Origin of the sequence: Streptomyces iakyrus, assembly GCF_000717055.1 — a bacterium.
GTDB classification, from domain to species: domain Bacteria; phylum Actinomycetota; class Actinomycetes; order Streptomycetales; family Streptomycetaceae; genus Streptomyces; species Streptomyces iakyrus.
In genome coordinates this window covers 1-48,023 of sequence record NZ_JNXI01000036.1, presented here as the reverse complement: position 1 = coordinate 48,023, position 48,023 = coordinate 1, and the positions used below count along the sequence as shown (strand labels likewise).

General features: G+C 70.2%; 43 protein-coding genes and 3 pseudogenes. 17 read left to right on the top strand and 29 right to left on the bottom strand.

Features of this window, described 5'->3' with window-relative positions; all coding sequences use genetic code 11:
• Positions 1 to 382: 382 nt before the first annotated feature.
• A complete protein-coding gene (locus tag OO68_RS48100; RefSeq protein WP_245237390.1) occupies positions 383 to 676 on the top strand; it encodes a GNAT family N-acetyltransferase in 294 nt (97 codons plus the stop codon).
• A gap of 537 nt (positions 677 to 1,213) precedes the next feature.
• Here the strand turns inward: OO68_RS48100 and OO68_RS46595 are convergent.
• From OO68_RS46595 to OO68_RS38520, 9 genes and pseudogenes are all read right to left on the bottom strand, one after another.
• A complete protein-coding gene (locus OO68_RS46595) occupies positions 1,214 to 2,290 on the bottom strand; it encodes a hypothetical protein (protein ID WP_157852818.1) in 1,077 nt (358 codons plus the stop codon).
• A 558-nt stretch (positions 2,291 to 2,848) separates the two neighbouring features.
• Complete coding sequence (locus OO68_RS38555) at positions 2,849 to 5,065, bottom strand: tetratricopeptide repeat protein (RefSeq protein WP_245237388.1); 2,217 nt, start codon at positions 5,063 to 5,065, stop codon at positions 2,849 to 2,851.
• Positions 5,066 to 5,375: 310 nt separating this feature from the next.
• Positions 5,376 to 5,756: a hypothetical protein gene (locus tag OO68_RS38550; protein WP_209442666.1), complete on the bottom strand. Its 381-nt coding sequence runs from the start codon at positions 5,754 to 5,756 to the stop codon at positions 5,376 to 5,378.
• A 238-nt stretch (positions 5,757 to 5,994) separates the two neighbouring features.
• Positions 5,995 to 6,730: pseudogene (locus OO68_RS42775) on the bottom strand (IS6 family transposase).
• Between the two features lie 90 nt (positions 6,731 to 6,820).
• Complete coding sequence (locus tag OO68_RS38540) at positions 6,821 to 7,618, bottom strand: SDR family NAD(P)-dependent oxidoreductase (RefSeq protein WP_078625748.1); 798 nt, start codon at positions 7,616 to 7,618, stop codon at positions 6,821 to 6,823.
• Between the two features lie 87 nt (positions 7,619 to 7,705).
• A complete protein-coding gene (locus OO68_RS38535; RefSeq protein WP_033314117.1) occupies positions 7,706 to 8,464 on the bottom strand; it encodes an SDR family oxidoreductase in 759 nt (252 codons plus the stop codon).
• Positions 8,465 to 8,493: 29 nt separating this feature from the next.
• On the bottom strand, positions 8,494 to 9,438 hold the full coding sequence (locus OO68_RS38530; RefSeq protein ID WP_051814980.1) for an alpha/beta fold hydrolase: 945 nt from the start codon (positions 9,436 to 9,438) through the stop codon (positions 8,494 to 8,496).
• Positions 9,439 to 9,518: 80 nt separating this feature from the next.
• Positions 9,519 to 9,722, bottom strand: a complete 204-nt coding sequence (locus tag OO68_RS38525) for a hypothetical protein (RefSeq protein WP_033314115.1) — start codon at positions 9,720 to 9,722, stop codon at positions 9,519 to 9,521.
• A 113-nt stretch (positions 9,723 to 9,835) separates the two neighbouring features.
• Positions 9,836 to 10,690, bottom strand: coding sequence for an oxidoreductase (locus OO68_RS38520; RefSeq protein WP_033314113.1), 855 nt, complete (start codon positions 10,688 to 10,690; stop codon positions 9,836 to 9,838).
• Between the two features lie 287 nt (positions 10,691 to 10,977).
• On the opposite strand from OO68_RS38520, the gene OO68_RS38515 reads away from it, so the two are divergent.
• Positions 10,978 to 11,895 carry a helix-turn-helix transcriptional regulator gene (locus OO68_RS38515; RefSeq protein ID WP_063739369.1) on the top strand — a complete coding sequence of 306 codons (918 nt, stop codon included), beginning with the start codon at positions 10,978 to 10,980 and terminating at the stop codon, positions 11,893 to 11,895.
• A 200-nt stretch (positions 11,896 to 12,095) separates the two neighbouring features.
• Here the strand turns inward: OO68_RS38515 and OO68_RS48535 are convergent, their stop codons facing one another.
• From OO68_RS48535 to OO68_RS38495, 5 genes are all read right to left on the bottom strand, one after another.
• Positions 12,096 to 12,404, bottom strand: coding sequence for a hypothetical protein (locus OO68_RS48535; RefSeq protein ID WP_051814979.1), 309 nt, complete (start codon positions 12,402 to 12,404; stop codon positions 12,096 to 12,098).
• 834 nt (positions 12,405 to 13,238) lie between these two features.
• Positions 13,239 to 14,003, bottom strand: a complete 765-nt coding sequence (locus tag OO68_RS38505; RefSeq protein WP_033314111.1) for an SDR family NAD(P)-dependent oxidoreductase — start codon at positions 14,001 to 14,003, stop codon at positions 13,239 to 13,241.
• A 49-nt stretch (positions 14,004 to 14,052) separates the two neighbouring features.
• On the bottom strand, positions 14,053 to 14,265 hold the full coding sequence (locus OO68_RS38500; protein WP_033314109.1) for a nuclear transport factor 2-like protein: 213 nt from the start codon (positions 14,263 to 14,265) through the stop codon (positions 14,053 to 14,055).
• Positions 14,216 to 14,539 (bottom strand): nuclear transport factor 2 family protein, encoded by a 324-nt coding sequence (locus OO68_RS48645; RefSeq protein WP_078625747.1) that lies wholly within the window; start codon positions 14,537 to 14,539, stop codon positions 14,216 to 14,218. The genes OO68_RS38500 and OO68_RS48645 overlap by 50 nt, the downstream gene beginning before the upstream one ends.
• A complete protein-coding gene (locus OO68_RS38495) occupies positions 14,536 to 15,801 on the bottom strand; it encodes an MFS transporter (RefSeq protein ID WP_051814978.1) in 1,266 nt (421 codons plus the stop codon). The genes OO68_RS48645 and OO68_RS38495 overlap by 4 nt, the downstream gene beginning before the upstream one ends.
• A gap of 131 nt (positions 15,802 to 15,932) precedes the next feature.
• Between OO68_RS38495 and OO68_RS38490 the strand changes: the two genes are divergently transcribed.
• A complete protein-coding gene (locus OO68_RS38490) occupies positions 15,933 to 16,514 on the top strand; it encodes a TetR/AcrR family transcriptional regulator (RefSeq protein WP_033314107.1) in 582 nt (193 codons plus the stop codon).
• A gap of 182 nt (positions 16,515 to 16,696) precedes the next feature.
• Here the strand turns inward: OO68_RS38490 and OO68_RS42765 are convergent, their stop codons facing one another.
• The 4 genes from OO68_RS42765 to OO68_RS38470 all read right to left on the bottom strand — a co-directional run bounded on the left by OO68_RS42765 (position 16,697) and on the right by OO68_RS38470 (position 19,981).
• Entirely contained in the window at positions 16,697 to 17,185 is a 489-nt protein-coding gene (locus OO68_RS42765; RefSeq protein ID WP_209442665.1) for a TetR/AcrR family transcriptional regulator, read from the bottom strand.
• A gap of 367 nt (positions 17,186 to 17,552) precedes the next feature.
• On the bottom strand, positions 17,553 to 18,401 hold the full coding sequence (locus tag OO68_RS38480) for a lipocalin-like domain-containing protein (RefSeq protein ID WP_033314106.1): 849 nt from the start codon (positions 18,399 to 18,401) through the stop codon (positions 17,553 to 17,555).
• On the bottom strand, positions 18,398 to 18,781 hold the full coding sequence (locus OO68_RS38475; protein ID WP_051814977.1) for a nuclear transport factor 2 family protein: 384 nt from the start codon (positions 18,779 to 18,781) through the stop codon (positions 18,398 to 18,400). The genes OO68_RS38480 and OO68_RS38475 overlap by 4 nt, the downstream gene beginning before the upstream one ends.
• Positions 18,782 to 18,808: 27 nt before the next feature.
• Positions 18,809 to 19,981, bottom strand: coding sequence for an FAD-dependent monooxygenase (locus tag OO68_RS38470; RefSeq protein ID WP_033314105.1), 1,173 nt, complete (start codon positions 19,979 to 19,981; stop codon positions 18,809 to 18,811).
• Positions 19,982 to 20,063: 82 nt separating this feature from the next.
• On the opposite strand from OO68_RS38470, the gene OO68_RS38465 reads away from it, so the two are divergent.
• Entirely contained in the window at positions 20,064 to 20,768 is a 705-nt protein-coding gene (locus tag OO68_RS38465) for a TetR/AcrR family transcriptional regulator (RefSeq protein ID WP_051814976.1), read from the top strand.
• A 462-nt stretch (positions 20,769 to 21,230) separates the two neighbouring features.
• Entirely contained in the window at positions 21,231 to 24,902 is a 3,672-nt protein-coding gene (locus OO68_RS38460) for a family 78 glycoside hydrolase catalytic domain (RefSeq protein ID WP_245237386.1), read from the top strand.
• A 255-nt stretch (positions 24,903 to 25,157) separates the two neighbouring features.
• Here OO68_RS38460 and OO68_RS38455 read toward each other — a convergent pair whose 3' ends face one another.
• Positions 25,158 to 25,904: an SDR family NAD(P)-dependent oxidoreductase gene (locus OO68_RS38455; RefSeq protein ID WP_033314104.1), complete on the bottom strand. Its 747-nt coding sequence runs from the start codon at positions 25,902 to 25,904 to the stop codon at positions 25,158 to 25,160.
• A gap of 373 nt (positions 25,905 to 26,277) precedes the next feature.
• Between OO68_RS38455 and OO68_RS38450 the strand changes: the two genes are divergently transcribed.
• Both OO68_RS38450 and OO68_RS38445 read left to right on the top strand, forming a co-directional pair.
• A complete protein-coding gene (locus OO68_RS38450; RefSeq protein WP_063739368.1) occupies positions 26,278 to 27,987 on the top strand; it encodes an MFS transporter in 1,710 nt (569 codons plus the stop codon).
• Positions 27,988 to 28,145: 158 nt separating this feature from the next.
• On the top strand, positions 28,146 to 28,565 hold the full coding sequence (locus tag OO68_RS38445) for a nuclear transport factor 2 family protein (protein ID WP_033314102.1): 420 nt from the start codon (positions 28,146 to 28,148) through the stop codon (positions 28,563 to 28,565).
• Between the two features lie 28 nt (positions 28,566 to 28,593).
• On the opposite strand, the gene OO68_RS38440 is transcribed toward OO68_RS38445, so the two are convergent.
• Positions 28,594 to 29,373 carry an IclR family transcriptional regulator gene (locus tag OO68_RS38440; RefSeq protein WP_033314101.1) on the bottom strand — a complete coding sequence of 260 codons (780 nt, stop codon included), beginning with the start codon at positions 29,371 to 29,373 and terminating at the stop codon, positions 28,594 to 28,596.
• A gap of 103 nt (positions 29,374 to 29,476) precedes the next feature.
• Between OO68_RS38440 and OO68_RS38435 the strand changes: the two genes are divergently transcribed.
• From OO68_RS38435 to OO68_RS38415, 5 genes and pseudogenes are all read left to right on the top strand, one after another.
• Entirely contained in the window at positions 29,477 to 30,667 is a 1,191-nt protein-coding gene (locus OO68_RS38435) for an FAD-dependent monooxygenase (protein WP_033314100.1), read from the top strand.
• Complete coding sequence (locus OO68_RS38430; RefSeq protein WP_033314099.1) at positions 30,664 to 31,764, top strand: NAD(P)-dependent alcohol dehydrogenase; 1,101 nt, start codon at positions 30,664 to 30,666, stop codon at positions 31,762 to 31,764. The genes OO68_RS38435 and OO68_RS38430 overlap by 4 nt, the downstream gene beginning before the upstream one ends.
• A gap of 198 nt (positions 31,765 to 31,962) precedes the next feature.
• Positions 31,963 to 33,660, top strand: coding sequence for a thiamine pyrophosphate-binding protein (locus OO68_RS38425; RefSeq protein WP_033314098.1), 1,698 nt, complete (start codon positions 31,963 to 31,965; stop codon positions 33,658 to 33,660).
• Positions 33,657 to 34,456, top strand: a pseudogene (locus OO68_RS48640) (SDR family NAD(P)-dependent oxidoreductase). Before OO68_RS38425 ends, OO68_RS48640 begins: the two are co-directional and overlap by 4 nt.
• 11 nt (positions 34,457 to 34,467) lie before the next feature.
• Positions 34,468 to 35,016: a VOC family protein gene (locus OO68_RS38415; RefSeq protein WP_033314097.1), complete on the top strand. Its 549-nt coding sequence runs from the start codon at positions 34,468 to 34,470 to the stop codon at positions 35,014 to 35,016.
• A 62-nt stretch (positions 35,017 to 35,078) separates the two neighbouring features.
• Here OO68_RS38415 and OO68_RS38410 read toward each other — a convergent pair whose 3' ends face one another.
• The 7 genes from OO68_RS38410 to OO68_RS38380 form a co-directional block, all read right to left on the bottom strand.
• Positions 35,079 to 36,017, bottom strand: coding sequence for an intradiol ring-cleavage dioxygenase (locus OO68_RS38410; protein ID WP_209442664.1), 939 nt, complete (start codon positions 36,015 to 36,017; stop codon positions 35,079 to 35,081).
• An 11-nt stretch (positions 36,018 to 36,028) separates the two neighbouring features.
• The gene (locus OO68_RS38405) at positions 36,029 to 37,084 is read right to left on the bottom strand and encodes a maleylacetate reductase (protein ID WP_033314095.1); all 1,056 of its coding nucleotides are present in this window, start codon (positions 37,082 to 37,084) and stop codon (positions 36,029 to 36,031) included.
• Positions 37,084 to 37,680 (bottom strand): nuclear transport factor 2 family protein, encoded by a 597-nt coding sequence (locus tag OO68_RS38400; RefSeq protein WP_033314094.1) that lies wholly within the window; start codon positions 37,678 to 37,680, stop codon positions 37,084 to 37,086. Before OO68_RS38400 ends, OO68_RS38405 begins: the two co-directional genes overlap by 1 nt.
• 234 nt (positions 37,681 to 37,914) lie before the next feature.
• Positions 37,915 to 39,405: an aldehyde dehydrogenase gene (locus OO68_RS38395; protein ID WP_033314093.1), complete on the bottom strand. Its 1,491-nt coding sequence runs from the start codon at positions 39,403 to 39,405 to the stop codon at positions 37,915 to 37,917.
• A gap of 153 nt (positions 39,406 to 39,558) precedes the next feature.
• On the bottom strand, positions 39,559 to 39,960 hold the full coding sequence (locus tag OO68_RS38390) for a nuclear transport factor 2 family protein (RefSeq protein ID WP_033314091.1): 402 nt from the start codon (positions 39,958 to 39,960) through the stop codon (positions 39,559 to 39,561).
• Positions 39,957 to 40,919 carry a PDR/VanB family oxidoreductase gene (locus tag OO68_RS38385; RefSeq protein WP_033314090.1) on the bottom strand — a complete coding sequence of 321 codons (963 nt, stop codon included), beginning with the start codon at positions 40,917 to 40,919 and terminating at the stop codon, positions 39,957 to 39,959. Before OO68_RS38385 ends, OO68_RS38390 begins: the two co-directional genes overlap by 4 nt.
• Before the next feature lie 9 nt (positions 40,920 to 40,928).
• Positions 40,929 to 42,224, bottom strand: a complete 1,296-nt coding sequence (locus OO68_RS38380) for a Rieske 2Fe-2S domain-containing protein (protein ID WP_033314089.1) — start codon at positions 42,222 to 42,224, stop codon at positions 40,929 to 40,931.
• A gap of 232 nt (positions 42,225 to 42,456) precedes the next feature.
• Between OO68_RS38380 and OO68_RS38375 the strand changes: the two genes are divergently transcribed.
• Both OO68_RS38375 and OO68_RS38370 read left to right on the top strand, forming a co-directional pair.
• Positions 42,457 to 43,098, top strand: coding sequence for a TetR/AcrR family transcriptional regulator (locus OO68_RS38375; protein WP_033314088.1), 642 nt, complete (start codon positions 42,457 to 42,459; stop codon positions 43,096 to 43,098).
• A 127-nt stretch (positions 43,099 to 43,225) separates the two neighbouring features.
• A complete protein-coding gene (locus OO68_RS38370) occupies positions 43,226 to 43,648 on the top strand; it encodes a GlcG/HbpS family heme-binding protein (protein WP_033314087.1) in 423 nt (140 codons plus the stop codon).
• Positions 43,649 to 43,698: 50 nt separating this feature from the next.
• Here the strand turns inward: OO68_RS38370 and OO68_RS38365 are convergent, their stop codons facing one another.
• The gene (locus OO68_RS38365; RefSeq protein WP_033314085.1) at positions 43,699 to 44,580 is read right to left on the bottom strand and encodes a LysR substrate-binding domain-containing protein; all 882 of its coding nucleotides are present in this window, start codon (positions 44,578 to 44,580) and stop codon (positions 43,699 to 43,701) included.
• A gap of 71 nt (positions 44,581 to 44,651) precedes the next feature.
• Between OO68_RS38365 and OO68_RS38360 the strand changes: the two genes are divergently transcribed.
• Genes OO68_RS38360 through OO68_RS38350 form a run of 3 tightly spaced genes read left to right on the top strand, consistent with a single transcriptional unit; the run spans position 44,652 to position 47,238 of the window.
• The gene (locus OO68_RS38360) at positions 44,652 to 45,857 is read left to right on the top strand and encodes a thiolase family protein (RefSeq protein WP_033314083.1); all 1,206 of its coding nucleotides are present in this window, start codon (positions 44,652 to 44,654) and stop codon (positions 45,855 to 45,857) included.
• Positions 45,854 to 46,549 carry a 3-oxoacid CoA-transferase subunit A gene (locus OO68_RS38355; RefSeq protein ID WP_033314081.1) on the top strand — a complete coding sequence of 232 codons (696 nt, stop codon included), beginning with the start codon at positions 45,854 to 45,856 and terminating at the stop codon, positions 46,547 to 46,549. Before OO68_RS38360 ends, OO68_RS38355 begins: the two co-directional genes overlap by 4 nt.
• Positions 46,546 to 47,238: a CoA-transferase gene (locus OO68_RS38350; protein WP_051814975.1), complete on the top strand. Its 693-nt coding sequence runs from the start codon at positions 46,546 to 46,548 to the stop codon at positions 47,236 to 47,238. Before OO68_RS38355 ends, OO68_RS38350 begins: the two co-directional genes overlap by 4 nt.
• Positions 47,239 to 47,541: 303 nt before the next feature.
• Here OO68_RS38350 and OO68_RS48080 read toward each other — a convergent pair.
• Positions 47,542 to 48,023 (bottom strand): annotated as a pseudogene (locus tag OO68_RS48080) (hypothetical protein); the annotation flags it as partial.

Genomic DNA, 48,023 nt, shown 5'->3' with positions numbered 1-48,023 from the left:
CGCCTTGAGGATCGACCGCCTTCATCGCGGCCCACTCAGTTGGGTAGTTGGGACGGATCTCCGCGACCATGCGCACCGCACGCTCACGAAGCTCAGCAGGGTAGGGGGACGGGCGGGCCATGACTCGATCCTCTCAGGGAATCGAGCCTCCATCAGACCCGGAGCGGTTCAAGTCGCCTGGTTCTCCTCGGGCTGCCAGGATGCCCCGCATGGAGATCCAGACGTCCAGCCACATCCGGGTGCGAGCGGCACACGTCACAGACTGGCAAGCTCTCAACGCGATCGACTCGACCGCGGCAGCAGGCGATGACGCACGGAGCGCAAACATTCGGCGCTGGTTGGAACAGGGTCCGTCCTCATCGCCGAAGACCCGTCAGGCCCCGTGGGCTACAGCGTTCTGGAGTACACGTTCTTCGAACAGGGCTTCATAACCATGCTGATGGTCTCGCCAAACGCTCGCCGACGGGGAATCGGCGCTCACCTTCTCCAAGCGGCCGAAGCAACTTGCTCTACCCCGAAGCTGTTCACCTCTACGAACGTCTCGAACCACCCCATGCAGTCGCTGCTACAGCGGCTCGGCTGGCACCCGGTCGGCCTGGTCCACGGCCTCGACGAGGGAGATCCCGAACTGTTCTGCCTTTTCCCGCCAGCGCAACTTCACCCGCTCAGAAACTAGACCAGCTTCAGCCCCCACAATGCCTGGCTCCCCGCCCCCAGCTCCGTTACCAACCGGACTGCCCGGAATTGACGGCTCTGCTCGAACTTGCCCGGCCTCGTCAGCGTTCAGCGGTGTTGCTGAAACTCATCAACATTTCCGGCGCCGAGCCCACCCGACCGCTGCCGGAACTCACCGACAAGTGTTGCTGCCCTTCGTCAACATACTCACGTAGCCGACCCGCATCACGTAGTTGTCCGGCGGAACGGGGTTTTCCAGGACGGCTCCGACGCCGTGATCACACCAGCCACTGCGTTCATTCTGTTTCAGGTCCGCCCTGCTCGAACGCGATACGGCAGCGTTCTACCTGGTCGGCCACCTGCTCCATGTATCAGCGCATGACCTCGTAGGGGACGACGCGCTCGCCAGGGCTCCAGACGCGAACGGTCGGCTGCAGATTCGGGTCCTCGTCCGGGACATGTGTCACCAAGAAGGCAGCGCCGGGCAAGTGGGTCCCCGCGGCGTCGGGGTTCTCGGCCCCCATAGGCACAGCCTCGCTCAGCTCCACGGCCCAGGCATCGTCGGGCAAGGCGTAGTGGAACAGGACAGCATAGCGGCGACCTGCGTGTTCTTTGAGTTCCCAGGGCATGTCGGCAGGCTGTCACAGCTGCCCCGTTGGAGGCTTCCGGATATTCCGGCTCTAGCCGGAACCGCCACAGGCGTCAGGCACACCGCGGTGCCGTGGACGCGTGCGGCGTCGAAGAGTGCCTGCAGCATCTGCACGCCGGCCAGGTCGAGCACACCGAGACGGGCATGCCACGTCTGGGTCTCCGTGTCGTACGAGGCGATCGGGCGTAGCCCGTCGAGTTGCTCGCCCGTTACTGACGACAACCGGCCCCACGGTCGATGTATCCAGTCTCGTTGTCGGACACGAGACAGGTCCGGTAGGGCCCCAGGTTCTGTCCACAGCGATCCCACCACGCTGCTGGCCAGGAATGGCGCACCGACGTCATCCACGTGGACGGGCCCCGTCGTTTCTCCCGATCTCACCTGGACGGCCAGCCTCCACCGGCACTGGCGTCGAGTCAGGACCAGGCCTTCATACACGACCGATTCACCCTCGTCGAGTTCGTAGAAGTTCTTCGAGAAATAGGGCCTGGGGTCGAGGGAACCGTCTTTGAGGACAGCCTTCGCGTCATGCTTTCCGTGATCCAGGTCGACAGCAAGCGACTGGATCTCTCCTCCGCCCTCCAGACCATGCTTCATGATCCCGGCGGTCGGAGCAGGAACGCACTCGAGGCTATCCGCCTTCATGCCTTCGATCAGAGTCGGCTCTCCCCTGGCACCGCGCAGCACCAGACGGATACGAAGAGAGAAGCCACTCTCACTGACGCGCACACCCCCAAAGGAACGTGCAAGGTGCTCTGCCCCTTCAACGGCGTCAGAGTCGAGAGACTTGAACTTGCGAACCTGATCGGGCTTCAGGTTGCTGTCGAAGACCCACGTCGCGCCATCCAGATCCGGATCCCATGACACTTGCGCGCTGGTATGGAGGAGGGGGGAAGCTGCCTCCTGCACGTAACTCTGCAACGGCGAAATCAGCCGGAAGACCAGACCAACCGCCATGCCACCCATGCAGCCGTTACTCCTCAGTGACGCCCTGGAGCGGGCCGCCGCCGAGGCCGCGCCCCGACCTGCACGGCGTACGCCCACACTCCCGCGTACACGCAGGGAGCGCCGTCCCCGCACCGCCTCACCGTCGGTGCTGTCGTCATCGCTGCTGTCGTCACCCGACACCGCTGTTTCCCCCTCCGACAGGTGCTTTGCCTCGATCCTGCCTGCACAGGGCATCCGTCATCGTCCGGTGCCCGAAGGTGACGAAGGGTGGCGATTCATGCGACACAACAGACTGGACGACGACCGAACAATCTCGCGCGGTTTCCACACGAATCCTCGCCACCCACCCGGACGCGGCGCCGACTCCAGCACGAGCAACGCCAGCCACTGACCTGCCCGTTCGGCGCCCTGTTCGGGCCGACCCTATTGATCGTCCGGTCCCAGGGCACCGGCCACCCGCCTCCCAGACCGCCGCCCTGCCCGCCGGCCGTAACCCCGCGTCCCTCGCGAACACCTGCTTGCTCAGCTCTCGGTAGCGCCTCGCTCCTCGGAGACAAGGGAGTCCGCGGCAGTCGGTCAGCGTCGACGTGACCGGTGTTCCCGTTGCCACTGCCTCAGCATGGCAGCCATCTTCACGGTCTCGGGATGCGAAGGGGGAAACAGCCGCCGGCGATCGGCAACGACCGTCTCCAGCAGCCCGATCCCTTCCGCACGACGGCCGGCCTTCCAGTACGCGTTGGCGAGATGAGCCCGGCCGGAGACGGTGCTGGGGTGCTGGGGCCCGTGGAGGCGCGTCCAGTCGGCCACGTTGGGCTCCAGCAGAGCGATGGCCTCCCGGGTGCGTTCGTCCTCCAGGTAGCAGGCGGCAAGGCTGCCCCGTGCGGCGAGGGTCTCCGGGTGGTCGGGCCCCAGTTGGCGCTCGCGGTCGGCGATGACTCGCTCCAGCAGGCGGATCGCCTCGTGGGTGCGCCTGGCGAGATGGTAGGACTGGGCGAGGACGTACCGAACGGTGAGCGTGTTGGGGTCGTCGGCGCGACCGCGGCCCTTGTTGATGCGCTCCAGCATCTGGATCGCCTCGTCAGTGCGGCCCACATGCCAATAGCAAGGAGCGAGATTCACCAGGGAGTTCTCGAAGTCAGGGTGGCCGGTGCCCAGATGCCGCTCGCGGTCCGCGGCGACCTGCTCTAGCACGGCGAGGGCCTCGCTGATGCGACCGGCCTGCTGGTAGGAGACGCCCAGGTTGGCTCGGGCGATGAGAGTGGCCCGATGCCGGCTGCCGAGCTCCTGCTCGCAGTCGGCGAGGCCGCGTTCCTGAAGGGTGATGGCGTCCTTGACGCGGCCTGCCGCCCCATAGGCGGAGGCCAGGTTGTTGCGGGCCAGCAGGGTGTGACGGTCCCCCTGCCCCAGACGCCGTCCGGCCTGTTCGGTCAGATCCTCCCAGTAGACGAACGCCGTGGTGAAGGCGCCCGCGTCCAGCAGGCTCTTGCCGGTACGCCACAGCAGCAGGCGCGCATCCTCGTCGGCCCACACGGTGTCCTCGGCGCATGCCGCCAAGGCACTGGTGTTGGAGCGCAGCACGGCAGCGAGGTCCGGATCGGTCTGGTCCAGCTCTGGCCACAACTCCTCCAGCCCTTCCGCGGTCGCCCGTACGGTCGCGGACAGATCTCGGCCGGGCACCGTCTCGCGCGCGGCCCGGGCGGTCAGCGCGTGCAGCCGCACCGCGCGCGGGCCATGCGCCGCGTCGTCGGTGATCAGCCCGTAGCGGTGCAGCAGACGCAGCACGGCGCGTGCCTGTTCCGGACCGGTCGTGGGTCGTCGCCACAGCAGGCGCAGGCGCGGTTCGCGATGGACGCGCAGATAACGCAGCACTGCTCGGCAGCGCCACAAGTCGCGGGGGTGGCCTGCGGGGTCGAGGTGAGCGATCAGGCGTAGCGCGGGCACCGCGAGCCCGACCGGCTCAGCTCCCTGAGCGGCATCCAGGGACAGCAGCAGCGCCGCGGCGACCTGCCGCCCGTGCCCGTCCCTGCCCGCGCCGGCGGGCAGCACTTCGTCGAGCAGCCGGTGACGATCCTGGAACAGCCGCAGGTACTGCCCGCACCCCACATCCTCATTGATCATGTAGGCGGCGGCGTGCGACAGCGCCAAGGGCAGCAACCCCAACGTGGTCGCGAGTTCGGCCTGCGTACCGTCCCGCAAGTGGTCGGCTCCCGCCTCTGTCAGCCGGCCCTCCAGATAGGCGACGGCCTCTGCCGAGGTGTAGCCCTCGACTTCCACCTTCGCGCGGCCGTCGAACAGCTCGGCGTCCCTGCGGCGGGTGGTGGCCAGCACACGGCCACGGCCCTGCAAGGAAGCCGGCGGCCACCAGCCCGCGAGCGCCTCGGGGTCGCCCACGTCGTCGAGTACGACCAACCAACGGCGCCGGGTACCGGCCAGCCAGTTCAGAAACGCCCGAGCGTCGGCCTCGGCGTCCTGTCCGTCCGCACCGCGTGCCTCCACCCGGCGGGCGGCAGCGGCGTATTCGGCGACCACCTGGCCGGGGTAGGCCGCGTTCACCCACACCACCAGGTCGGTGCCACCGTCGAGCGCCTCCCAAGCCAGCTTGGCGGCAAGCTGGGACTTGCCTACTCCGCCACCACCGCGCAGCACCTGGGTGAGAACCACCGTGGCGTGCCGGTTTCGCTCCCTCTCGATGCGTTCCCGAACCTCGGCACGTTCCTGGAAGGGCGATGCTGTCGTCGGCGGACTCCCCACCACCTGCGGCCATTGCAGCGGCTCGGAGGGGGCCTGCACCACAGTGACGGCGCCCGAGACGGCCCAAGCGTTGGGGCCCTGGGCGCTGGCATTCCCGGTACGACGGACCGAGGCCCCCCGGCCTGGCCCGGGGCCCCGCAGACCGGTCACCGCGGTGGCGCCGTCCGTCGCCAGGGCATCTCCCGTCTGCTCCGCCACAGCGGACGGCTCGCCGGATCGCGCGTCGGGCGGGACGGCGGGCTGCTCGCACCGCGGTCGTCCCTTGCCCACCGCCTTGCCACCCCGCTTGCGTTTACGGCCGCCAGTACCACGCCCCATGTCTTTCCCCCCTCGCGCCCGTCCTCGGCCCGGCCTACTCGCCGAAGTCGACCCCGGTGCTGGCACGGCTGCCCTCACCCCGTGCCACGGCGTCGCCGGTCCGCTCGGCCCGCGCCGATCCACCCGGTGTACCGGCCGGTCGACGCACACCGGTGGAGGCGATACCGCCGTCCTCGACCTCTGCCCGTCCCGTCGCCACCGCGACGCTCAGATCCCGGGAGCGCCGCGCGGATCCGAATCCGTCCGTCGCCCGTTGGAACAGAGCCCACACCAACGCCGCCACGCCAGTGGCCGCCTGCACGGACGCACCGGTCAGCTGCCCCGCGTCCGGACTGCCCAGCAGCCACACCAGCGGCGTTGAGACGATGACGAGCACGGCAACGGTCAGCACCGCTCTTGTCCAACTCCTCGACATGACATCCCCCCCTCGTACGGCGACCCGTCGGCCACCATGTGAAGCCCAGAACTACCAGAACCGCCGATCCGGCCGCGCCACTTTCCCAAAAACCACTTCCCCGACAGGCGGCAACATTTACGGCACCACGCGTCACACCAGGTGATGCGCCACAACCGGCGGGGGCGTTGTCACGTTGTTGGGTGGGGGTGTCTGACGGTGTGCCGGGGCGTGGTGGAGTCGGGTTCGGGCTGTGTGCTCACGGCGCGGTGGGTAGGCCGGCGACGCCGGTGATCTGCTCCCAGATCGCGAAGCGGACGGTCATCTCGGCTCGATAGTCGGTGCGGGGATCAGATGGCGGCCGGGCCGGAAGTTGGGCGAGATGCCGCTGAAAGCGGACAGAAACGCTGTGCGCCGCCCACGGAGCGGAAGCCTTTCATCGCCCGTTCGCGCTGCCTCGTTGGCTGGTGGCTGTTCTCCGCTCGGTTGTTCAGGTACTTCGACTGCCGGTGCTCGACGCAGGGCATGACCTCGCGGTGGGCCGCGCCGTAGGAGCGGAGCTTGTCGGTGACGACCACCCGCGGCACCATGCGGGTCCCCTTCATCAGACGGCGGAAGAAGCGCCTGGCGGCGGCCTTGTCCCGCCGGTTTTGTACGAGGATGTCGAGTACGTTGCCATCCTGGTCGACGGCCCGCCACAAGTACTTCAGCTCACCGTTGATCTTGACGAAGACCTCGTCCAGGTGCCACTTGTCGCCGCTCCGGGGCCGGCGACGGCGTAGTCCGTTCGCGTAGGCCTGGCCGAACTTGGCGCACCAGCGGCGGATGGTCTCGTAGGAGACGATGACGCCGCGCTCGAGCATCAGCTCCTCGACCTCACGGAAGCTGAGCGCGAATCGGTGGTACAGCCACACGCAGTGCGAGATCACCTCGGCCGGGTACCGGTGACCCCTGTACGACGGCGATGCACTCCCCACGGACTGTCCCCCCACCATGATCAACCCGGACAGCATCCCACCCGATCAACCAACGTGACAGTGCCCTCGTGACACCCCGGGCCACGGGCTTCATGGCCGCCCTGCTGTTCAATGGCGCGGCTTGGCCTTGGTGGCGTGGCGGGCGGCCTTGTAGGTCTCGGGCAGGAAGCGGTGTTCGATGGCGGTGCGCTTGGTGGCGGCGTCGCCGCCGACGACCTCGGCGCGTCCGTTCATCAGGGCGAGGAAGCCCTGGCGGGCGACTTCCTTGCGGCTGTTCTTCTTCATGCCGGGGCCGAAGGCGGTGTTGTTCATGCCGGCGCGGGCGTGGAAGTCGCTGTCGGTGGCGCCGGGCATGAGGCACGTGACGGAGACACCGTGCTCCTTGAGTTCCTCGCGCAGTCCGAGGGCGAACATGCGGGTGAAGGCGCGGGAGGGCCCGTAGACGGTCTCGTAGGGGGTGGGCAGGGTCGCCGACAGCGACGAGGTGATCAGGATGCGGCCGCGGCCGTTGCCGGCCATGTGCCGGGCGACGTGCTTGGCCAGGTGGACGACGGAGGCCACGTTCAGCTGGATGAGGGAGAGTTCGTCGTCGAGGTCGGTGTCGAGGAAGGCGCCGCCGATGCTGCGGCCGGCGTTGAGGACCGCGGCCTCCAGCGGCCGTCCGGCCTGCTCCACCGCCCTCCACACCGTCTCGACGCCCTCGCTCTGGGAGAGGTCGGCGCGTACGGGGGTGACGTGGGCGCCGTGCCGTGCGAGGTCGGCGGCTGCCTGGTCGGTCTGCTCGCTGCGGCCGGTGGCGATCAGGTCGAAGCCATTGACGGCGAACAGCTTGGCGAGTTCGTGGCCGATGCCCGCGGAGGCCCCGGTCAACAGGGCGAGGGGGCGGGGGGAGGCGGTGCTGCTCATGAGGTGCTCCTTTTCCAGTGTGCGGGCGGTCGTTCGGTGCTGCTGGTGGCCGGCCGCGTCGGGGTCTGTGCGGGGCTGGGGGCGGGCTTACCAGTCCTGGCGGGTGGGGTGGATGACGATGTCGTTGACGGTGATGTCGGCGGGCTGGTCGAGGGCGTAGACGACGGCGTCGGCCACCCGGTCGGGGTGGATGGCGCCCTCGTTGAGGTCCTGGGCGATCTGTTTGCCCTCGGCGTTGGAGACCTTGTCGGCCCAGCCGGTGTCGATGACACCGGGGCTGATCATGGAGACCTGGATGCCGTGGGTGACGCCGACTTCCTGGCGGAGGCTGTCGGTGATGCCGCGGATGAAGAACTTGGTGGCGCTGTAGACGCCGCTGGCGTTCCCGACGCGGATGCCGGCCACCGAGCTGAGGTTGAGGATGTGGCCGGACTGGCGGGCGATCATGCCGGGCAGGACGGCGCTGATGGCGTGCAGGTAGCCGCGGAGGTTGGTGTCGATCATCTTGTCCCAGTCGTCGACGGCACGGTCGGACCACTTGGAGAAGAGCATCAGGCCGGCGTTGTTGACCAGGTGGTCGACGGGGCCGTACTCGCCGGCGGCGAACTCCATCAGGCCCTCGACGTCGTCCAGGCGGGTGACGTCGGTGGTGCGGGCGGTCGCGGTGCCGCCGGCGTCGCGAATCTCGGTGACCAGGGTGTTGAGCTTGTCGGCGTTGCGGGCGGCGAGGACGACGCGGACGCCGCGCGCGGCCAGGGCCCGGGCGGTGGCCGCGCCGATGCCGGAGGAGGCGCCGGTGATGACGCTGACGCGGCCCTGGAGGTGGTTGTCATGGCTGTCAGACATGGTGGCTCTCTCCTTACACAGAGCGGTGTTCAGGCGGTGCGGGCGCGGTGGTCGAAGTCGAGGAACATGCGCACGAACCCCTCCGGGTTCTCCTCGGGCACCCAGTGGCCGGCGTCCTCGACGAGGTGGCCGGTGACGTGGTGGGCGATCTCCTCGCACATGCCCTGGTAGTTGGCGGCCAGTGCCTGGGCGGCGCCACCGGAGGCGAGCACGGGAACGGTGAGCTTGCCGTCAAAGGCGACGGCGTCGCGGTGGATCCGGGCGTCGTGGTCCAGTTCCCGGTAGATCTCGCACAGGGCGCGCATGGCGCCGGGAGCCTGGAAGGCGCGCGCGTAGACGTCCACATCGGCGTCCGTGATCGCGTCGGGCTGGTAGGTCAGATCGTCGAAGAACCGCGTGATGTACCAGCGTTCCCGGCCGTGGGTGAGGTGGACGGCGATGTCGGGGTTGGCGTGGAAGTCGAAGTGCCAGGCGCTCTTGGCGACCTTGCGCTGCTCGTAGTAGTCCGTGCCGGGCAGCGGTGCCTCCATGGTGGTGAGGCTGACGACGTCGTCGCGGTAGCGCAGGGCGTAGCCGAACGCCAGCATCGAGCCGAGGTCGTGGCCGACCACGGAGACGGGCCCCTGGACGCCGAGGTGGTCGTGGACGAGGGTGTGCAGGTCTGCGGCCATCGTCCACTTGTCGTAGCCGTCGCGGGGCTTGGTCGACGCCCCGGCGCCGCGGTAGTCGGGGGCGATGACGCGGTAGCCGGCCTGCGCGAGCGGGGCGAGGACCTTGCGCCAGGCGTGCCGGGTCTGTGGGGCGCCGTGGATGAGAACCACCGTCTTCGGCGCCTCGTCCCCGGGCAGAGGGGACGGTTCGGCGAGGGTGTAGCCGATACGGACCCCGGCGTCCTGGTCGATCCAGGCACGTCCGTGGCTGATCCGGACACTGCCGTGCCCGGTGGCGGTGGCCGCTGTGGTGTGTGTGTTCATCCTGGAGCGCCTTTCGTCGTAGGGGGGGTGGAAGGGCCGCCGCCGCTGCGGGCCGGCCGCCGTGGGGCGGGCAGCTCGGGTCAAGCGGTGCGACGGTCCGGCTCCGGGCCTGCCGCGACGGAGCGGGGGCCGGTGAGCATCGCCTCCAGCTCCTTTACTGCCGTGTCCAGGAGCCGGGAGTGCCGGAGAAAACGCTGGGGGTCCGTCACGCCCGCCAGCATGGTGATCACCGTGCGGGCCGCGGCCTGCAGGCTCTCGCGGTACGGGGTGGCGTGCGTGCTCATCGGTCGGGCTTTCCTGAGTGCTTCGGGTGAGGCAGCGCGACCGCCGGGGCGCCACCGGCCGGTGACAGGCCGTAGTACGGCGCCGTCACCGGCCGGCGGCGCCTTACGCACGCTCAGGCGGCGGGGGCGTCGAAGTCGGCCGACTTCGTCAGTGCCTCGTTCGCGCGGATCTCGGCGAGCATCGACTCCAGCTGCTCGATCGCCATGCTGTACGCCGGGGCACCCAGCGGCAGGCGCTGGGGGTGGGTGTCGGCGGCGAGGGCGGTGATGATCGCGCGGGCGGCGGCGTGGGGGTCGCCGGGCTCCTTGCCGGTGTCCGCGCGGAACGCGGCACGCTGCGCGCCCACCGTGTCGGCGTAGTCGGCGATCTCCCGCTCGGGCAGCGTCTCGCCTGCGGAACGGCCGGCCCAGTCGGTGCGGAACGGGCCGGGCTCGACGAGCAGCGTGGTGATGCCCAGCGGGGCGACCTCCTGACGCAGGGCGTCGGTCAGGCCCTCGACGGCGAACTTGGTGGCGGCGTAGTAGCCGACGGCGGGGAAGGCGCGCAGTCCTCCGATGGAGGAGAAATTCACGATCGTGCCCGAGCGGCGAGCCCGCATCCCCGGCAGGACGGCCCGGGTGACGTCGGACAGGCCGAAGACGTTGATGTCGAAGATCCGGCGGATCTCCTCATCAGTGCTCTCCTCCACGGCGGCGAAGTAGCCGATGCCAGCGTTGTTGACGAGCACATCGATGCCGCCGAAGTGCTGCTCGGCAGCCGCGACGGCCTCCCTGACCTGGGTGGCGTCGGTGACGTCGAGGGGCAGGGCGAGCGCCTGGCCGTTGCCTTCGACAAGATCCTTGACCTGAGCGACGTTGCGGGCGGTGACGACCGCCTTGTGGCCGGCGGCGAGGACCTCCTGGGCCAGGGCGCGGCCGAAGCCGGTCGAGCAGCCGGTGATGAACCAGACCTTCTGCGAGACAGTCACGATACGGATCTTCCTCAGATCGGGCGCACCCCTCCCAGGCGACCGACGACGGGTGACGCCGGCAGGGGGTGCTGCGTACGGGGAACTGCGGCGCCCACCCCGGCCGGTGTCACGCACACGGCAGGCGGGCCGCGGACCCTTTGAAGGTCACTGCGATGGCCGCCCCACCATTCATGCACGCCGAAAAGCAGCAGGCCAAGCCACTAGCGGGGGCCATTGCTGCCGGGGAAAGACCTTCCCCCCCACGCCAGTGGATCCCGGCCGCAGGCCGGGGAACACTGGTCTCCATGGCGAACAATGCCGAGGAGATCAAGAAGTTCCTGCGCACCCGGCGCGACGCGGTGCGCCCCTCCCAGGTCGGCCTGGCGAACTACCCGGGCCGGCGAGTACCTGGCCTGCGCCGCGAAGAGGTCGCGCAGCTCGCCGGTGTCAGCGTGGACTACTACACCCGCCTGGAGCAGGGACGGCTCACCAGTGCCTCCGAAGGCGTCATCCTCTCCATCGCCGAGGCCCTGCAACTCACCCAGGCCGAGACCCAGTACCTGCGCGACCTGCTGCGTCCCCAGCCCCGCCGCGGCAAGGACCAAACACCGCCCCAGCAGGTGCGGCCCGCTCTGCTGCGGATGCTGAACGGACTGCACGACCAGCCCGCCTTCGTCCTCGGCCGCCGCAACGAGGTCCTGGCCTCCAACGACCTCCTCGACGCCCTGTTCACCCCGTTCAACCACCGCCCGCCCGGCGAGCGCAACCTGCTGCGCTGGATGCTCCTCGACCCTGCCGCCCGCTCCCTCTACCTCGACTGGGCACAGGTCACCTCCGAGGTCGTCGGCGTGCTGCGCGCCGAGGCCGGACGCAACCCCAACGACCCGCAGATCGCCGCATTCGTCGCCGAACTGCGCTCAGTGTCCCCCGAGTTCCGCACCTGGTGGGCCGAGCGGACCGTCGTCGAACGCACCTGGGGCACCAAACGCTTCGACCACCCCGTCGTCGGCCGCCTCGACATCACCTACGAGGCCCTCTCCCTGCCCGGCGACCCCGACCAGATCCTCTTCGTCTACGCCGGCAAGACCGACGACGACCTCGAAAAGCTACGCATCCTCGCCAGCTGGTACGCCCAGTCCACCCGCCATTCCGCCACCGCCGGCAAGGACACCGACCCGCCGCAGCCCGACAAGATGGCCGGTCAGGACTCCCGCCGCGCGTAGGCTCGCCGCGGCGTCCCGCCCGGTTCGGCGGACCCCGCCACCAACCCTGCTCCTGGCCGAGCCCGCCAAAGTCCGCCGTCAGGCAGCCGACACCGAGCCGTAGCCCAGCCCAACCAGGGCCCGACCTGGCCGTCAATCGTGAGGCGGGCTCGGTTGAGCGGCAGCGCTGAAAGCGATGCCCCTACAGGTCAGGGCAACCATCACTCCAGCAGGCAGACGGCCGCCGGTCCGAGCCTGATCACTGATCGAGCCTGGCCCAGCGCCCAGGTCAGCCGTAATCGGTCAATACCCACGGCGAGTTCGGTGACCGTCTGGGCCTGCAAGGGCACTGGCCCGGCGGTCAGGGCGGCCAGACTGACCTGCGCGGTGGCTTTTCCGGCTTGCCCGGCGCGCCGGGGCATTGAGGCCCGCCGGGCGTCGGCCGTGCCCTGCGGGGCGTGCAGCGAATCGAAGCCGTCGTCCCAGCCGTGCAGCGCCGAGACGACGAGTCGTCGGGGGTGGCGGCCCAACCCGTCTGAATGACAAGTGAGTTGGCCGCTGAGCCGACCACTCGGTGGACGCGCAGTTGGTACGGGCCCCTCGCGACCGTGACGCTCTCCACCCGCAGTCCCGGCACCATGGGTGGACTCGCGGTGAAGACCGGCCGGTGCCAGGAGGCGACCCTGCCCCAGCCGTCACTGCCCCCCCGCAGCGGATGGATGCGCCGCCGTACGCTGCCCCGCCCGCCGACCTCGACGGACAGGTGGTTGTCCGCGATGATCCCGCCCGCGGTCGGTCCGGTGTGCGTCGCGTACGCCTGCCGCCCGCAGAGCGGATCGTCGGCCGCCGTTTCGCCGCCCGGGAGCCTACGTGATCACTGCCGTGGTTGTGCAGCCGTAGGATCCCGTCGGTGCGGGTCGGCTGGATCAGCAGCCCGGCGGCGGGCAGGGCGAGGACGCGGTAGGCCGACGACCGACGCCGGCTCCTGGGCCGGTCCACAGGGGATGGCCCGGCGGGGCGAGCAGGGCCACGAGCGCCTTCGACGCCAGGCGGCCGCTGATCGGGCGGCGGGAGGTGTCCGCAGTCAGGGGCGTGTGGCTGGTGACGGCGCCCAGGCCGAGGCCGCCGGGGCGGCGAAGCGGTGCGTCAGAAAGCGCCCGTGGTACAGGGGTGCGGCTCGACGGCGAGATCCCGGACCCGCGTAAGCCCGCATTCCTGTAAGGCGGCCGGAACCCGTCGGCGTCTGACGTCGACTGGATCACACATGGTGGTTCCCACTCTGGATGCTCATGCGAGCGATCGGAGTGATCGGCATGCGATTGTTTGAGGTGTGGGGACAGCGGTCCGCGAAGGAGGCCCTGCGCTCAGCGGGGGTACAGGCCGCCGTCGAGAGTGATCACCTTGTTGGTCAGGTAGCCGTTGGTGACCATGGAGGCGGCCATGGTGGCGACTTCGTCGGGTGTGCCGAGGCGTCCGACCGGGATGGGTGCGGGCAGATTCCCGCCCTCGCCGGCGTCGGCGGGCAGGATCCGGGTGCCTCCGACGAGGGCGGGAGCGAGGGCGTTGACGGTGACGCCGGCGGCGGCGACACCGGCCGCCAGGGAGTGGGTCAGTCCGTGCAGGGCTGCCTTGCTGGCGGCGTAGTGGGGGCCGATGATGCCGCCGTTGAGGGCCGCGATCGACGAGATGAACAGGATCCGGCCCCAGCCGCGCTCGACCATGCCGGGAAGGGCGGCCTGAGCCATGAGGAAGGGCGCGCGCACGTTGACGGCCATGGTGGCGTCCCAGGTGTCGACGTCGATGTCGGTCCAGGCCAGCTGCTTTCCGGTGCCCGCTCCCGCGATGAGGAGGTCGACGGGGCCGAGTGCCCGGGAGGTCCGGTCGACCAGCTCGGCGGCTGCTGTCGCCTCGAACAGGTCCGCCTGGAGCGTGACCGCCCGGCCGGAGCCGTGGAGCGCGTTGATCCGCGTGGCGGTGTTCTCGGCGTCCTCGCCGTGGCTGCCGTAGACGAGAGCGATTCGGGCTCCGGCGTCCGCCAGTCGCAGGGCGACGGCCGTTCCGATGCCGCCGGAGCCTCCGGTGACCAGTGCGGTGCGGCCGGCGAGCGGGGTGGGGGAGAGGTCGTTCATCGGTGTCCTCGGATGGTGGTGGGGGTGGGGTTTCCAGTTCGGATGAGGGTCAGCCGCCGTTGACCTGGGACTGGAAGGCGGCGCGGTCGAAGTAGGCCCTGGCCTCGCGGATGCGGCCGGTGTCGTCGAGTTCGAAGACGCTGATGCCCGACCAGTTGACCGGCCTGCGGTCCCGGGTGATCGCGGCGCCGTGCCAGGTGACGGCGACGCTGTCACCGGCGATGTGCGCCTCGGTGGCAGTCAGCCCGAGGAAGGGGCTCAAAGCCCGCGATGACGGAGGCGACGAGGTCGTGGACGGCCGCGTGGCCTTCGAGGGGCGGCGTGCCGACCGGGTCGTGGAAGAGCGCGTCCTCGGCGAAGGCGCCGCTCCAGGCGTCGGCGTCGCGGTTCTGCGAGGCCTGGAAGAACTGCAGAACAGCCGGGGCATGACGGGAATGGACATGATGGGTCCTTCGGTCCTGCGAGAGGGATGTGGTGGGTGGACAAAGGCGTCCTACGGATTGAGGGCGGCCGACGTGGGGCGCTGCTTTCCTCACCGGGACCGGGCCGGCGGCGCCGCCTCGATGGCGTTCTCCTCACCGGCTCCGGCGGTATGGCGCCCGCCGCCTCCGACCAGGTACGTCACCAGGGCCGACGCCACGGCGAGGGCGATGAGCGAGCAGACCGCCCACCAGCCGAAGTGCGTGTAGGCGCGGGTGCCGAGCCAGGACCCGGCGCTCGCGCCGAGGAACGAGCAGGTCATGTAGCCCGTGTTGAGCCTGCTGTGGATCTCCGGGCGCAGGGCGAAGATCCGGGCCTGGTTGGCGACCTGCCCGCACTGCACCGCCACGTCGATCAGCAGCAGCCCGGCGGCCAGAGCCACGATCCCGGCGACACCGCCGAGCGAGCCGGCCACCAGCACACCCGCCGCGGCGAGCCCGGCCCCGGCACACCACAGGTTGACACGGTCGGCGCCGTAACGGTCCACCCACTTCCCGGCGGACGGGGCCAGGAACATGCTGCCCGCGCCGACCAGGGCGAGCACGCCCACGGCCTGCGTGCCCATGCCGTAGCGCGGTCCGGTGACCAACAGCGCGACCGCGGTCCAGGCGGCGCTGAACCCTCCGAAGACGGTGACCTGGAAGAGCACGGACCGGCGCAGCTCCTTCTCCGTACGCAGCATGCGCAGGGTGTCCGCCAGGAGCGCCGGATAGCCGTCGCGGACGGCGGGGACGATGGTGGGCAGCGTGGCGCCGAGCACTACGGCGAGCAGTGCGGTGAGCACGGCGGCGACCAGGTACGGGGCCCGCCAGCCCAGGTGTTCGCCGAGAACACCGCCGAAGGCGCGGGCCAGCAGGATGCCGCCGATCAGCCCGGCCTGCAGCGTGCCGATCACGCGGCCGCGCCGCTCGGGCGCGACGAGCCCGGCCGCTATGGGCAGGAGGATCTGCGGCACCACGGTGGCCAGGCCGACCAGCGTCCCGGCGGCGAGCAGCAGACCCGCCCCGGGAGCAAGTCCCGCGGCCAGCAGCGCCAGGCTCGTCACCGCGAGCAGCACGGTGATCAAGGGGCGGCGGGGGAGGCGGTCCCCGAGCGGGACGAGCAGGAAGATCCCAACGGCGTAGCCGAGCTGGGTCAGCGTCGCGAGGGTGGTGGCCGTGCCGTCGGAGACGCCGAGACTCCGGGCGATGAGCGGGGTGATGGCCTGCGGGAAGTAGGCGTTGGCCACGGTGACACCGCAGGCCAGCGCCATGACGAGGGGGAGCCCGCGGCCAAGGGCCGCCGGCGCGGGGGCCGCGGGTGGTGTGGTGCGGGACATGCGGCCGAGCACTCCTTTCGTTGATGTTCCGTCCGCGTCAGATCCGAACGAACTAGTTGGTTCGATTCTGGGAACCAGCGTGGCACGGCGCCTCGCGAGGGTCAAACGAACTGGTTCGTTACCATGGCCGCATGGCCTATGACTCCGCGGCGACGAAAGAGCGCATCATCACGGCGGCGACCGCCGAGTTCGCGGCCCACGGGGTCGCGGGCGCCCGCGTCGACCGCATCGCCACCGCGGCCAAGGCCAACAAGCGGGCGATCTATGACTACTTCGGCGACAAGAACAAGCTCTTCGCCGTCGTCCTGGAGCGCCGCCTCGCCGAACTGGCCGAGGCCGTCCCCCCGTCGCAGGACCTGCCCGGCTATGCCGAACGGCTCTTCGAGTACCACCGAGCCCACCCCGAGGCCCTCCGCCTGGTGATGTGGGAGGCCCTGGAGATCGGCGACGGACCGGTCCCCGCGGAGGAGGAGCGCACCGCGCACTACGGCGACAAGGTGACCGCCGCGCAGGCCGATGATCCGGACGCCGATGCCCGTACGCGCGTGTTCTTCACTCTCGCGCTGGCGAGCTGGAGCGTCGCGATGCCGCAGTTGCGGCGCATGGTGCTCGGCGGCGACTTCGGTATGGACCGGCTCCGGCAGGAGATCGTCCGTGCCGTGGCGTCGCTTCCGTCGGACGGCTCACGAGGGCAGTTGGCCGGCCGGCCCTGAAGGCCTGCACACGAACGTGGCCGACCGGTCTTCGTGGCGGTCCAGCCCGCGACAGCGCATGAGCCTTCGCCGACGCGAGGGCCCGGTTGCCGGCAGGGGCGCACGCCGTCGGCCGCCGTCCCTGTCCGAGAGGTGGCCGGACGCCTACGGGAACCCCTGGCGTGACGCTCGGCGATTGCGGGCTATGCGCTCTCCGCCGGCATGATGACCGCGCGGATGAAGGGCTCCAGCAGTCGCAGCGGATCGTTCGATGGATCGAGGAGGGTCTGGAGCCGAAGTCCGTCCATCATGGCGAGCACCATCACCGCTCTGTCGTCGGCGGTCAGTTCCGCACCGCGGTGCGCCGTGCCCAGGGATCCGCCGCGCAACCGTGCGCGCAACCGCTCTCGCCGTCGGGCGAAGTACTCGTGCGCGGGGTGGGCGGGGTTGGCCGCCGCGACGGAGAGGGCCAGCCAGCTGCGCAGGTATTCGGGGTCCGCGAACTCGTCGGCCAGGATCTCGCCGAGTACCGCGGAACCGGCGGTCCCCGACGCGAGGATCCGGTCGGCCTGTTCCTCCTCACGCGCTTCCCGATGGGCGAGAGCGGTCAGGAGCAGCTCTTCCTTGCCGGAGAAGTGCCGTAGCAGCGCGGCATGCGTCAGGCCCGCGCGCGCGGCGATGTCCCGCAGCACGCTCGAACCCGTGCTCGGCGAAGCTCGCGAGGGCGGCACGGACGATCTGGGCCCGCCGGGCCGGCGTGGTGGCGTACGGACCCCGGCGCCGAGAGGCGGCGTTGTCGCTCATGGTGCTTCCTCTGCCCTGACTGTGCGTCCGAAGTCGGCCGAGGGCTTGCCTCCCGCCCTGACCGGGATCCTAGTGGCACGGCAAGGTCCCCTCCCGGCCGCACGGGGAGCCGGTGCGACCACACCCCAGCGCGACATTCTGTCTCGTATACCTCCTGGTGGCCGCCCGGCGCGGCATCGAGAGCCGACCTATGGGGAGGGCGTCGGCCGCGCCGGGCGGTCTCAAGACTCCGTCATGCCGGGCTGGGCCGAAACCTCAGGTCCCGACGACATCGGCGTAACCGTGCCCGGTGATCTCGTGTCCGTCGAACGTGCCGGTCACGGAACACACGTTGGAGTGGGCGCCTTGTGTGCCGTCGAGCCTGCGCGGGGTGATCTCCAGTCGTGCGTCGAGGCCGGGAACCGTCAGGATCCAGCGCTCGTCGCGGCCGGTCCGCCGGGCGGAGGTGATCAGGTGCGAGCCGTCCTCCCGCAGCGCGGTGAGCCAGGAGGTGCCGTCTTGCTCGGTGTCCCAGACGCTGAGGGAGCGGCCCGCTCCGAGGTCGAGTCCGAGCCACAGGAAGCGCAGGGGTTCGCTGATCCCGGAGAGCCACTGACGGTCGCACCACGTGCGCCCGGTGAGCTGATGCGTGACCCCCTCGATGGTGACGGTTCCCGAGGCGGTCAGGCCGGGCAGGGCGTACTGCCCGGTCGTACCGCCGAAGAAGGGGAACACCCCACTGCCGCCGCTGAAGAGCACAGGTTCTTCCCGCCGCAGCGCCAGCCGGATCGACGCGGTGTCCGTCGCGCCTGAGATCTCGAGTTCGTCCAGGTCTCCGCTCAGGTTCAGGACCGATGTCTGTACGTCGAGGCGGTCCGTGGACAGCTTCACGTCGTGAAGGGGCTCGACGGTGTGTTTGCTGCTGGTGTGGCCGTCCGCTTCCCGCAGCAGCGCGACCGTGCTGTGGCAGGCTCCGTCCGTGTCCATCACGTGGATCTTCGCCCAGACGACGTTGCCGTCCTCGTCGTGCAGCCTGGAGGCGAACCACCAGGAGTCGTTCTTGCCGGGAGAGGTCGCGGCGAGGTCGTCGGCGGCGCTGATCAGGGTGGGGTGGAACGCGCTCATCCTGCTTTCTCCGTCTCGGGACCGAGGACACGCAGCTGCGTGATCAGTCCGTTCGCGTCGACGGTCACGTGCTCGACGGCGCCCTGGGACGCGAGTTGCCCGTCGGTGGTGCGCCAGGCCGCTATGAAGCGGACTTCGAGTGTCCCGTCGCCGAGCACTGTGGTGGTCCACACGTGCTTGCTGTCGGCCATCTCGGAGTAGAAGTTCCGGTAGAACTCCGTGATGTCGGCCAGGCCGGTCACCGGCGGGAGGTCGCCGAACTGCACGGTGGCCCCGGGCGCGAACACCGATCCGAGCTCCTGCAGTGCCTGCGGTTCGTGCACCGCGCGGTCCACGAGCGTGATGTAGCGGTCGGCCACCGTCTCGGTCGTCTGAGTCATCACATGTTCTCTTTCTCGTGTGGTGGTTCAGCCCATCAGGGCTTTGCCGAGCCTGGCGCCGACCGGGGTGGAGACCGCGCGGATCAGGGAGCTGCGGGCGACGCGGCCGAAGCGGTTGGCGGGCATGAAGAAGTGCTTCATGCGCAGGGCTTCCTTCTGGTGGCGGGTGACGTGCGGGCGCAGTCGCTGTTCCCAGCTGCCCAGGGCGGTGGGCAGGTCGCCGTGTTCGGTGAGCAGACGGGCCAGCAGTTCGCCGCCGGCGATGCCCATGCCGGAACCCTGGCCGGAGTGCAGGGTCATGCACCAGGCGGAGTCACCGAGCAGGACCACCCGGCCCTGGCTCCAGCGGCTCAGGTGGATCTGGCTGACCTGGTCGAACAGGACGGACTCGGAGCGGTCCATCGCCTCCAGCATCACGGGCACGAGGTCCCCGCCGAAGCCGGCGAACGCCTGACGCAGGGCGGCCGAGGGCTTCTTGCGGATCTCCGCGGCGGGCCAGTCGGTGCGGTAGAGCAGGAAGGCGACCGGGGGGTGGTCGCGATAGCTGTTGATCCAGGCGGAGCGCCCGGGGGCGGTGGCGACCGCGCTGTCGCCCTCTTGCAGGCCGGGGAGCGGGCCGTCCATGACGCAGGCGGCCACGACGTGGTCGAAGTCCCGGCGGTAGAGGTCCTCGGGGCCGAAGACCAGGGAACGGACGGTGGAGTGGATGCCGTCGGCCCCGATGAGCAGGTCCGCGCTCTCCACGGACCCGTCGGTGAGGGTCACCGTCACCTGGTCGCGGTCCTGGGCGATGGCCGCGGGCCCGGTGCCATAGCGGATCTCCACCAGGTCCTGGACGGCCTCGTACAGGACACGTTCCAGGTCGCTGCGCAGCAGCATCCGCAGCGGGGTGCCGTTGACCTGTTCGGGAAAGGCCAGGCCCGGTGTGAGACGGCCGCGGGAGTCGACTTCGAACATACGCCCTGCGGGATCACGGCGGTCCGGGAGCGACTCCAGGATGCCCAGGCGTTCGGCGGCGGTGTAGCCGGGGCCGTTGAAGCGGACGAAGTAGCCGCCGGTGCGGCGCTGGGGGGCCCGCTCGACGATCAGGGGCCGCCAGCCGGCCCGGTGCAGGCTCAGGGCCGCGGCCAGACCGGAGATGCCGGATCCGACGATGAGGGCACGGCGGGCGTCCGGTGGGGGGAGTGACGAAGAGGTCATGCCCTGACCATACCCCTGGACAGTACTGGATGACCAGATTTGAAATTTGGTCATCCAGTGAAGGGGGTGGAATGCTGTGCTCATGACCTTGGACCGCTCGGCCGCTGCCCCGCAGACCGACCCTGCACGCGCCGAGCGCATCCTGGCCGCCGCGCGCGAGCTGCTGTTGGCCTGGGGCTACAAGCGGGTCACCGTGGATGAGATCGCCCGCCGCGCCCGTATCGGGAAGGGCACCGTCTACCTTCACTGGAAGACGAAACAGCTGCTGTTCGCCGAACTGCTGCGGCGTGAACTCCACGAGGAGCTCGGCGCCTTCGCTGCAGAAATCACGGACGACCCCGCTGCCGCCCTGCCCGGCAGGGTGGTCCGGGAGATCTTCCTGCAGCAGACCCGCAACCCCGTCACGCGGGCCATCCACGCCGGTGACAGCGAAATCCTCGGCGCGCTCGCCGTCACCTCGGCCGGCCGTCCCGTCATCCGGGAACTCGGCTTCCATACCCTGCTCGCCCGCCTCGTCGAGGTATGGCGCGCGCACGGGCTGATGGCCGTCACGGTGCCGGCGGCGGACCAGATCTACACGATCGACGCGGTGCTGACCGGATTCATCACGGGGGGTCTCGCGGTCCCGGGCGAGGACCTCGGTCCGGACCGTCGGGCGGACCTGCTCGGCCGCACGATCAAGGCGGCCCTGGAAACCTCCGCCACGCCGGACGAGGCCGCCCTCCGTGCGGTCGCGAGGGACGTGCTCGCCGCGCTGGGCGCCGCCCGGGACGTGCTCGTGACCTGACGACGGCCCTCCGCGTCGGCCACAGCTCCTTTGTCGCGTCCTGGTCCGTCCTTGTTGCCGCGACCACCGGGTTCGCGGTCCATGGCGTCGCCGTCCGCACCGAGTTCACCCAGGCGGTACCGGCTGGACGGGGATCTGGCAGGCTGCGCCGGGCGGCTACGACCGGGCCCCGTCGGCCGCGGCGGCGCCCTCGTAGCGCTGGAGACGTTGTTCCGCGAACCCCAGGGTGTCGTTGTGGTGGCTCGTCATGCCGTCATGATGTTCCGGCCGACGGCGTTGCTGAGCACCAGGAGCGGGGCTGCGCCATCCCACGGCCGAAATCGCTGGAGCGTCATGCGGGCCTTTCGCGCTCCTGACCGTTGCCTCCGCGCCGCCCGCTCCATAAGCTTACCGATGGGAAAGCATTGAAACGTTTCAACCGCGCGGGCGGGACGGCCGGCGTGAGCGAAAGGACCTGATCACGTGGCCGAGGACAACAGAAGCGCGCCGAGCCGCCGACGCGTGCTCGCTGTCATGACGGCGGTCGGCGCCGCTCTCCCGCTCACCGCCGCGCCGAGCGCCCTGGCGCTGAGCGGGCCCGCTCCTCGGTCAGGCGGACTCGCGCCCACGGCTCTCCAGGTCAACTCCCGGACCCAGCCCCTCGGTACCCAGACGGCACCGGCGTTCAGCTGGATACCCCCGGTGAAGCGGCAGAGCGCGTACGAGATCAGGGTGGGCACACGTCCGGGCGGATCCGACGTCTGGACCAGCGGCAGGGTGACCGGCTCGCTGAGCACCGAAGCCCCGTACACCGGCCCCGAACTCCACTCGGAGCGCACGTACTTCTGGCAGGTGCGCACCTGGGACGAGAGCGGCGCGCGCGGCCCGTGGAGCGCTCCTGCGCGGTGGGAGACGGGCCTGCTGAACGGGGAGAAGGACTGGTCCGGCGCACGCTGGATCGGCGGCCGGGTGGCCCAGGACCACGACTGGGAGGACTTTGAGGCGGTCGTCGTCTTCCGCGGCGGCGCCGACCCGGCGGGCGGTCTGTCGCTGCTGCTGCGCGCCGAGGCCGTCGGCAAGACCTGGAGCGAGGGCCTCAACTGGACCATCCGGCGCACCGGCGACGACATGCAGCTGGCCATGCAGACCCGCCACTGGGCCGGCAACACCTGGGTGGACGACGGGACGTCCGAGCCCGACTGGGGCGTCAACCGCTACGACCCGCAGAGCGAGACCAACCCCACCACCGACGGCACCCGCACCGTCCCGGTCGCCACGGTCCCCCTCCCGGCCGCAACGGGGCTGACCAAGGACACCTGGAACACGCGCGACCACACGGTGGTCGTGGCGGTGCGAGGTCTGACCGTGACGACCACCGTCAACGACGTAGAGGTCGACAGCCGCACCCTGACCGGCGACCAGATCCGCCGGCACGGCAGCTTCGGCTTCGCCGGCGGCACCTCCGCCGTCGTCCGCAGCGTCCATGTGACCGGTACCGGAGCACCTGACTTCGCCGTCGACCTCACCACCGGCGCCAACCCCTTCGAGGCCGGAATCGCCACCCTCGACGGTCTGACCTTCCCGCCCAAGAACCCCTTCATCCCGGCCCGCAACAACGTCCTGCCGATCGCCAACCCGGCGCCGCTGCTGCGCCGTTCGTTCGCCCTCCCCCAGGGCCGCGAGATCGCCAAGGCTCGCCTGCACCTGAGCGCAGCCGGCAATGTGACCCTCACGGTGAACGGCGCCCCGCTCACCGTCGACGGCAAGTCGGCGGACCGCGAGGGCACGAACGTGCCCCGGCTGCTCACCGACCACAGCACGTACGACCGCACCGTCCTCTACGACACCTTCGACGTCACCGCGCGGCTGCGGGCCGGCGGGAAGAACGTCCTGGCCGCCGAGCTCGGCCGCGGCTGGTACGGAGTGACCACGCCCCAGGAATGGTTCTGGCAGCTCGCCCCGTACGCCGGCCAGCCCCGCCTGCGCGCCAAGCTCGTCGTCACTTACACCGACGGCCACGCCACCACTCTCGTCACGGACACGGACTGGCTGTGCACGGACGGGCCGACCACCTTCGACTCCGTGTACTCGGGCGAGAAGTACGACGCACGGCGGGCCGACCGGCTCGGCGACTGGCGCTCGGTGGACTACCGCACCGGCCGTGACTGGCGGCCGGCCACCGCCTTGATCCCGCCCGGCAGTTGCGCCGGCCCAGCGCCGAAGTACCACGGCGTGCTGCCGGCCACCAAGATCCCCGAGGGCTTCACGCCCGCCGTCGTACGCGCGCACGAGGCCGAGCCCGTCCTGGTCAACCGGACGCTGCGCCCGGTCACCCTCACCGAGACCGTGCCCGGCTCCGGCGTCTGGGTCCTCGACTACGGCCAGATCATGACCGGGCTGGTACGCCTGTCCCTGACCGGAGTCGGCCCGGACAAGGAGGGGCTCACCCTGCGCCTGCGCGGCGGCAACCGGGCATCAGGCTCCCCGCTGTCGGTCGAGGAGGAGAACTTCCAGCACGACGCGAACCTGCAGACGCACTACTACACCGTCGGCCGGCGCGCCACGCAGCGCTGGGAGCAGCAGTTCAGCCACTTCGGCTTCCGCTACCTGGAAGTGAGCAACCTCGAAGCCGTCCTGGGGCGCGCACCCGACCTGGACCGCGACGCCGAACTGCTCACGGTCGCCGTCGCCCGCACCGGCTTCGCCCGCACCGGCACCTTCGCCACGGACAACGCCCTGCTCAACCGGCTGCAGCGGAACCTCGAATGGGCCGAGCAGAACAACCTGGTGCAAAAGCCCACCGACACCCCGTCCCGTGAGAAGAACGGCTGGACCGGCGATGCCATGGCCAGCTCCGAGTCGCAGTCGCTGACCTGGGACGTGAACGGCGTGTTCACCACCTACCTGCGGCACTTCCCCGACAACCAGATCTCCAGCGGCCAGCTGCCCATGGTCGTCCCCATGCCCAAGGGCGGTTACGGCTACGACCAGACGCCCGGCTGGGACAAGGCATGGAAGGCGGTCCCCGCGTGGGACGCCGCGTACTTCGTGATGCCGCGCGAGCTGTACACGTACTACGGCAACGGCAGCCTGTTCGCCGAGCTCTACGAGCACCAGGACAGGCTCCTCAAGTACTACGAGACGCTCTTCACCCCCGAGAACCACTACATCTTCGAGGCCTCCCTCGGCGCCTACTCGGGCGCCGAGAACCCGGGCAGTAACGCGGTCATCAGCCTCGCCTACTACATCCACTTCTGCGACTACATGGACGAGGTCGGCCGCCGCATCGGCCGCACCGAACGCGCCGCGCACTACACCCGGTTGGCGCGCACCCTGCGCAAGGCGTTCATCGAGAACTACTGGGACGCAGACAAGGGCCACTTCACCCAGGGCAGCATCTCCAGCGAGAACACCCTGGCCATCGCGTTCGACCTGGTACCCGGCTCGGACCTGAAGCCCTCCGATCCGCGCTACCTCGCGGGCACGAAGACTGTCGCGGAGAACAAGAAGGCTCTCGTCAAGCTGCTCGCCGACCGGATCGTCGCAGCGGACCACCACATCCAGAACGACATGTACGGCTCGCGCTACGAGTTCAACCTCCTCAGCGACCACGGCTACACCGACATCGCCCTGAAGGCCGTCACGCAGACCGGTGCACCCGGTTACGTGGACCAGATCGCCCGCGGCGCGACCTCGCTGTGGGAGCAGTGGGGCGAGCGGCTCTCGGTCAACCACCACTACCGCTCGACCGTGGCGACGTGGTTCTACCAGAGCCTGGCCGGCATCCGTCCGACGGACATCGCCTACGAGTCCCTCAGGATCCGCCCGTACGTGCCTTCGGCGGCGGTCAACAGCCGCGTCCCCAAGGACACGCAGGACACCGACCTGTCGCCGAAGACCCTCGACCGCGTGAGCGCGTCGATCGACACGGTCCGCGGCAAGGTGGCCTCGCAATGGGAGCGGCGCGCGGACGGCAGGATCGAGCTCGAGGTCACCGTCCCGTACAACACGAAGGCCGAGATCTGGGTGCCCACGCAGGGCAAGCCGGTGGACGCGCCGCAGGGTGTCGGCTTCGTCCGGGACGACACGGCGGGTGGGGCCGCCTACAAGGTCTACCGGGCTTCGGCCGGGTCCTACCGGTTCAACGCCGGCTGACGGGGCCGGGGGGAGTGCGGCTGCCGGACAAACGGCAGCCGTACATCCGGGAGCAGCGGCGCGAGAAGCCGGTTCTGCCGGACTCGGTGATCTCACGCATCGACCCGTGCCTCGCTCACGCGGCACGGGCGGCCCACGCCCCCTCCACCGCATCGGTTCGAACTCCTCGACGCCGCGTCCCAGGCACGTGTCCAGGTCGGTTGGACCGAGCGTGACAGGGCCCCGACTGGGACCATGCGGGCGTTGCTTGTCCGTTCAGCGGCGCGTGCTGCCGCCGTCCGCGACGATGAGCTGCCCCGTGATGAACGAGGCGTCGTCGCAGGCGAGGAACGCCACGACGCCGGAGACGTCGGCCGGCATCTGCACCCGCTTGATGTCCTGGCTCTGCACGGCCTGCTCGAAGAAGGCCTCGCTCGTGTTCTGAACGGCCGCGGCGGTGCGGACCAGGCCCGCCGCGACGCCGTTGACGGTGATGCCGTGAGCGGCGAGGTTGGCGGCCAGGACAGAGGTGAATCCGTTCAGGGCGCCCTTGGCGGATATGTAGGACACGAAGGGCGGCGGAGCGGTCCAGTAGCTCGACGAGGTGATGTTGACGATGCGTCCCGAGCCGGACGCCTTCAGATCCGGCAGGAACGCTTTGGAAGCAAGGAAGGCGCCGTCCACGTTGACGGTGAAGGTGCGACGCCACTCGTCCAGGGTCACGTGCTCGAAGTCCGCCAGGAGAACGACGGCCGCGTTGTTCACCAGGATGTCGACGGCGCCGAGTTCGCTTCGCACGCGCGCGGCGAATCCGTGGATCGCCTCCTCAGCGGAGATGTCGACCTTGTCGCTGAGGAATCGCCGCCCGGTTTCCGCCACGAGTTCCCTTGTCTCGTCGGCCGGATCGATGTCCGCGACCGCGATGTCCGCTCCCTCCGCCGCGAGCCTGCGGGCGATCTCCTGCCCTATGCCGGTGCTGCCCCCCGTCACGACGGCTGTCTTGCCGGTCAGTCTTCCAGCCATGACTCGGTTCTCCTGTCGGCGCTCGAAAGTAACCGGGGCGGCGCACACCACGTACGACGACCTGTCCCGGTAGGGCGTCTCTCCTGAATGGTGCGCATCGAGGCTGCCGCCGAGGCGCGCTCTGTTCATCTGATGGACATGTCCATTGAGCGTGACGGGGGTCACTTCCTACCTTGTCGCTGCTCGGCCGGTCCCTCACCGCGCCGGGCGACCTGAATCAGGGTTGGTCACAGAGCCACGCGGAGCGGGTCCGCGCAGGCCCCCGGGATGGTTCGGCGGCGGTGCCTCCGCATGGCCGGACAGGCGCATCCCAGCAAGGTCCGGTGCCGAACGCCGGTTCCCACAGCAGCGCGCCGCGCGCAAGGAGTCATTCATGGTCCAGATCGATTCGCCCAGTGAGGCAAGCGACGAGGGTGGCAGATACATCCTGAGGCCCGGCACTCTGGCCGCGGTGGTGCTCGCGGTGTGCCTCGCGCAGATAGCCTTGTCCGTACCCTCGCTCATCACCGGGCTGATCCAACAGGATCTCGCGCCGTCCTCGGCCCAGCTGACGTGGATCGTCGAGGCGTTCATGCTTCCCGTGGCCGCGCTGGGGCTGGGCTTCGGTGTGTTCGGTGACCTGTTCGGGCGTAAGCGCCTGCTCGCCGGGGGTGCCGCCCTCATCGCCGTGGGCTCGGCTCTCGCGATCCTGGTCCCCGGTGGGGGATCCTCGACCGACGCCCGGGTGACGTTGCTGATCCTGGCCCAACTCCTCAGCGGTATCGGCGCTGCGGCCATCTTCCCGACCAGCCTCGCCATGGTGGCGGCCGGCACGCACACCACGGCCGCCCGCGCCCGTGGCGTGGCGATCTGGGCCACCGCGCTCTCGGTCGGCGGCTTCCTCGGACCTCTGCTGGCAGGGGTGGCCGCCAAGATCGACAGCGGCTGGGCCGGGAACGCGAACTGGCGCTGGGCCTTCGTCGGCGTCCTCGTCATCGCCGCCGCGAGCGTGATCCTGTCGCTGGCCGTGGCCCAGAACTCCGCCTCACCCGAGGGGCGCTCCATCGACTGGCCGGGGCAGATCACTGCCGCGCTGGGCCTGTTCGCTCTGATGTACGCCGTCATCCAGGGCCCGGAGAGTGGCTGGGGGAGCGTGGAGATCGTCACCGCGTTCATCGCCGCGGCCGTCTTCCTCGCGCTGTTCGTCTTCACCGAGAGCCGTGTGGCCGAGCCGCTGCTGCTGCTGAGTGTGTTCAAGAACCGGGCGTTCGCGATGAACTCGGTGGTCACCCTGATCGGCATGTTCGCCTTCCTGGCGATCATGTACTCCACCAGTATCCGGCTCACCACCATCCAGGGACTCAGCCCGCTGCGCAGTTCCGTCGCCTACCTCTTCTTCGGCGGCATCGGCCTGGTGCTGCTGCCCCTCACCTCCAAGCTGCTGGAGCGCTACAACCCCCGGTGGGTTCTCTTCGTCGCCATGCTTCTGGTGGGTGCCGGCGGGCTCTGGTTCGCCGGTGTTCCGGCCAGTGAACGCGGCCTGGGCGCCATCGTCGTGCCGCTGGTCTTCGTCGGCGTCGGCTCGGCACTGGCCATCGCTTCCATCAGCGCGGTCGCGGTCAACACATTGCCCAACCGTCTGGCCGGCATGGCGAGCGGTGTCACCAGCATGTTCCGGGACCTCGGGTTCGCCCTCGCCCCGGCGATCGTCGGCGCCGTCGCGCTGGGGCATGCGGCCAAGGAGATCGCCCGCGAACTGGCCGGCGACACCGGCCTGAGGAACGCCTACGAGGCTTTCCAGGCATCTGCGGCCAACGCTCCCGCGGATCAGAAACCGCAGCTCGAGGCGGCGGTTCACGCCGTGGAATCGGGCCCGCTCGGGGCCAACTCGGTGCCCGCCACCATCCCGCTGCCGGATGGTCAGGTCATGCCCTTCAACCCGCTCAAGGACGTCGCTTTCGACGCCCTGAGCAGCAGCTACTCCATCGCATACACGCTCGGCGGCACAGCGGCTCTCGTGGCGGCGGCACTCACCCTCGTCGGTGCGCGCGGTGGTATAGGCGCGACTCATCTCGACGACGACCCGCACACCCTCGACGACTGACCCCCGACGAACCTGCGGGCACCGGACACGGGCAGCAGGCCGGACAGGACAGCCGGATCGCCCGCCGCGACACCGCTCCTTCCCGGGGGCAGCCACCGTGGCGGGCCACGGCGTACCACGCACAACGACCAACAACCCACTCGCACAGGAGCCGGACCATGACCACCACACAGCCAGCACCGAGCAGCAAGGACGACATCCGCATCCCGGACGAGGTCGCCCGGGCGGAGGCGGCGTGGCTCGCCGCGCTCACGCAGGGAGACCAGGAGCAGCGCGCGCTGATGCTTCCCGACTGCGTGATCGTGCACGGGCCGGTCGGCCATGTCCACGACCGCGAGCGCTTCCTCGCCCACAACGCGTCGATGGGAGCGACCGTCGAGGCCGAGACCAGTGAGGTGACGTGCCAGGAGCGAGAGGGGCGGGCCGTCGTGACCTGCTTTCAGAAGATGCGCATCCGGCGCGTGCCCGACCTGCCGCCGTTCCTGGTGCAGGCGGTGGCCACCCGGGTGTGGTTCGCGACCGGGGAGGGATGGCGGCTCGGCCACATGCAGCTCTCCCGGCGGCAGCCGGCGCTATGACGCGTCGGTTGCCCTGCCGCGCGCGCGGTCATGACGTGCGAATGGGGATGCCCGGCCGCCAGCCGAGACTCCTCGACAGCCCCAGTCCGCTCGCGACCAGCGAGGGCACGGCCGCCTGCAGTTTGATCGAGCCGGCGGCCACCACGACGGACAGGGCCGCGACGACCCTGCCGGTGCCGTCGACGATCCGGGTCGCGACCGACTCGGCCCCCTCGCTCAGCTCCTCCTTGACGACCACCGTTCCGGTCGAGCGGCAGGACGCCAGTTCGCGCCGCAGTTCGGCCGGGTCCACGATCGTCTTCGGAGTGAAGCGCCGCAGCCTGCCTGCCAGTACCTCGTCGATGAACTCCGGACTGTTGTGGCTCAGCAGCACCTTGCCGACACCCGAGCAGTGCAGGGGCAGATGGCCGCCGACCTGCGAGGTGAGTCCGACGGCGTTGACCGCCGAGAGCCGTTCGATGATCACGGCCTGGTCGCCCTGGAGCACGGCCAGCTGCACATGCTGGCGCAGAGCCGTGTACAGGTCCTCCACGAACGGCTGGGCGGCGCTGCGCAGGGTCTCGGCGCGCGGGGCGAGCGTGCCCAGACGCCACAGCCGCAGGCCGATCGCGAACCGGTTGTCGCCGGTGCGCTCCAGCGCGCCGGCCTCCACGAGTTCGAGCGTGAGCCGCCGCGCGGTGGCGTGCGGGATGCCGGTACGCCTGACCAGATCGGCGAGGCTCAGCTCGGTGTGGTCCGGGTCGAAGGCGAACAGCAGATCCCACAGCCGGGAACTGACGGTCCGTCCGGGCTCGTTCGCGCGGGGCATGGGCCTCTCCTACCTAGTTCCTGACCCCGGTCACCCTACCTTCCCTGTCCGTTGAACGGATGAAGTGATTCCTCCAATGGTCAGCGTGCCGAACGCTAGGAGCATGATGAGCACAGAACACAGCCCCAGGATCGCCATCCTCGGTGGCGGCATCGGAGGCCTTGCAGCCGCCGCGTTCCTGCGCGAGAAGGGCTTCGACAGTGACGTCTACGAACAGGCGTCCGCCCTGACCGAGGTCGGCGCCGGACTGGTGATCGCACCCAACGCCGCCCGCCTGATACGCCGCCTCGGCGTCCTGGACCGGTTCATCAAGCGCGCCGTCCGATTGGAGACCGGCTGGGAGTTCCGGCGCTGGGAGAACGGCCAGGTCCTGTCCGCGGAGAACCTTCAGGAGGGGTGCATCCGCCTCTACGGCGAGCACACCTACACCGCCCACCGCGCCGACCTGCTGGACGCCCTGCGCTCAGCCGTCCCCGAGCACTCGATCCACCTCGGCAAACGCTGCGTGGCGGTCGAGTTCGAGGACGACCGGGCAGTTCTGCGCTTCGAGGACGGCGACACGGTCCGCCCCGACATCCTCATCGGCGCCGACGGCGTCCACTCCCGCGTGCGCGGCGCCATCGTCGGCCCGACCCAGGCGCGGGAGTCCGGCATCTGCGCCTTCCGGGCCCTCGTGCCCGCGCACAAGGCCCCCGACTTCGCCAGGCGGCGGGCCCAGACCCTCTGGATCGGGCCCGACCACCACCTCGTGCACTACCCGGTCTCCGGCGAGGACTACGTCAACCTCGTCGCCTTCGCACCGGCCGGCGCCGACAGCGTGGAGTCCTGGACGGCCACCGCGACGGTCCCCGAACTGCTCGACGAGTTCGCCGGCTGGGACCCCCGCCTGGTGGAACTGATCGAGTCGGCCGAGACACCGGGGCGCTGGGCGCTGCTCGACCGTGAACCCCTCGACCACTGGAACCGCGGCAACGCGACCCTGCTGGGCGACGCGGCCCACCCGATGTTCCCGTTCTTCGCCCAGGGCGCCGCCCAGGCGATCGAGGACGGCGCCGTCCTCGCCCTGTGCCTCGCGGCCGACCCGGACCACCCGATCGCCGCGCTGAGCCGCTACGAGGAACTGCGCCGGCGCCGCACGGCCCGCCTCCAGGAGGTGTCGCACGGCAGGTCCCACATCAACCACCTCCCCGACGGCCCCGAGCAGCAGGCACGCGACCTGCAGTACGCGCAGGCCGACCCGCTCAGGGAGAACGGCTGGATCTACGAGTACGACCCGCAGGCCGCCGTCTCATGAAGATCACCGCAGCGGTCTCCCGCGAGAGCGGCACCGTCCCCCGGCTGGAGCAGGCCGACCTCGGTGAACCCCGGCCGGACGAGGTCCTGGTGCGCATCACGGCGACCGGCATCTGCCACACCGACATCAACGCGCACGCCGGCCGCGGGCTGCCCGTTCCCCGCCCGATCGTGCTCGGGCACGAGGGCGCGGGCGTCGTGGAGGCGGTCGGAGCCGGGGTGACCCGCCTGGTGCCCGGTGACCACGTCGTGCTCTCGGGCAACTCCTGCGGTGTGTGCCCCCGCTGCCTCGACGCCCGGCCCACCTACTGCCGGGAGGCGATGCGGGTGGCCTTCGGCGGTGCGCGGCTCGACGGCAGCTCACCGCTCACCCAGGCCGGTGACCGGATCGCGGCCATGTTCTTCGGGCAGTCCTCCTTCGCGACCTACGCGCTGGCGCCCGCACGCAGCGCGGTCCTGCTGCCGAAGGACATCCCGCTGCACCTGATGGGGCCGCTCGGCTGCGGTGTCATCACGGGGGCGGGCTCGGTCCTGGAGGCGTTCCAGCTGCGCCCGGGACAGTCGATCGCGGTGTTCGGCACCGGAGGCGTGGGGCTCGCGGCCGTCATGGCGGCCCGTCTCGCCGGTGCCCGGCACATCGTCGCCGTCGACATCAACCCGCCCCGGCTCGACCTCGCCCGGGAACTGGGCGCGACCGATACCGTGCTCGGGGGCGCCGGAGCCGAACAGGCGCTGCGGGACATCGACCCCGACGGCTTCGACTTCGCGTACGTCACCACCGACGTGCCGTCCGTCTACGCGACCGCGACGAGGTGCCTCGCTGTCGAAGGCACCCTCGGCTGCGTGGTGGCGCCCGCGGGCGAATGGGTCCCGGACACCGGCTTCCTCCTCGCCGGGGGCCGCAGGCTCCAGGGGATCATTGGAGGCTCGGCCAACCCCCACGTCCTGATCCCCCAGCTCGTCGAGTACTGGCGGGCTGGCCGGTTCCCCTTCGACCGGATGATCGAGGAGTTCGAGTTCAACGACTTCGCCCATGCGTGGACCGAGACCGGTTCCGGACGAGTGATCAAGGCCGTGCTCAGAATGCCGGAAACCTGACACCGCTTCCCCGAGCAGCCCGGCCGGCGGGGTCACGACCGGGCGAGGCCGCATTGAGGCACAGGCCGTTCAACGAACACAGCCATTGCCGTCCCCCACGACCCCACCCAGACTGCGGCACGGGCGGCCCGAGACACGGCCCGGCCTCAGCGCCCCCTTGTCGAAACCCCGAGTACGTCCAGAGAGGCGGACCATCGCATGGCAACCGCAACCGGTAGTGCACTCGTCGTACGAGCCCTGCAGCGAGCCGGGGTCGACGTGGCCTTCGGCCTGCCCGGAGCGCACATCGACGGCATCCTCCAGGACGCCCTGGACGCCAAGCTGCGGGTCGTCGACGTGCGTCACGAGATGAACGCCGGCCACGCGGCCGAGGGCTACGCACGGGTCACCGGGGATCTGGGGGTCGCCGTCGTCACGGCCGGCGGCGGCTTCACCAACGTCCTGACCTCGATCGCCAACGCCCACCTGGACCGCACCCCCGTGCTGTACATCGCGGGCTCAGGTCCTCTGGAGACGGACCAGGTCAACGACCAGCAGGCCGGGTTCGACCAGGTCGCCATGGCGGCCCCGGTGACCAAGTTCGCGCACCGCGTCACCCGTACCGACCTGATCCCGCGTCTGGTCGCCCAGGCGATTCGGATCGCCCGGTCGGAGCCCAGGGGGCCGGTGCTCCTGGACATTCCTTGGGACGTCCTGCGCCAGTCGGTGGACGTCGACGAGGTCGACGACTACCGCAACCAGGTCGACGGCACCGGCGTATCCCCGGCCGGTGCCGTCGACCGCATCCTTGACGCGCTGGGCACCGCCCGGCGGCCGGTCGCGCTGGTCGGCAAGTCCTTCGGCACCGCCGAGGCACGGGCACAGTTGCACGAGTTCGCCGCCCGTACCGGCGTGCCACTCTTCTCCGACTGGGAGGGTCTCGGGGCGATCGTCGGTTCCGGGCAGCACGTCGGCCTGGTGCAGACCCTGGCCACCGCCGTCGAGGACGAGCGGCCCGACCTGGTCCTGATGCTCGGGCTGCGCTTCGGGATGACCACCCAGTTCGGCACGGGCCGACTGCTGCCGAAGAGTGCGCGGATCTTCCAGATCGATCCCGATGGCCGTGAGCTGGGGCGTCTGCAGGATGTCGAACTCGGCGTCCAGGCCGACCCGGTCGGCACGGTCGCCCTGCTGAACGAGCGCCTGGGTGACACCGCCGTGCCCGCGGGCCGCGACGACTGGCTGGCGGCCCTGCGCGACATCTCCGCCACTCGGCGGTCCGCGCTCGCCGCCGAGACGGAGCAGCACCAGGACGCCGCGATCCATCCCTACCTCGCTGTGCGTACGATCGCCGAGAGCGTCCCTGACCAGGCCACCGTGGTCGTCGACGGCGCACTGACCGAGCTGTGGCTCTCCGAGACGATCGCGCTCGCGCCGCTGGCCCACTACCTCGGCCACGGCTACCTCAGCTCGATGGGCAGCAACTTCGGCGTGGCGCTGGGCGCGCAGTACGCGCGTCCCGACAAGGCGACGATCCTCGTCACCGGCGACGGCGCCGTCGGCTACAGCCTGGCCGAGTTCGACTCCCTCGTCCGCGCGGGACTCCCGGTCGTCGTCATCGTCCTCAACAACCGGGCCTGGGGCGCCACCCTGCACACCCAGCAGTTCCTCTTCGGCGACGACCGCGTCACCAACAACCGCCTGGAGAACGGCTCCTACAGCGGCGTGGCACGATCCCTCGGCGCCGACGGCGTCGACGTCACCGAGCTCGACCAACTGCGCCCGGCGATCGAGGCCGCCCTCGCGGCCCGCCGGCCGACGTGCATCGACGTACGAGTCAGCCTCGCCCCCATTCCTCCCGAGGAGCGCGTCCTGAACGGCGGAGCCCCCTTCGGCGGCATCGAGGTCGACGCATGAACCGCGAGCTGCCCGTCGCGGACCGGCGCCGGCGCTTCCTCGGCAAGACCTGCCTCGTCACCGGCGGCAGCAGAGGACTGGGCCTGGCAGCCGCACAGGCCTTCGCACGTGAGGGCGCACGCGTGGTCATCATCGCGCGCGACCCCGACCAGCTGAAGATCGCAGCTGAGCTGATCGGCGACGGCACGGTCACCGTCGCGGCCGACCTGTCCTCGGTGGCCGGCATCAAGGCCGCGATCAGCGAGGTCGCCGCACAGGTCGACCGTGTGGACGCCGCCTACATCAACGCGGGACACGCGGGCATGAAGCGCCTCGACGACATAGACGAGGCCACCTGGGACCGGGTGTTCGACACCAACGTCAAGGGCTCGTTCTTCCTCATGCAAGCTCTCCGGCCCCTGCTCGCACCTGGCGGGGCCGTCGTCTTCTGCGGCTCGGCGGCCGGCCGCAGGGCCAGCGCGGGAACCGCGCGTACGGAGCCGGCAAGGCCGCGCTGGAGCACCTGACGCGGATTCTCGCCGCCGAGGTCGTCGCCGACGGTATCCGCGTCAACATCGTCATCCCGGCCGGTATGAACACCGACATCGCCTCCCGTACGACGGGCCTGGCGCCCGGGGGAGCGGACGCCTTCCGGGAGAGGATCAGGCTCAGCACGCCTATGCTGCGCGAGGGCGAACCGGACGAACTCGCCGACGCCGTGCTCTTCCTGGCGTCGGCCGAGGCCGGCTACATCACCGGTGCGGCCCTCGTGGTGGACGGCGGCCTCACCAGCTTCATCCGTCCTCCGGTCAGATGAGGAGAACCACTGTGGAGTTCGCCTTCAGCCAGCCGACCGACGCCGTCATCCAATTCGCGTACGCCGTCCCCGACCTCACCGCCGGAATGCGCTGGTGGACCGAACACCTCGGCGTCGGCCCCTGGTTCGTGAACCACAGGATCGGCGGCGAGGGCTCCACCTACCGTGGCGTGCCGGGCAGAGCCGAGTTCACCCTGGCACTCGCCTTCTCGGGGCACATGATGATCGAGCTGATCCAGACCCTGGACGACGAGCCGTCCATCTACAAGGACGCCCGCGAACGCCACGGCTACGGCTTCCACCATGTCGCCAAGGTCGTGCCGGACGTCAGGGCGGAGGTCGAACGCCGCGAGGCGAGCGGGGCGGTGGTGCGTTTCCACGATGTGGCCCCTGGGGGCGAGGTCTTCTTCCTGGACGGCGGCGAAGACGCCCCGGAGATGATCGAGCTGGTTCAGGACAACGAGATCACCCGGCAGATGTTCACCGCTGTCTGGCGGGCATCGGTGGACTGGGACGGGTCGCGACCGGTACGCGACTTCGCGGAGTTGCTGCCGGACTGATCATTCGGTCATCACAGTGGAGGGGCGGTCCGGCCGGACCGCCCCTCCACCAGGTGTCGGGGTCACACGCCTGTGGGTGCGAGGACGATGTCGAAGCGCACCTGGCTCCACGTGCCGTCGACGACACGGCCGTCGGGTGTCGGTGTGCCGACGGGCTGCTGCTCGAACCGTTTGATCAGCGAGTCCTTGACGCCGAAGACGGTGTCCTTGCGGCCGATCGGGTCACCCTCGGGGAAGATGTGCGTCACCAGGGTCCTCGCGCCCTCGTGGGAGACCATGAAGTGCAGGTGGGCCGCGCGCAGCGGCGAGCGGCCCACCGCGTCGAGCATCTGGCCGACGGGCCCGTCGTTGGGGATGGGGTAAGGCGTCGGCGTGAGGCCCCAGAAGCGGTAGGTGCCGTCGGCTGCGGTGAACAGGTGCGCGCGGCCGGCGCGTTTGCCGGCGTCGTACTGCACGTCGTAGAGCCCGTCCTCGTCGGCCTCCCAGACCTCGATCCGAGCACCGGCGAGCGGGCGGCCGTCGGTGTCGGTGACGGTGCCCTCGACCCAGCAGGGCTCGCCGGGGGCGCCGAAGGCCATGTCCTGGCCGAGGTCGATGCGGGGGGCGTCCTCGACGAAGAACGGTCCGAAGACGGTCGCCTCGGTGGCGCCCTGGTAGGCCCGGTTGTTGACGTTGATGGTCTGCATGCTCGCGCCGAGGGTGTCGGAGAGCAGGATGAACTCCTGGCGGACGTCGTCGGTGATGTGGCCGGCCCGGGTGAGGAAGTCGATCGCCGCCCCCCACTCCTCCTCGGTCAGCCGCACCTCGCGGATGAAGGAGTGCAGGTGCCTGACCAGCGAGACCATGACTTCCTTCAGCCGTGCGTCGTCGCAGGCGTCGAAGGAGGCGATGACGTTGTCCACGAGCCGCTGCTCGACCGCCTGTTGCTCCGGCGGCACCTCGCGGTGGATCGTGCCGGCGTCGTCGCTTCGGGCCGAGGCGGGGTTGACGTAGGTAGCCATGGCGGCCTCTTTCAGCTGACAGGTTCGCCGGCCCACGCCGCTTGCAGCAGCAGGGTCAGGCTCGCGTAGGTGACGGGGGTGGGGTTGTTGGCAGGGATCGCCTTGATGATCGGACCCAGCGCCTTGGCGATGCCGTCCTCGGGCATGCCGTAGTCGCGCAGTGCTCGCGGCGCGTCCAGAGCCTCGCGCAGGGCGGCCAGGCCGGCGTTCGCCGTGTCGGTGCCGAAGGCGCGGGCGACGCGGGCCTCGGCCTCGGGGGCGTGCGGGGCGTTGAAGGCCAGTACGTGGGGCAGGACGACCGCGTGGGTCTGGGCGTGGGGGAGGTTGAACATGCCGCCGAGGACGTGGCAGATCTTGTGGTGCATGCCGGAGCCGGCGGAGGCGAAGGAAACGGCGGCGAGGTAGGCGCCGTACAGCGTCTGCTCGATGCCCTGGACGCTCGTCGAATCGCCGGCCACCGTCGGCAGGCCTGTCGCCAGTGCGCGGATGCCCTCCTGGGCCAGCGCTCGGTCGATCGGATCGGCCCGCGGGCCCCACATCGAGTCCACGCAGTGCGCCATCGCGTTCAGGCCGCTGGCCACGGTCATCCCGCCGGGCAGCGTGGTGAGCAGGGCGGCGTCGTAGACGACCGACGCGGGCAGCACCCTGTCGTCCACACCGGTGGTCTTGGTCTCACCTTCCGTCAGGCCCCACACGTTGGTCGCCTCGGAGCCCGCGTAGGTGGTGGGGACCGCGACGATCGGTAGCCCGGTGGTCAGCGCCACGGCCTTGGCCAGGCCCGTGGTCGAGCCGCCCCCGACACTGACCAGGATGTCCGCGCCCGCGTCGGCCGCGGCCCGACGGGCTCGCTCCGCGACCTCGACCGGTACGTGCATCACGACCTCCTCGTGACGCAGGACGACCGGGATCTCCTTGTCGATCGGGTCGGCCAGTTCCTTCTCCCGGTCCGACGCGATCAGCATGACCTTGGTACCGCCGAGTGCTTCGACCTCCGCAGCCACGGCGGCAGGGGATCCACCCGCCGCGAACACCACCCGTTGGGGGAGGGTCTGGTGGGTGAACCGCATCAGGCTTGTGTCAGCCATTGCTTGCCTTCCGCGTAGAGCTGTTCGACTGCTGTGCCGGTGAGGCCGGGGAGGCCCTGTTTCACTGTGAAACCCGCCTTGGTCTGCAGATAGGCCAGGTGCCGGTAACCGGTCGGGAACCGGTTCAGGAGGTGAGGGTCCAGCGTGAGCGAGCTGGCGGGATCGACGACGTCGAGCCGGTCCTTCTCGTAGACCGGCTGCCGGCGCACGAGAGTCCAGCGCCCCTCGTGGCGGGCGAGGAAGTCGTAGAAGCGGCCGGTGCAGACGACGTCGACCTCGACGCCGTCGATGCTCGCACGCTGGTTGATGGTCATCTTCGTCTGGGCGACGGCCCGGTCGCCGACGATGTCCGCGGTGTGGCCGCCGAGGAAGTGGAGGATGCTGACGCCCTTCTCGAAGCCCTCACGGCTGGCTTTGATGAAGTCGGTGGCGCTGCCCTGGAACCAGGTGGCGCTCATCCAGCCGCCGCGCGGGTGCCAGAGGGTGGCGAAGCGGTCCCAGTCCCCGGCGTCGCGCCACAGCGCCCAGTTCTCGACGAGCTGCCGGATCTCGTGACGGTCGTTGTCGCTCTGCGACATCGTTGACTCCTTGGAAGGGGCGAAGGGCACGAGGGTTTCGTCAGGGAGTCCGGAAGAACTCCTCCCACTTCCGGTCGAGCTGTCTGGAGGCTTGCGTCTCCCGGGCGTCCGCGAGCCTTGCCGTGCCCACCGCCGGGCTGAACGCCGCGGCGAAAAACCACAGGCGGGGGAGGAGGGGCCGCGGGCGGCGGGGCACACGCCGAGTCACGTGCGCCCTACGGCCTCGTCGCATCGTCAGATGGGGTAGTGGCGGGATCCGGACTGGAGGGTGATCCACCGCAGTTCGGTGAACTCCTCCAGTGCGGCGCGGGAGCCGAAGCGGCCCCAGCCGCTGGCGCCGACGCCGCCGAAGGGCATCTGGGGTTCGTCGTGCACGGTGGCGCCGTTGATGTGGCAGATGCCGGACCTGATGCGGCGGGCCACGTCCAGCGCTGCGGCGGCGTCCTTGCCGAAGACTGCGGCGGACAGGCCGTACTCGGTGTCGTTGGCGACGGCGACGGCCTCGTCGGTGGAGTCGACCTCGATGATCGAGACGACCGGTCCGAAGGTCTCCTCGGTGTAGATGCGCATGTCCGGCGTGACACCGCGCAGCACGGTGGGCTGCACGAACAGGCCGTCGTGGGTGCCGCCGGTCAGGACCTGCGCGCCCTTGGCACGGGCGTCCTCGATCAGCGCCACCACATGGTCACGGGCGCCCGCGTGGACCAGCGGGCCGATCTGCGAGGCGGGGTCGCTCGGGGGGCCGACGACCAGCTTGGCGGCGCGCTCGGCGAGGCGGGAAGAGAGTTCGTCGGCAACGGTCCGGTCGACGATGACCCGCTCGGTGGACATGCAGATCTCGCCCTGGTTCATGAAGGCGCCGAAGCTCGCTGCCGCGGCGGCCTCCTCCAGGTCCGCGTCAGGGAGGACCACGAAGGGTGCCTTGCCGCCGAGTTCGAGGACGACGCGGGTCAGGTGGCGGCCGCCGAGTTCGCCGATGATGCGGCCGACCCTGCTGGAGCCGGTGAAGTTGACGCGGGTCACGGCCGGGTGGGCGATCAGGGCCTCGACGACGGCCGGGCCGTCCTCGGGGGCGTTGCTGATGAGGTTGACCGCTCCGGCGGGCACGCCGGCGTCGTGCAGGACCTGGACGATGGCTGCCTGGGTGAGCGGGGTCTGCTCGGACGACTTCAGCACCACGGTGTTGCCCCACACCAGCGGCCACACAATGGCGCGCACACCGAGGATCAGCGGCGCGTTCCAGGGCGCGATGCCCACCACGACGCCGACCGGCTGGCGCACGGCGAGGGCGGTGAGGCCGGGCACGTCCGAGGGGATGACCTCGCCGACGGCCGCGTAGGCCTGGGCGGCTGCCTCGGTGAGCATGCCCTGGGCGACGTGCACATTGAAGCCGCACCACGGGAGGGTGGCGCCCATCTCGCGGCTCATCGTGGCGACGATGTCGTCGGTGCGCTCACCGAGCAGCACGGCCGCGCGTTCCAGTATCGCCCGCCGTGCGGTCGGCGCGAGGCCCGACCACTCGGGCAGCGCCGCCGCCGCGGCGTCCACCGCGAGGTTGACGTCCTCGGCTGAGGCAGCCGCGACCCGTGCGATCGGTTCACCGGTCAGGGCCTCGACGTTCTCGAAGTAGCGGCCGTCCCTGGCCGCGACGTGCTCGCCCGCGATGAGGAGGTCGCTGGTCCGGACCGCGCCGGACGTGGGTGCCTCGATCTCAGTAGCTGACATGGTTGTTGCCTCGCCTCCACAACAGCGGCGATCGTCGTCGATCGCCGCGGGAACCCTGCATGTCGAACTCTCTTCGGCCGACGCCCCGCCATGAACCCGTTTGTCCGTTCATCGGACAGCGATGTGAGGACACGGCCGCCGGCTGTCCGGGTGTCAGGCCGGCGGCATGCGCTTGGCCTGGTGCATGTGCGCCAGACGCCAGCCCTCGGCGGTCTCCTCCCACACACGTGTCACGGCCTCCTGGACCGGGAAGGGCGGGAGGTTCTCGTCGAAGACGATGTGCATCTCCTGGAGGCACGTGGTGATCGCGGTGTTGCCGCGCACCGTGACGGCGAGACCCTCGGCCTTGGCGAAGACGGTGCGGCGGCGGGTCGAGGCGAAGTGGGCGAAGGTCTTCGGGCCGTCGATCTTCCCGACCGGACCGTGGACGACGTGGCTGTCGTCGAGCATGAGGGAAGTCATCGCCCTCTCGCCCTCGACGAGAGCGACGAGCCATGCGGCTTCCGCCTGTTCGATCGCTTCGATGGTCGTGGGGGACACGGTGGACGTGGTCACAGGTCCAGCTCCAGAGTCGGTGAGAGTGCCCGGGACGAGCACGTGGTGAACATGCCGTCGGCGCGTTCCCGGTCGGTGAGGATGTCGTCGCGGTGGTCGGGCTCTCCGGCGAGGACGCGCACGATGCACTCGCCGCAGATGCCCTGCTGGCAGGAGTAGGGGGCGTCGACGCCGCCCGCGAGCAGGACGTCGAGGACGCTCTCGCCCTCCTTGATCTCGTACTCGCCCCCGGACTTGGCGAGCCGCACGGTGAAGGTCCCGCCGGCCGTGTGCGCTTCGGCGTCCTGCACGGGTGCGAAGCGCTCCTTGTGGATCGCTGCGGCGGGCCATCCCGCTTCCCGCGCGGAGGAGATCACGAAGTCCATGAAGCCTCCGGGGCCGCAGACGTAGATCGCCGTGTCGGGGGAGGACGGGCCGAGGTCGGAGGCGATGCTGAACCGCTGGTCGTCCGGTCCGTCGTCGAAGTGGAGCCGGACGCGGGGGTCGCGTTCCAACTCGTCCAGGAAGGCCGCGTCCGCGCGGCTGCGGGCGCAGTAGTGCAACTCGTACTCGGCGCCGACGGCTTGGAGCGCGTGCGCCATGGCCAGCAGGGGGGTGACGCCGATGCCGCCGGCCACCAGCAGATGGCGATGTGCCTGGTCCGAGACGCCGAACCTGTTGCGCGGACGCGAGATCCGCAGCCGGTCGCCCTCGCGGAGCCGGTGCAGTCCCAGCGAGCCGCCGCGTGACGCCGTCTCGGCCAGCACGGCCAGCCGGTATCGGGCGAGATCGTGCGGCGGCCCGCACAGGGAGTACTGGCGGACCAGTCCGGCGGTGTCGTCCACGAGTACGTCGACATGGGCGCCGGCGGCGAACTCCGGTAGGCCGGCGCCGTCGGGACTGACCAGATCGAGTACCACGATCCGGGCCGTCGCGTCGTGCCGGGCGGCCACGATGGTGTCGAGCCAGTCGTTGTTCATGGTGCTCGCTCAGTTTCCGGCAGTGGCAGTGGCTTCGGTGCTGTCACCCGCCGGTCGTTTGCCGATGGTGAAGAGACCGGACTGGGTGTGATGGACCTCGGACGCGTCGCGGATGATGTTGATCGGGTCGCGCCCGGCCTCGACGTCGTCGGCCATGGTGAGCAGCATGCGGCGCAGCATGACGACGCCGCGGTCGCCGGTGGCCAGGGTCTCCTCAGAGTCGAGGGTGATCGCGCCCTGCGAGCCCTGGGCCTCGGTGTCACCGGGGAAGAGCTGGCGCTCCTCGTCGGTCAGTTCGTGGTTCTGCTTGCCGTTCTGCGTGATGCCGATGACGAAGCGGACCATGCGCTCGGGGTCGTTGCTGCGGATGGAGAAGAACAGCCGGTGGCTGGTGTCGTCGGAGGGCACGACCCACAGCAGCTGGTCAGGCCGTGCGTCGGGGGTCACCTTCACGTAGTCCGGCAGTCCGAAGACGTTGGGCAGGTGCTGCTCGACGGCGAAGCAGTACTCGGTGACCTCTCCGTCCTCGCCCTCGACCTCGAAGCGCTGGGTGTACTTCACGCCGTGGTCGGTGCGCTCGTACGTCAGACGCTCGGCGATGGTGGCCGGGTCGAAGAAGTTCTCGGGGTAGCCGAAGGTCCCGGTGCCCAGCATCTGGTAGCCGCTGTGCGTGGAGTGGAGCCAGGTGACGTGGGTCGGGTCGGCGGAGTTCTCGTAGATGTTGAGCCAGCTGAAGTCCGCCGGCATGCCGAGGACCGCCGCGTGCGGGACCGGCCAGCTCGCGAAGTACCGTTCGTCCTCGGCGGGGTTCTCCAGCGCGTCGTAGCGGGGGAGTTCGGGCTTGAGCTCGGGCGGGCCCATGTAGACGAAGACCAGGCCGTAGCGCTCGGCGACGGGGTACCAGGGCTGGCGGGCGGCGTCGCGCCTGCGCCCCAGGGCGGGCTCGCAGGCCTGCTCGATGCAGCGGCCCTGAACGTCGAACTTCCAGCCGTGGTAGCAGCAGCGGATGCCGTCGTCCTCGACGCGGCCGTAGAAGAGGCTGGCACCGCGGTGGGTGCAGCGCTCGATCACGACACCGGGGTTGCCCTGTCCGTCGCGGAAGACGACGAGGTCCTCGCCCAGTACCCGGGTCTTCTGCGGCAGGGCGCCGGCGACGAGCGTCTCGGAGCTGGCGACGGGGTGCCAGTAGCGGCGCAGCGCCTCGCCCATGGGCGTACCGGGCCCGACCTCACGCAGGCGGGCGTTGTAGGAGGGCTTCGGGCGGCCGTAGCCCGTGCCGGTGTCGAGCTCTGAGGTGGTGGTCATCGTGCTGTCTCCCGTGCGGCTCGGGGACACAGCCGGTGGCCCGTGCAGGGCTGTGGGGGGATCGCCTGCGAGGGCACCGTCCTGTGCGACCCTCAAACTGATAAGTAGATTCACATTCGCATTCTTCTTCGTGAAGCGTCAAGAGGCAGTTCCCGTTCCGTCCTGGCAGGTGACCTGACCACGGGTCGCGGGGCTGCCGGAGCGGATGCCGGCCCCCGTATACGGTGGTCGGGTGACTACCGAACCGTCGCTCGATCTGCCGCCGGCACAGCAGGCGCGCAGTCGGCGGACCCAGCAGCGGATCCTGGACGCGGGAACCGCCCTCCTCCAGGAGGGCGGCACCGAAGCGCTCACCATCGCGGCCGTCGCCGCCCGGGCCGGCGTCTCCGTGGGCAGTGTCTACCGGCGCTTCGGCGGCAAGGACCGCCTGATCGCGGGGCTGCAACACGCCATGATCGACGAGTTCCGCGCCGACATCATCCGCCGCTTCGCTCCGCTGCGCACCGATCCGGCCACGATGGTCGCCTCGGCGGTCGCCGGTCTCACCGAGACCTTCGAGGCGCACGAACGTCTGATGCGCGTCTTCATCACCGCGGGCACCACCGATCCCGCGGTGGCCCAGGTGGGATCCGCGGCCAGCATCGACGCCGGCCATGTCTTCAAGCGATTCCTGGAACCGGTCGCGCCGATGATCGACGCGCCGGAGCCTGAGCTGCGCCTGGACGTCGCCTTCCGCCTGGTGTACGCGGCCTGCATGAACCGCGTCCTGCACGGCGAACGCTTCGAGTCCGAACGGCCGCTGACATGGCGTCAGCTCACCGACGAACTGGTCGACGCCGTCTGCCTGTACCTGCTCGGCACGTCGCCGCGCTGAACCCGGCGGTGGATCTCCAGATGCGAATGTGATTCTATCTTCATGTTCGCATCTGGCGGCGGCACACCGGCCCGACCCACAGAAACAGCCGGTTGACCGTTGAGTCGACAAGGGAAGGGGCCGCTCCATGCGAGAGCCGCTCAGCTACGAGATCGCCCACGGCGCCGCACTCGCCGCTCTGGAAGCGGGAAGGGCCGAGGGACACAGGGTGTGCGCGGTCGTGGTCAACCGAAGCGGCGTCACCAAGGTCCTGCTCAGCGACGACGGCGTCGGCCTTCTCGGCGTGGAGACCGCGCGACGCAAGGCGTACACCTCGGCCGTGAGCGGCGTCCCGACGGCCAAGTTCGCGGCCTTCGCCGCCTCCCCGCAGATGCAGGTGGCACCTCCCCACCTGGTCGACGCCAACCTTCTGCCGGTCGCCGGCGGCGTGCCGATCGTGACGGCCGACGGAGAGGTCATCGGCGCCATCGGCGTGGGCGGCGCCGACGACACCACGGACGACCGCATCGCGCAGCAGGGCCGCGACGCCGTCGCGAAGACCGTCGCGTAGGCCTTGCTCCTGCTCGCCGGGCCGGCTGTGTCCGGCCCGGGGCAGACGTCTCAGAACATCGCCCGGATGATCCCCACCGTGCGGTCCAGGTGCGGCTCGGTGCGGTCGGCGCGGTGGGCCACGGCCAGTTCCACGCGCGCGTCGGCCCCGGCCAGGGGCAGGTAGGCGACACCATCGAGTGCCAGTGCGGTCACGGGCTCGGGTACGACCGCGACACCGAGACCGCCGGCCACGAGCGTGATCAGGGTCGAGGTCTCGCCCACTTCATGGCGGATGCGCGGCTCGAGGCCGGCGTCGCGCAGCAGGCCCAGGACGACGTCGTACATCACGGAACGGCGGTCGGCGGAGTGGACGATCAGGTCGGCGCCGGCGAGGTCCGTGATCCGCAGCCGTTTGCGGCGGGCGAGCGGGTGGTCGACCGGCACGGTGACCACGAGACGGTCGCGGCGCAGGGTGTGCACGGTGAGGGAGAGGTCGGCCGCGGGCGGGCGCAGCAGGGCGACGTCGATCGTGCCGGTGCGCAGTGCCTCGACCTGGTCGGGTGCGAGCATCTCGCCGCGGAAGGAGAAGTCTACGCCGGGCAGTTCCTCCGTGAGCCGTCGGGAGAGCGCGGGCAGGAGGCTGTAGGTCGCCGAGCCCACGCAGCCGATCGCGAGGTGGCCCACCGAGCCGGCCGCGACGAGCCGTGCGTGGTGAGCGGCCTCGTCGACCTCGGCCAGGATCCCGCGAGCCCGTTCCAGGTAGGCGCGGCCCGCCTCGGTCAGGTCGACGCGCCGGGTTGTGCGGTGCAGCAGCTCGACGCCGAGCTCCGTCTCCAGCTGGCGGATCTGCTGGGACAGCGGCGGCTGGGCCATGTGCAGCCGCTCGGCGGCCCGGCCGAAATGCCGCTCCTCGGCCACCGCCACGAAGTACCGCAGGTGCCGAAGATCCATATACCGTCCATATCAATCAGCCAAGATATACGTACTTCAGAATATCGCTCCCCGGAACTAGCGTCGCTGCCATGAGCGCATTCCTCTATGCCGCGACCCGGACGCCCTTCGGCCGCTTCAACGGCGCGCTGGCCGGCGTCCGCCCGGACGACCTCGCCGCCGCCGCGATCACCTCCACGCTCGCCAGGGTGCCCGGTCTCGATCCCGCCGCGATCCGTGACGTGGTGTGGGGCAACGCCAACGGCGCCGGGGAGGAGAACCGCAACGTCGGCCGCATGGCGGCGCTGCTCGCCGGCCTCCCGGTGAGCGTGCCCGGCACCACGGTGAACCGCCTATGCGGCTCCAGCCTCGACGCGGCGATGACCGCCAGCCGCACCATCGAGTCCGGCGATGCCGAGGTGGTGCTCACCGGCGGTGTGGAATCGATGACGCGGGCGCCCTGGGTGCTGCCAAAGCCGGCGAAGCCGTTCCCGGCGGGCGACGTCACCGCTGTCTCGACCACGCTCGGCTGGCGGCTGGTCAACCCGAGGATGCCGAAGGAGTGGACGGTCAGCCTCGGCGAGGCCAACGAGCAGCTCCGCGAACGCTTCGGGATCTCCCGGGAGCGGCAGGACGAGTTCGCCGCCCGCTCCCACCAACTCGCCCACGCCGCCTGGGAGTCGGGCTTCTACGACGACCTGGTGGCGCCGGTCGAGGGAGCCGACCTGACCCGCGACGAGGGCATCCGCCCCGGATCCACGCCGGAGGTGCTCGCCGGGCTGAAGCCGGTGTTCCGCACGCCGGAGCAGGGCGGCACCATCACCGCGGGCAACGCCAGCCCGCTCAACGACGGTGCCTCCGCTGTGTTGTTGGGCAGCGAGGGGGCCGCCGCCACGATCGGGGCCGACCCGATCGCCCGTATCGCCGGCCGCGGTGTGATGGCGCTGGAGCCGCAGGCCTTCGGCTACGCCCCCGTGGAGGCGGCGAACCGGGCGTTGGCCCGGGCCGGGATCGGCTGGGACCAGGTGGGCGCGGTCGAGCTCAACGAGGCTTTCGCCGTGCAGTCGCTCGCCTGCGTCGACGCGTGGAAGATCGACCCCAACCTGGTCAACCAGAAGGGCGGCGCCATCGCGATCGGTCACCCGCTGGGCGCCTCGGGCGGTCGCGTCCTCGGCACGCTGGCCAAGGTGCTGCGCGAGACGCGGCAGCGCTACGGCGTCGCCGCGATCTGTATCGGCGTGGGCCAGGGGCTGGCCGTCGTACTGGAGAACTGCGAGACCACGGAGGCGTCCCGATGAGCCGTGCGGAGATCGTCGAGAGCGCCGATGCCGCGGTCGCGGGGATCGAGGACGGCTCCACCGTCCTGGTCGGCGGGTTCGGCCTGGCGGGGATGCCGTTCGATCTGATCGACGCGCTCATCCGGCAGGGCGCCAAGGACCTCACCATCGTGTCGAACAACGCGGGCAACGGCGACGTGGGACTGGCCGCGCTGCTCGCCGCCGGTCGGGTGCGCAAGGTGTTGTGCTCCTTTCCGCGCCAGGCCGACTCCTGGGTCTTCGACGACCTGTACCGCGCCGGGAAGATCGAGCTGGAGGTGGTCCCGCAGGGCAACCTCGCCGAGCGGATGCGGGCGGCCGGGGCCGGCATCGGCGCGTTCTACTGCCCGACGGCGGTCGGCACACCGCTGGCCGAGGGCAAGGAGGTCCGCGAGATCGACGGCCGCACCTACCTGCTGGAATACCCGATCAAGGGCGACTACGCGCTGATCGGCGCCCATGTCGCGGACACCCTGGGCAACCTCGTCTACCGCAAGACCGCCCGCAACTTCGGCCCCGTCATGGCCACGGCCGCGACGACGACCATCGTCCAGGTCGAGCAGGTCGTCGAGGCCGGCAAGCTGGACCCCGAGGCCGTCGTCACCCCGTCCATCTACGTCGACCGGATCGTCCAGGTGACGGCCCGCCACTACACCGTGCAGGGGGCACGATGACCACGACCTCAAGCGCCCAGGCGTCCGCCGACCACCGGCTCTCCATGGACGAGCTGGCCGCCGTCATCGCCCGCGACGTCCCGGCCGGTTCCTTCGTCAACCTCGGCATCGGGCAGCCCACCAAGATTGCCGACCATCTGCCGGCCGACTCCGGGGTGGTGCTGCACACCGAGAACGGCATGCTCAACATGGGTCCCAAGGCCGAGGGCAACGCGATCGACCCCGACTTGACCAACGCCGGCAAGGTCCCGGTGACAGAGCTGCCGGGAGCGGCGTACTTCCACCACGCCGACAGCTTCGCGATGATGCGCGGCGGCCACCTCGACGTCTGCGTCCTCGGGGCGTACCAGGTCGCCTTCGACGGCGACCTCGCCAACTGGACCACCGGGAAGCCGGACGACATCCCCGCCGTGGGCGGCGCCATGGACCTGGCCATCGGCGCCAAGGACGTCTACGTGATGATGACGCTCTTCACCCGCTCCGGAGAGCCGAAGCTCGTCCCCCGCTGCACCTACCCGCTCACCGGAGTCGGCTGCGTCAGCCGCGTCTACACCGACCACGGCGTCTTCGGCCTCGGCCCCGAGGGCGTACGGATCCGGGAGACGTACGGCATCGACGCCCACGAACTCGCCCAGCGACTGGGCATCCCGCCGGCTCAGGGCACCGGTGGGATTCACCAACAGCCTTAAGACACAGGCCGCCCGCTCCCGCACTACTGGTCGCGTGGCCGCACAAACGGTCCGCGAACCCTCTCTCCCCGACGAGTCAGCGGAAGCGGCCGCACCGGCCCGGGGTTCCGGGCCGGTGCGGTTTCGGAGGGTCGCATCCGCAGCGTCGGACGCCGACGACGGCCTGTCAGGACCAGCCACTTGCAGTGAATCCCGGACCAGCGGAGGCGGGCCGTTCCCTACCGTCACCGACCACCGGATCCAGATTTCTTCACCACCAGGCTGGCTACCCTTCCACCCCTGGGGTATCTGGCCCGGTGTCTGTCACTCGCTCGGATGGAAGGGCCGGACGGCGGCAGCGGCACCCGCGGTCGCCGCCGGAACGGGCGAAGTGTCTGTGGCGGGCGCGGCCGGGCTCGGCAGGTTTTTGTCGTTCCCGTCCGTCCGGCCTCGGAGGCCGAACGCCGAGAGGGCGGCGCCCACGAGGGCGAGGATGCCGGTGACCAGGACGGCGGTGTGGACGCCGTTCATGAAGGCGGTGTGGCTGCCCTCCACCACGGCCGCCCTGAGCTGGGCGGGCATCGCGTCGGAGACCGGGGCGACGCCCATGGCGACCGCGTCCTTCGCCTCCTTGATCAGGCGTTGCTCGCCTGCGGTGGCGGTGCTGGTCTGGGTTCGGCGCATGAGCTGGTCGAGGGCGTCGGCGAGTGTGATTCCGGGGTTCGTAGTTGGTGTGGTGGGTGGAGTGTGAGCTGGGGTGTTGGAGGTTTTCTGAGAAGGGGGCAGGCGCTTCCTGGGGTGCTTCG

Coding starts and splice junctions, on each gene's coding strand:
- OO68_RS46595 (WP_157852818.1), bottom strand. CDS start 2,290: ATGGGTGGCATGGCGGTTGGTCTGGTCTTCCGGCTGATTTCGCCGTTG.
- OO68_RS38550 (WP_209442666.1), bottom strand. CDS start 5,756: ATGTCGAGGAGTTGGACAAGAGCGGTGCTGACCGTTGCCGTGCTCGTC.
- OO68_RS38540 (WP_078625748.1), bottom strand. CDS start 7,618: ATGAGCAGCACCGCCTCCCCCCGCCCCCTCGCCCTGTTGACCGGGGCC.
- OO68_RS38535 (WP_033314117.1), bottom strand. CDS start 8,464: ATGTCTGACAGCCATGACAACCACCTCCAGGGCCGCGTCAGCGTCATC.
- OO68_RS38530 (WP_051814980.1), bottom strand. CDS start 9,438: ATGAACACACACACCACAGCGGCCACCGCCACCGGGCACGGCAGTGTC.
- OO68_RS38525 (WP_033314115.1), bottom strand. CDS start 9,722: ATGAGCACGCACGCCACCCCGTACCGCGAGAGCCTGCAGGCCGCGGCC.
- OO68_RS38515 (WP_063739369.1), top strand. CDS start 10,978: ATGGCGAACAATGCCGAGGAGATCAAGAAGTTCCTGCGCACCCGGCGC.
- OO68_RS38505 (WP_033314111.1), bottom strand. CDS start 14,003: ATGAACGACCTCTCCCCCACCCCGCTCGCCGGCCGCACCGCACTGGTC.
- OO68_RS38495 (WP_051814978.1), bottom strand. CDS start 15,801: ATGTCCCGCACCACACCACCCGCGGCCCCCGCGCCGGCGGCCCTTGGC.
- OO68_RS38490 (WP_033314107.1), top strand. CDS start 15,933: ATGGCCTATGACTCCGCGGCGACGAAAGAGCGCATCATCACGGCGGCG.
- OO68_RS38480 (WP_033314106.1), bottom strand. CDS start 18,401: ATGAGCGCGTTCCACCCCACCCTGATCAGCGCCGCCGACGACCTCGCC.
- OO68_RS38475 (WP_051814977.1), bottom strand. CDS start 18,781: ATGACTCAGACGACCGAGACGGTGGCCGACCGCTACATCACGCTCGTG.
- OO68_RS38470 (WP_033314105.1), bottom strand. CDS start 19,981: ATGACCTCTTCGTCACTCCCCCCACCGGACGCCCGCCGTGCCCTCATC.
- OO68_RS38465 (WP_051814976.1), top strand. CDS start 20,064: ATGACCTTGGACCGCTCGGCCGCTGCCCCGCAGACCGACCCTGCACGC.
- OO68_RS38455 (WP_033314104.1), bottom strand. CDS start 25,904: ATGGCTGGAAGACTGACCGGCAAGACAGCCGTCGTGACGGGGGGCAGC.
- OO68_RS38450 (WP_063739368.1), top strand. CDS start 26,278: ATGGTCCAGATCGATTCGCCCAGTGAGGCAAGCGACGAGGGTGGCAGA.
- OO68_RS38445 (WP_033314102.1), top strand. CDS start 28,146: ATGACCACCACACAGCCAGCACCGAGCAGCAAGGACGACATCCGCATC.
- OO68_RS38440 (WP_033314101.1), bottom strand. CDS start 29,373: ATGCCCCGCGCGAACGAGCCCGGACGGACCGTCAGTTCCCGGCTGTGG.
- OO68_RS38435 (WP_033314100.1), top strand. CDS start 29,477: ATGATGAGCACAGAACACAGCCCCAGGATCGCCATCCTCGGTGGCGGC.
- OO68_RS38430 (WP_033314099.1), top strand. CDS start 30,664: ATGAAGATCACCGCAGCGGTCTCCCGCGAGAGCGGCACCGTCCCCCGG.
- OO68_RS38425 (WP_033314098.1), top strand. CDS start 31,963: ATGGCAACCGCAACCGGTAGTGCACTCGTCGTACGAGCCCTGCAGCGA.
- OO68_RS38410 (WP_209442664.1), bottom strand. CDS start 36,017: ATGGCTACCTACGTCAACCCCGCCTCGGCCCGAAGCGACGACGCCGGC.
- OO68_RS38405 (WP_033314095.1), bottom strand. CDS start 37,084: ATGCGGTTCACCCACCAGACCCTCCCCCAACGGGTGGTGTTCGCGGCG.
- OO68_RS38400 (WP_033314094.1), bottom strand. CDS start 37,680: ATGTCGCAGAGCGACAACGACCGTCACGAGATCCGGCAGCTCGTCGAG.
- OO68_RS38395 (WP_033314093.1), bottom strand. CDS start 39,405: ATGTCAGCTACTGAGATCGAGGCACCCACGTCCGGCGCGGTCCGGACC.
- OO68_RS38385 (WP_033314090.1), bottom strand. CDS start 40,919: ATGAACAACGACTGGCTCGACACCATCGTGGCCGCCCGGCACGACGCG.
- OO68_RS38380 (WP_033314089.1), bottom strand. CDS start 42,224: ATGACCACCACCTCAGAGCTCGACACCGGCACGGGCTACGGCCGCCCG.
- OO68_RS38370 (WP_033314087.1), top strand. CDS start 43,226: ATGCGAGAGCCGCTCAGCTACGAGATCGCCCACGGCGCCGCACTCGCC.
- OO68_RS38365 (WP_033314085.1), bottom strand. CDS start 44,580: ATGGATCTTCGGCACCTGCGGTACTTCGTGGCGGTGGCCGAGGAGCGG.
- OO68_RS38360 (WP_033314083.1), top strand. CDS start 44,652: ATGAGCGCATTCCTCTATGCCGCGACCCGGACGCCCTTCGGCCGCTTC.
- OO68_RS38355 (WP_033314081.1), top strand. CDS start 45,854: ATGAGCCGTGCGGAGATCGTCGAGAGCGCCGATGCCGCGGTCGCGGGG.
- OO68_RS38350 (WP_051814975.1), top strand. CDS start 46,546: ATGACCACGACCTCAAGCGCCCAGGCGTCCGCCGACCACCGGCTCTCC.